The 54,819-nt window shown below is 56.7% G+C and carries 59 protein-coding genes, 1 tRNA gene and 1 pseudogene (2 of these 61 running past the window's edge); 23 read left to right on the forward strand and 38 right to left on the reverse strand.

Annotation, left to right across the window (positions count from 1 at the left end; genetic code table 11):
- The 10 genes from GS620_RS14210 to GS620_RS14250 all read right to left on the reverse strand — a co-directional run.
- On the reverse strand, positions 1-939 hold the 5' portion of the coding sequence (locus tag GS620_RS14210; RefSeq protein ID WP_171616508.1) for a hypothetical protein. It extends 213 nt beyond the left edge of the window; the window shows 939 of its 1,152 coding nt (coding positions 1-939); it begins with the start codon at positions 937-939; its stop codon lies beyond the left edge, outside the window.
- 182 nt (positions 940-1,121) lie between these two features.
- Positions 1,122-1,346 carry a hypothetical protein gene (locus GS620_RS14215; protein WP_170326242.1) on the reverse strand — a complete coding sequence of 75 codons (225 nt, stop codon included), beginning with the start codon at positions 1,344-1,346 and terminating at the stop codon, positions 1,122-1,124.
- Between the two features lie 133 nt (positions 1,347-1,479).
- Positions 1,480-1,704, reverse strand: a complete 225-nt coding sequence (locus GS620_RS14220; protein ID WP_171616510.1) for an AlpA family transcriptional regulator — start codon at positions 1,702-1,704, stop codon at positions 1,480-1,482.
- Positions 1,705-1,807: 103 nt separating this feature from the next.
- The gene (locus GS620_RS14225; RefSeq protein WP_171616512.1) at positions 1,808-2,476 is read right to left on the reverse strand and encodes a hypothetical protein; all 669 of its coding nucleotides are present in this window, start codon (positions 2,474-2,476) and stop codon (positions 1,808-1,810) included.
- 113 nt (positions 2,477-2,589) lie between these two features.
- Positions 2,590-3,279 carry a site-specific integrase gene (locus GS620_RS22065; RefSeq protein WP_253283947.1) on the reverse strand — a complete coding sequence of 230 codons (690 nt, stop codon included), beginning with the start codon at positions 3,277-3,279 and terminating at the stop codon, positions 2,590-2,592.
- The gene (locus tag GS620_RS22070) at positions 3,260-3,775 is read right to left on the reverse strand and encodes an integrase arm-type DNA-binding domain-containing protein (RefSeq protein ID WP_253283948.1); all 516 of its coding nucleotides are present in this window, start codon (positions 3,773-3,775) and stop codon (positions 3,260-3,262) included. The genes GS620_RS22065 and GS620_RS22070 overlap by 20 nt, the downstream gene beginning before the upstream one ends.
- A gap of 648 nt (positions 3,776-4,423) precedes the next feature.
- Positions 4,424-4,798, reverse strand: coding sequence for a YidH family protein (locus tag GS620_RS14235; RefSeq protein WP_171116923.1), 375 nt, complete (start codon positions 4,796-4,798; stop codon positions 4,424-4,426).
- A gap of 124 nt (positions 4,799-4,922) precedes the next feature.
- Positions 4,923-5,423, reverse strand: coding sequence for a Dps family protein (locus GS620_RS14240; RefSeq protein ID WP_170360286.1), 501 nt, complete (start codon positions 5,421-5,423; stop codon positions 4,923-4,925).
- 70 nt (positions 5,424-5,493) lie between these two features.
- Positions 5,494-7,119, reverse strand: a complete 1,626-nt coding sequence (locus GS620_RS14245) for an acetolactate synthase large subunit (protein WP_171616514.1) — start codon at positions 7,117-7,119, stop codon at positions 5,494-5,496.
- A gap of 51 nt (positions 7,120-7,170) precedes the next feature.
- Positions 7,171-7,332: a DUF1328 domain-containing protein gene (locus tag GS620_RS14250; protein ID WP_093961673.1), complete on the reverse strand. Its 162-nt coding sequence runs from the start codon at positions 7,330-7,332 to the stop codon at positions 7,171-7,173.
- 123 nt (positions 7,333-7,455) lie between these two features.
- Between GS620_RS14250 and GS620_RS14255 the strand changes: the two genes are divergently transcribed.
- Entirely contained in the window at positions 7,456-7,740 is a 285-nt protein-coding gene (locus GS620_RS14255; protein WP_171616516.1) for a DUF883 family protein, read from the forward strand.
- Positions 7,741-7,906: 166 nt separating this feature from the next.
- Here GS620_RS14255 and GS620_RS14260 read toward each other — a convergent pair whose 3' ends face one another.
- Entirely contained in the window at positions 7,907-8,761 is an 855-nt protein-coding gene (locus GS620_RS14260; RefSeq protein ID WP_171616519.1) for a formate/nitrite transporter family protein, read from the reverse strand.
- A gap of 188 nt (positions 8,762-8,949) precedes the next feature.
- Between GS620_RS14260 and GS620_RS14265 the strand changes: the two genes are divergently transcribed.
- A complete protein-coding gene (locus GS620_RS14265) occupies positions 8,950-9,141 on the forward strand; it encodes a PLD nuclease N-terminal domain-containing protein (protein ID WP_093961670.1) in 192 nt (63 codons plus the stop codon).
- Positions 9,142-9,234: 93 nt separating this feature from the next.
- Here GS620_RS14265 and GS620_RS14270 read toward each other — a convergent pair whose 3' ends face one another.
- A complete protein-coding gene (locus GS620_RS14270) occupies positions 9,235-9,633 on the reverse strand; it encodes a hypothetical protein (RefSeq protein WP_171616521.1) in 399 nt (132 codons plus the stop codon).
- 63 nt (positions 9,634-9,696) lie between these two features.
- Between GS620_RS14270 and GS620_RS14275 the strand changes: the two genes are divergently transcribed.
- Positions 9,697-10,446, forward strand: coding sequence for a Crp/Fnr family transcriptional regulator (locus tag GS620_RS14275; protein WP_171172678.1), 750 nt, complete (start codon positions 9,697-9,699; stop codon positions 10,444-10,446).
- A gap of 87 nt (positions 10,447-10,533) precedes the next feature.
- On the opposite strand, the gene GS620_RS14280 is transcribed toward GS620_RS14275, so the two are convergent.
- The 3 genes from GS620_RS14280 to GS620_RS14290 form a co-directional block, all read right to left on the reverse strand.
- A complete protein-coding gene (locus GS620_RS14280; RefSeq protein WP_171172679.1) occupies positions 10,534-11,103 on the reverse strand; it encodes a PRC-barrel domain-containing protein in 570 nt (189 codons plus the stop codon).
- A gap of 154 nt (positions 11,104-11,257) precedes the next feature.
- Positions 11,258-11,878 (reverse strand): PRC-barrel domain-containing protein, encoded by a 621-nt coding sequence (locus GS620_RS14285; RefSeq protein WP_171172680.1) that lies wholly within the window; start codon positions 11,876-11,878, stop codon positions 11,258-11,260.
- Between the two features lie 95 nt (positions 11,879-11,973).
- Positions 11,974-12,171: a CsbD family protein gene (locus GS620_RS14290; protein ID WP_171116905.1), complete on the reverse strand. Its 198-nt coding sequence runs from the start codon at positions 12,169-12,171 to the stop codon at positions 11,974-11,976.
- Positions 12,172-12,382: 211 nt separating this feature from the next.
- On the opposite strand from GS620_RS14290, the gene GS620_RS14295 reads away from it, so the two are divergent.
- The 4 genes from GS620_RS14295 to GS620_RS14310 are packed head-to-tail and all read left to right on the forward strand — an operon-like array spanning position 12,383 to position 15,048.
- Positions 12,383-12,892, forward strand: a complete 510-nt coding sequence (locus GS620_RS14295) for a hypothetical protein (RefSeq protein WP_171616523.1) — start codon at positions 12,383-12,385, stop codon at positions 12,890-12,892.
- Positions 12,885-13,283, forward strand: a complete 399-nt coding sequence (locus GS620_RS14300) for a phage holin family protein (RefSeq protein ID WP_171172682.1) — start codon at positions 12,885-12,887, stop codon at positions 13,281-13,283. Before GS620_RS14295 ends, GS620_RS14300 begins: the two co-directional genes overlap by 8 nt.
- On the forward strand, positions 13,276-14,037 hold the full coding sequence (locus GS620_RS14305) for a DUF883 family protein (RefSeq protein ID WP_171616525.1): 762 nt from the start codon (positions 13,276-13,278) through the stop codon (positions 14,035-14,037). The genes GS620_RS14300 and GS620_RS14305 overlap by 8 nt, the downstream gene beginning before the upstream one ends.
- A gap of 9 nt (positions 14,038-14,046) precedes the next feature.
- A complete protein-coding gene (locus tag GS620_RS14310; RefSeq protein ID WP_171616527.1) occupies positions 14,047-15,048 on the forward strand; it encodes an AI-2E family transporter in 1,002 nt (333 codons plus the stop codon).
- Here GS620_RS14310 and GS620_RS14315 read toward each other — a convergent pair.
- From GS620_RS14315 to GS620_RS14330, 4 genes are read right to left on the reverse strand one after another with little or no spacing between them, the layout of a single operon-like run.
- Positions 15,045-16,541, reverse strand: a complete 1,497-nt coding sequence (locus GS620_RS14315; protein WP_171616528.1) for a phospholipase D family protein — start codon at positions 16,539-16,541, stop codon at positions 15,045-15,047. The genes GS620_RS14310 and GS620_RS14315 overlap by 4 nt on opposite strands.
- Complete coding sequence (locus tag GS620_RS14320; protein ID WP_171616530.1) at positions 16,519-18,279, reverse strand: sensor histidine kinase; 1,761 nt, start codon at positions 18,277-18,279, stop codon at positions 16,519-16,521. Before GS620_RS14320 ends, GS620_RS14315 begins: the two co-directional genes overlap by 23 nt.
- Positions 18,280-18,285: 6 nt before the next feature.
- Positions 18,286-18,831, reverse strand: coding sequence for an RNA polymerase sigma factor (locus tag GS620_RS14325; protein ID WP_171616532.1), 546 nt, complete (start codon positions 18,829-18,831; stop codon positions 18,286-18,288).
- A complete protein-coding gene (locus tag GS620_RS14330; protein WP_170452416.1) occupies positions 18,824-19,012 on the reverse strand; it encodes a NepR family anti-sigma factor in 189 nt (62 codons plus the stop codon). The genes GS620_RS14325 and GS620_RS14330 overlap by 8 nt, the downstream gene beginning before the upstream one ends.
- Positions 19,013-19,105: 93 nt before the next feature.
- Between GS620_RS14330 and GS620_RS14335 the strand changes: the two genes are divergently transcribed.
- Both GS620_RS14335 and GS620_RS14340 read left to right on the forward strand, forming a co-directional pair.
- Positions 19,106-19,921, forward strand: coding sequence for a response regulator (locus GS620_RS14335; RefSeq protein ID WP_171116889.1), 816 nt, complete (start codon positions 19,106-19,108; stop codon positions 19,919-19,921).
- A 61-nt stretch (positions 19,922-19,982) separates the two neighbouring features.
- Positions 19,983-20,918 carry a mechanosensitive ion channel family protein gene (locus GS620_RS14340; protein ID WP_171116887.1) on the forward strand — a complete coding sequence of 312 codons (936 nt, stop codon included), beginning with the start codon at positions 19,983-19,985 and terminating at the stop codon, positions 20,916-20,918.
- Between the two features lie 355 nt (positions 20,919-21,273).
- Here GS620_RS14340 and GS620_RS14345 read toward each other — a convergent pair whose 3' ends face one another.
- The 5 genes from GS620_RS14345 to GS620_RS14365 all read right to left on the reverse strand — a co-directional run bounded on the left by GS620_RS14345 (position 21,274) and on the right by GS620_RS14365 (position 25,559).
- Positions 21,274-21,588 (reverse strand): hypothetical protein, encoded by a 315-nt coding sequence (locus GS620_RS14345; RefSeq protein WP_171116885.1) that lies wholly within the window; start codon positions 21,586-21,588, stop codon positions 21,274-21,276.
- The gene (locus GS620_RS14350; RefSeq protein WP_171616534.1) at positions 21,585-22,031 is read right to left on the reverse strand and encodes a DUF5681 domain-containing protein; all 447 of its coding nucleotides are present in this window, start codon (positions 22,029-22,031) and stop codon (positions 21,585-21,587) included. Before GS620_RS14350 ends, GS620_RS14345 begins: the two co-directional genes overlap by 4 nt.
- A 148-nt stretch (positions 22,032-22,179) precedes the next feature.
- Complete coding sequence (locus tag GS620_RS14355; protein ID WP_171616536.1) at positions 22,180-22,704, reverse strand: hypothetical protein; 525 nt, start codon at positions 22,702-22,704, stop codon at positions 22,180-22,182.
- Positions 22,705-22,911 (reverse strand): transcriptional coactivator p15/PC4 family protein, encoded by a 207-nt coding sequence (locus tag GS620_RS14360; RefSeq protein WP_171116879.1) that lies wholly within the window; start codon positions 22,909-22,911, stop codon positions 22,705-22,707. It abuts the gene before it with no gap.
- A 734-nt stretch (positions 22,912-23,645) separates the two neighbouring features.
- Positions 23,646-25,559 (reverse strand): DUF3604 domain-containing protein, encoded by a 1,914-nt coding sequence (locus tag GS620_RS14365; protein WP_171616538.1) that lies wholly within the window; start codon positions 25,557-25,559, stop codon positions 23,646-23,648.
- A 272-nt stretch (positions 25,560-25,831) separates the two neighbouring features.
- On the opposite strand from GS620_RS14365, the gene GS620_RS14370 reads away from it, so the two are divergent.
- The gene (locus GS620_RS14370; RefSeq protein WP_253283950.1) at positions 25,832-26,731 is read left to right on the forward strand and encodes a hypothetical protein; all 900 of its coding nucleotides are present in this window, start codon (positions 25,832-25,834) and stop codon (positions 26,729-26,731) included.
- Positions 26,732-26,930: 199 nt separating this feature from the next.
- Here GS620_RS14370 and GS620_RS14375 read toward each other — a convergent pair whose 3' ends face one another.
- The 3 genes from GS620_RS14375 to gntH are packed head-to-tail and all read right to left on the reverse strand — an operon-like array spanning position 26,931 to position 31,224.
- Complete coding sequence (locus GS620_RS14375) at positions 26,931-28,154, reverse strand: HupE/UreJ family protein (protein WP_216597919.1); 1,224 nt, start codon at positions 28,152-28,154, stop codon at positions 26,931-26,933.
- Positions 28,155-28,206: 52 nt separating this feature from the next.
- Complete coding sequence (locus tag GS620_RS14380) at positions 28,207-30,021, reverse strand: hypothetical protein (RefSeq protein WP_171616542.1); 1,815 nt, start codon at positions 30,019-30,021, stop codon at positions 28,207-28,209.
- Positions 30,022-30,030: 9 nt separating this feature from the next.
- Positions 30,031-31,224: a guanitoxin biosynthesis MBL fold metallo-hydrolase GntH gene (gene gntH / locus GS620_RS14385; RefSeq protein WP_171616544.1), complete on the reverse strand. Its 1,194-nt coding sequence runs from the start codon at positions 31,222-31,224 to the stop codon at positions 30,031-30,033.
- 125 nt (positions 31,225-31,349) lie between these two features.
- Between gntH and GS620_RS14390 the strand changes: the two genes are divergently transcribed.
- Both GS620_RS14390 and GS620_RS14395 read left to right on the forward strand, forming a co-directional pair.
- Positions 31,350-31,919 carry a TetR/AcrR family transcriptional regulator gene (locus GS620_RS14390; protein ID WP_171206455.1) on the forward strand — a complete coding sequence of 190 codons (570 nt, stop codon included), beginning with the start codon at positions 31,350-31,352 and terminating at the stop codon, positions 31,917-31,919.
- 125 nt (positions 31,920-32,044) lie between these two features.
- Positions 32,045-32,803: pseudogene (locus GS620_RS14395) on the forward strand (IS5 family transposase).
- A gap of 370 nt (positions 32,804-33,173) precedes the next feature.
- Here the strand turns inward: GS620_RS14395 and GS620_RS14400 are convergent.
- Positions 33,174-33,250, reverse strand: a tRNA-Arg gene (locus tag GS620_RS14400).
- 115 nt (positions 33,251-33,365) lie between these two features.
- Here GS620_RS14400 and GS620_RS14405 point away from each other — a divergent pair.
- Positions 33,366-34,391, forward strand: a complete 1,026-nt coding sequence (locus GS620_RS14405) for a LacI family DNA-binding transcriptional regulator (RefSeq protein WP_171116833.1) — start codon at positions 33,366-33,368, stop codon at positions 34,389-34,391.
- Positions 34,388-35,608, forward strand: a complete 1,221-nt coding sequence (locus GS620_RS14410) for a winged helix-turn-helix domain-containing protein (protein WP_171616546.1) — start codon at positions 34,388-34,390, stop codon at positions 35,606-35,608. The genes GS620_RS14405 and GS620_RS14410 overlap by 4 nt, the downstream gene beginning before the upstream one ends.
- A gap of 3 nt (positions 35,609-35,611) precedes the next feature.
- Here the strand turns inward: GS620_RS14410 and GS620_RS14415 are convergent, their stop codons facing one another.
- Together GS620_RS14415 and hpaR are read right to left on the reverse strand one after the other, a co-directional pair.
- Positions 35,612-36,310: a fumarylacetoacetate hydrolase family protein gene (locus GS620_RS14415; protein WP_171616548.1), complete on the reverse strand. Its 699-nt coding sequence runs from the start codon at positions 36,308-36,310 to the stop codon at positions 35,612-35,614.
- 607 nt (positions 36,311-36,917) lie between these two features.
- Positions 36,918-37,352: a homoprotocatechuate degradation operon regulator HpaR gene (gene hpaR, locus GS620_RS14420; RefSeq protein ID WP_170345758.1), complete on the reverse strand. Its 435-nt coding sequence runs from the start codon at positions 37,350-37,352 to the stop codon at positions 36,918-36,920.
- A 232-nt stretch (positions 37,353-37,584) separates the two neighbouring features.
- Between hpaR and GS620_RS14425 the strand changes: the two genes are divergently transcribed.
- The gene (locus tag GS620_RS14425) at positions 37,585-38,355 is read left to right on the forward strand and encodes an HpcH/HpaI aldolase/citrate lyase family protein (protein WP_171364129.1); all 771 of its coding nucleotides are present in this window, start codon (positions 37,585-37,587) and stop codon (positions 38,353-38,355) included.
- A 4-nt stretch (positions 38,356-38,359) separates the two neighbouring features.
- Here GS620_RS14425 and GS620_RS14430 read toward each other — a convergent pair whose 3' ends face one another.
- A complete protein-coding gene (locus tag GS620_RS14430; protein ID WP_171616550.1) occupies positions 38,360-39,502 on the reverse strand; it encodes a DUF3095 domain-containing protein in 1,143 nt (380 codons plus the stop codon).
- A 141-nt stretch (positions 39,503-39,643) separates the two neighbouring features.
- Between GS620_RS14430 and GS620_RS14435 the strand changes: the two genes are divergently transcribed.
- From GS620_RS14435 to GS620_RS14455, 5 genes are all read left to right on the forward strand, one after another.
- The gene (locus GS620_RS14435) at positions 39,644-40,816 is read left to right on the forward strand and encodes an MFS transporter (protein WP_171616552.1); all 1,173 of its coding nucleotides are present in this window, start codon (positions 39,644-39,646) and stop codon (positions 40,814-40,816) included.
- 19 nt (positions 40,817-40,835) lie between these two features.
- On the forward strand, positions 40,836-41,891 hold the full coding sequence (locus tag GS620_RS14440; protein ID WP_171233574.1) for a glycosyltransferase family 4 protein: 1,056 nt from the start codon (positions 40,836-40,838) through the stop codon (positions 41,889-41,891).
- Between the two features lie 95 nt (positions 41,892-41,986).
- On the forward strand, positions 41,987-43,009 hold the full coding sequence (locus GS620_RS14445) for an aspartate-semialdehyde dehydrogenase (RefSeq protein ID WP_171616554.1): 1,023 nt from the start codon (positions 41,987-41,989) through the stop codon (positions 43,007-43,009).
- 151 nt (positions 43,010-43,160) lie between these two features.
- The gene (locus tag GS620_RS14450) at positions 43,161-44,087 is read left to right on the forward strand and encodes a DMT family transporter (RefSeq protein WP_171206462.1); all 927 of its coding nucleotides are present in this window, start codon (positions 43,161-43,163) and stop codon (positions 44,085-44,087) included.
- 264 nt (positions 44,088-44,351) lie between these two features.
- A complete protein-coding gene (locus GS620_RS14455) occupies positions 44,352-45,269 on the forward strand; it encodes an endonuclease/exonuclease/phosphatase family protein (protein ID WP_171616556.1) in 918 nt (305 codons plus the stop codon).
- Between the two features lie 47 nt (positions 45,270-45,316).
- Here the strand turns inward: GS620_RS14455 and GS620_RS14460 are convergent, their stop codons facing one another.
- Together GS620_RS14460 and GS620_RS14465 are read right to left on the reverse strand one after the other, a co-directional pair.
- The gene (locus GS620_RS14460; protein WP_171616558.1) at positions 45,317-45,853 is read right to left on the reverse strand and encodes an SRPBCC family protein; all 537 of its coding nucleotides are present in this window, start codon (positions 45,851-45,853) and stop codon (positions 45,317-45,319) included.
- Positions 45,854-45,951: 98 nt separating this feature from the next.
- A complete protein-coding gene (locus GS620_RS14465) occupies positions 45,952-46,602 on the reverse strand; it encodes a carbonic anhydrase (RefSeq protein ID WP_152459543.1) in 651 nt (216 codons plus the stop codon).
- A 144-nt stretch (positions 46,603-46,746) separates the two neighbouring features.
- Here GS620_RS14465 and GS620_RS14470 point away from each other — a divergent pair, with 144 nt between their 5' ends.
- The 3 genes from GS620_RS14470 to GS620_RS14480 all read left to right on the forward strand — a co-directional run bounded on the left by GS620_RS14470 (position 46,747) and on the right by GS620_RS14480 (position 49,316).
- Positions 46,747-47,136: a hypothetical protein gene (locus GS620_RS14470; RefSeq protein WP_171616560.1), complete on the forward strand. Its 390-nt coding sequence runs from the start codon at positions 46,747-46,749 to the stop codon at positions 47,134-47,136.
- A gap of 63 nt (positions 47,137-47,199) precedes the next feature.
- On the forward strand, positions 47,200-48,582 hold the full coding sequence (locus GS620_RS14475; RefSeq protein ID WP_171616562.1) for a M17 family metallopeptidase: 1,383 nt from the start codon (positions 47,200-47,202) through the stop codon (positions 48,580-48,582).
- On the forward strand, positions 48,579-49,316 hold the full coding sequence (locus tag GS620_RS14480; protein WP_171616564.1) for an NlpC/P60 family protein: 738 nt from the start codon (positions 48,579-48,581) through the stop codon (positions 49,314-49,316). Before GS620_RS14475 ends, GS620_RS14480 begins: the two co-directional genes overlap by 4 nt.
- Here GS620_RS14480 and GS620_RS14485 read toward each other — a convergent pair.
- The 5 genes from GS620_RS14485 to GS620_RS14505 form a co-directional block, all read right to left on the reverse strand.
- Entirely contained in the window at positions 49,313-49,663 is a 351-nt protein-coding gene (locus GS620_RS14485) for a DUF2794 domain-containing protein (protein ID WP_117871396.1), read from the reverse strand. The genes GS620_RS14480 and GS620_RS14485 overlap by 4 nt on opposite strands.
- Before the next feature lie 73 nt (positions 49,664-49,736).
- On the reverse strand, positions 49,737-51,401 hold the full coding sequence (locus tag GS620_RS14490) for an iron ABC transporter permease (protein ID WP_171616726.1): 1,665 nt from the start codon (positions 51,399-51,401) through the stop codon (positions 49,737-49,739).
- Positions 51,402-51,523: 122 nt separating this feature from the next.
- Positions 51,524-52,741: a phenylacetate--CoA ligase family protein gene (locus GS620_RS14495; protein WP_171616566.1), complete on the reverse strand. Its 1,218-nt coding sequence runs from the start codon at positions 52,739-52,741 to the stop codon at positions 51,524-51,526.
- 19 nt (positions 52,742-52,760) lie between these two features.
- Positions 52,761-53,594 carry an ABC transporter ATP-binding protein gene (locus tag GS620_RS14500; protein ID WP_171171432.1) on the reverse strand — a complete coding sequence of 278 codons (834 nt, stop codon included), beginning with the start codon at positions 53,592-53,594 and terminating at the stop codon, positions 52,761-52,763.
- 108 nt (positions 53,595-53,702) lie between these two features.
- Positions 53,703-54,819: the 3' portion of an ABC transporter substrate-binding protein gene (locus GS620_RS14505; RefSeq protein WP_171330598.1), read on the reverse strand. Its footprint extends 167 nt past the window's final position; the window shows 1,117 of its 1,284 coding nt (coding positions 168-1,284); the start codon falls outside the window, past its right edge — the gene reads right to left on this strand; it ends in the stop codon at positions 53,703-53,705.

Raw genomic sequence — 54,819 nt, forward strand, 5'->3', positions numbered from 1 at the left:
CTTAATGCTTGTGGCATCGACGTGGCTGCGCATTTCCAGCAGGTCATCCTCTGACGACGCGGCAACCAAGTTCCAGATTTCATGATTGGACCAGCGCGCGCGGTTTCCATCGTCAGGATCAGGTTCACAGTAACGTATCTTTTTTAATGCCTCGGCAATGACATCGCCGAACATGGCGTCGAATTGGGGCCACGTCCTGATCTGCCAACGATCCTTGAGCAAGTCTTTCCCCGCGCGTATCTCAATCCGCCAAACACGGCTCTGAGACGCATCAGAAGGGTCTAATGGGGGTAAACCTTCCCACTCTAGGTTGGTGTTCCAGACATCCCACCAGATCGGCTTTTTCTTATCAATCACTTCGCGACGCTTGTCATAGATGATGACCTGCCGTCCCGGCATTTTGCCAACCGTGACAGATGTGAACTGACCAGATTTACCGTTGCTGCGCATGTCATCTTGAGCGGTAAGATAGTCAGCGCGGTTGGTGTGGCTGTGAATGACGAAGTTTTCAGGAACAAGTTCGAATTCCGGCGCGAGAATATCGACGCAGAAATCGGCACGACTGATACTGACCTGATGCGACTCAAAGCGGATTCCAAGCCTAGTTAGGGTCTTATCGATGTAGGAACGCGCGTATCCGAGTCCTTGTGTCGCTAGAAGAGTTGAACCAACCGAAATCCGAATGCCCCACGGATCGCGTGCATTTGGTTTCTTGAAGGACCAATGCACATCCAAAGGCCCTCCTTTGAGGATAAAGCGATACCCGTTGCCACCATGGGGCAACAAGTCAAAGTCTGCTCCGCCGTAACTGAAAGGAACGGGGTGCCGTTCTTCTTCGGCTCTTTCGCGTTCGGCGTTCAGCAGGTCGAACAAATCTTGAGAAATATTCGCCTGAATCGAAAGTGCGATAGTGTCGAATCCGCGATGAACAACTTGCATTTTTGGGCTCTCCTTGGGTTCCGGTATTTCCAGAGGGGGGTGCTACAATCACCCCCCTCATTCGGCGAATGCCGCGCGATTTGGTTGAGGTTGGGAAAAGGGGCGGGCGCTAAAGCGCCCTTCGATAGTGCCTCCGGAGGGGCAGCTATTGTTTTGGGGCCGGGCTGGACGCCCGGCGGATATCATTGGCTGGCTGCTGCCTGCTTGCGCGAAATCCAATTCTCTGCACGTTCCGCGCATTTGGCGACGTTCAGAAGATCATTGTGAGAAAACGCGCTGGTGGTACGCCAGTCGCCTTCCCCGTTCTTGTAGGACCGGGAGATATCGACTGAGAAGAAACCGTCATTGTCCCAGATCGTTGCGGTAATAAGCCCGATTTTGAATTTGAAGGCTGGTTGCTGTGTCATGGTGAACTCCTAGTTTGAACCGTTTGGCAGGTACAGAAAGGGCGCGGGGTGGCGACACCCCGCGCCCCTGAGAGCCATCCGGCCCCAAAATCCCGCTCAGCGCTGCCAACTCTGAACGGGCAAAACTCAAATGTTAGGAAGGTGCAGCGCTGGTATTAGCGACGCGCTTTTCAGCGATCCATTTTTGCAAGTCACTGCGCGTGTAACGGACAGACCGACCAGAGACCTTTACAAACATAGGCCCACCGCCTCGAACACGCCAATTCTGCAATGCGCGTACGGAATAACAGAGATAGTTGGCGGCTTCTTTCTCGTCGATGAGCCGGTCGAAGTAGTCAGGGTCAATCTGTGCTTGCATGGTTGCCTCGCTGCATATCGTTTCATTGCAGCCAATATGCAGCGTAGGTCCGTCTCAATCTAATGTCATATATGGCTCAAAATTTGTCCATTTATGACATCCCCTATTTTTTAAGGCCAAACAGCCGCAGTGTCGCATTGCCGATGGTGTGCGACGAGGGGAATTTGTGATTCGGATCAGCCCAGAAAAACGCATACAGGAATTGAAAGAAGTCGTTTTTGTACGGCTGTTCTTCGTCCAGTTCGTCGTAGCGATGGGTCCCCATAGGATTGCGTCCAGTGTAGTGTCGGAACACTTTGGCGAGCTGTTGGATCGTGTCTTCTAAGCTTTCGTTTTGTTTAGGGCGCGCGCGTGGGCGTTTGTGATGCTCCAGCGCGTCTCCAATTAAGAAGGCAATCTCGGGAAGCTTCGTATTTAGGACATCAATCAAGTACTCTCCATAGTCCAGTCCTTCGTGATCGGCACCAAGCGCATCTTCGAAGTAGTTTTCTGGTTCATTTGCCATTCCAACTTCTTCGATTTCCCATCGAATGGATGGAGGCAAGTTTGAAAGCTGTTCCAGCAGAGAACCGACGGTTTTGTCGAGTTTGCCATAAATCGCTCTGCGCTCTTTTGCAGGAAGTTGTGACATCCGACGATCGTTGGGGCGGTAGTGCTGTGCAATCCATTCAATGTCGGCAGCAAACCCTTCTGCGACAGGCAAAGGGAGTTGCATCTGGCTCCACATGTTTTCGAAGTCTAATTCAAGTTTCTTGTTCTGGTTATCCAGCATTTGTCCGGAGCCTGTATTGATATCAATCTTATGGTTGCTGTGTGGTGCCCTATGTAACGTAACCTATAGGTAGGGCGCCCAATTCTTTGCCATTGTCCCTATGTAAGGTAACGTTATTGAACAACCCTCAGAGGGGCGGCTCTTACATCCTTGCGAACTGCGCGTGCCAATCTTGCCGCGACAGACCCAGCCGCGCGCTGAACAGCATCATCGGCAAGGTGCGCGTAACGTAGTGTCGTTGTCAGATTCTTGTGTCCCATAATCTCTTTCAGGGTGAACGGATCGATCCCGTCTTTCATGGCGACCGAGGCATATGTATGTCGCAGGTCATGAATGCGGACATCTTCCAACCCTGCCGTCTTACGTATACGCCGCCACGGCTTTTGCAGGTTGTTCAGAGGGCCATCATCTGACTCGCCTAATATTACATAGGGGTTCCCCGGTTGCCGGGGCAATTCCATCAGGATGTCATAGGCTTCCCTTGGCAGGGGAATGCGGCGGCGTCCGGTCTTGCTGTCCGGCAATTCCAGATGATGCGAGGTTACATAGTCCCAGCGTAGCGTCAGAATCTCACTGAGGCGACATCCGGTGTAAATCAGCAGTAGCAGGGCCGACACCACGTAAACGGTCTCTGTGCCGTCTTCCAGCGCCTCGGCCAGCACTTCACCAAGCCGTATCTGTTCCGCGTCAGACAGGTAGCGTTTCTTTTCTTCTTCGCGAAACTTTTTGATCCGACGGGCGGGGTTCGATCCGGGTTGCCGTAATCCCCAATCCTCGGCCAGATTAAACAGCTTCGACAACATCGCCGCCGCCCGGTTGGCTTGATACGGTGTCTCGCGCAAACCGTGATAAAAAAACCACTACGTCGGCACGGGTTACTTCGGCAATTGGGATAGGCCCAAGTTTAGGTCTGATGAATCGGCGAATGACGCTGTGATAATCGCGGGCTGTTGTCGGTTTACAATGCTGATCGACATATTCCTCAAGGAACCGGTCACACAGCCCGGCAACGGTCGGTGCGCGCCGCTTGGCCTGCTTTTCGGCAGATGGGTCTGATCCGCGCGCAACGTCGCCCAGAAGCTGCTTGGCATGTGTCCGTGCTTCCTCAGCCGTCAGAACGCCATGCTGGCCGATAGTGATCCGTCGCGTCCGGCGACCAGCTCTATATTGGACCAGATAGGCCTTCTTGCCGGATGGATAGACCCGCAGCCCAAAGCCGCGCATGTCTCGGTCCCAGACAAGGTATTCCTTTGCCTCAACGGCAAGCCCCTCAACTGCGCGTTTGGTCAATTTGAACATATCCAGAACACTCCTTGCTTCCGGCCTGCTTCCGGAAGCTATACGGAAGCAAATGGCGGCGAATTCTGGAGTAATTCATGAATTCAAGGCGCAACGAAGGTCAACGTAAATAATTGTTTTCGCTTCATTTTTGTCAATGTGGCGAAATCCGGAGAAATACAGCGAAATGGCTCTGGCCGTTCTTTTAATCAGTGGGTCGCAGGTTCGAATCCTGCACGGCTCACCACTTTTTTCTAAGTTAGAATAATGTGTTATGCGCTGTAGAGATTGTGTTGCTACTTGCTCAGCAGAACAGTTGCTTTGAATGGGGGACATAGGGGGGACAAAAGCCGCTGATTTCTAACCCTAGTTCAAACCCGTAGCCAGCCTAGCTGATGTCAGGTTTTTTTAGCATTCCTTCAAAGGAAGTGCGTCTGCATCATCTTTCGTCAAAAACGCTGACCAGCTTTCATCGGCGAGTGTTTATTGATTTGCGCGGGCGGGTTATGTGCAATGATGGCCTCGTTCCAGGCCTCGACACACAAGTCAACATGCGTCATGTCGTTGGAACGACAGCTCAGAGCCTTATACGACGCCTAGACCGCGATCGCCACGAGATTCAGGAGTCCGGTCTTGACTGGCACGAAGGCGATGTCCGCGCAAGCCCGCTTAGACAAGCCACAACACAAGGCAACATGCGATTGATCCGAGGGACAGGCTTCCAACAACCAATTGCAAGTGGAAGCGAGATGCCGGTTGGGCGCTGTGCGCTTCCAATCGGGAATACACGCGGCGGGCGTTCATCCACGCTCCCCAATAGATCAGCAGCGAGATCAACACAAAAAGAGTGGCTGCAGCCTTCGCCAGCCACTCGGGTTCGACGGCGGAAAATACGGCCTTGAGGCCAAGGGCAATGGCCACGCATGCCATTCCGGTTCTCATCCAGCCAGCAAACGTACGCTCATTTGCCAATATAGTGCGGTCTTCGGCCCAGTCGGTCCGCTCCTCGGCCAAGTTTTGGCTTTTCGTGTTTTTTTCAGACATTGCCGCCCTTTGGACTAGTCACCAGATCGGAATGTGCAGGCTTGCCGGTTTTTCGGCAAGCCTTCCCAAGACCTTAAACGCGCACAGTTGGGTCGCAAAACGACACACGCGCCCGGTCACCGCGTCAGCTTGATTTCGAGATCGCCCGCAGCATCCAAGCTGCCTGCTCATGAAATGCCGAACGTTCGGTCGCCAGATCTTCGGTCACGACGTCTTTGCGGCTTCCTGCAAGCTCGGTCAGGGCGTGCAGGCGGTGCGCCACCCGCTCGTGATCAGCAGCCAGATCTTCGATCATGTCGGCGGCGGACAGGTCCCCTTCGCGATCCTTGATGGCCGAGAAATCCAGGATGTCGGACATGCGCGAGGGCGCCAGGTGTCCCAGCGCGCGGATGCGTTCCGCGATCTCATCAGCGGCGGCGAACATGTTTTCGTACTGTTCTTCGGTCAGCTTGTGGATCGAATAGAACAGAGGGCCTTCCACGTTCCAGTGATACGCATGTGTCTTGAAGGTCAGCCGGTAGGTGTCGGCCAGAACATCAGCCAGACCTTTGGCCAAGGGTGCGGTGTCGCGCACGCCAGTGGAAACCGGGTTTTCGTTCGGGACAACGTTCAATGCGTCGGTCATGACAACTCCTTTTTTTCTACTGGGGAAGAAACGCCCAAAACCGGATTTGGTTCCACTTTCGGCGGAAAAATCAGTTGACGGTGGGCATCCCGCCATCAGCCGAATAGTCGACCGACACCCGCAGCAGGGTTGGAACGGCGACGTCGGCCGCCGCCTGCAGCGCAGGAGCAAGATTGCTGTGACTTTCGATATCTTGGTAGATCCAGCCAAAGGATCGGGCCAGAGACTCCCAATCGGGGTTGCCGAAGGAAAACTCGCGCGCACCAGGCTGTTTTTCGTCGATCAGACCATAGCCGTTGTCTTCCCAGACCAGAACAGTCACGGGCACGCACAACCGGGCCGCCGTCTCCATCTCCTGAACATTCATCAGGAAGTCCCCATCACCGCAAACGGCGATCACCCGACCCTCGTCCAACAGACGGGCAGCCTCGATCGCTCCGGGCAGCGCAAGGCCCATACCGGCCAGGCCGTTCGGAATGATGATTTGACCCGCCCGGCGTGCTTGAACCTTGCTGGCGACCCAAAGCTTGTGCAGGCCCACGCCAGACAGCAAAACGTCGCTTTCGCGAAGCGTTTCGGAAATCGCCTGACATATTTCCGACGGCGCGACACAAGCGGCATCGGAAGGTGTTGGCCCACCTTCCAGCGAGGCGTCAATCCTCCGCTGGAGACCTTTGAACCAGCTTTGCGGGGGACGTTCGGCCGTGGCCTTCGCAAGAACGTCGATGCAGTGTGGAAGGTCGCCAGTCAGAGCGGCCTTTACCGGCCAGTCCACATCAACAGTCGAGGCCACGTCCGAGATCTCGAGAACCGGCTTCTTACCGCCCATCGAAATGTTCGAGGGTGGATATTCAACCGGGTCAAACCCGATGGCAATGATCAGGTCGCACAGGTCGAAGGCTTCTGATGCCAATTCTTTGCCCGGCTGACCGATCGAATGCAGCGAGAGCGGGTGTCCCGGAGGCAGAACGCCTTTGGCCATGAACGTCGTGACGACCGGGGCCGACAGGCTTTCCGCAAGTTCCCGAACGTCGCTTGCGGTGCCGGATCGGATGACCCCGTGCCCTGCAAGAATCAAGGGCTTTTTCGCCTCAGCCAGCAGGCGCGCGGAACGGATAACCGCATCTGCCGCCGGTCGCACCTCGGCTGGCGGCGGCGCCACGAAAGGTTCGGCCAGAATCGGGACCTCGGCCAGATCCTCGGGCAGGGAAAGATGGACGGCTCCGGGTTTGTCGAGCTTGCTCAATCGCACGGCCTCGGCCACGACTTGGGGGATTTCATCCGCGACCATCAGCGTTCGGCTCAACTTGGTGACTGGCGCGAAGAGCGCTTCGAGATCGATGATCTGATGGCTTTCGCGGCCCAGCCTGGACCGCGCACCCTGCCCCGTGAGGGCGATCAGCGGCACATGGTCAAGCGTGGCATCCGCCACACCGGTGACAAGATTGGTCGCTCCAGGTCCAAGTGTCGAGAGGCATACCGCCGGGTTCCCCGTCAATCGACCGTGAACCGATGCCATGAACGCCGCCGACTGCTCGTGCCGGCACAGGACGAAGTCGATGCTCGACTTGTCGAGTGCGGCGATCAGATCGGTTGTTTCCTCACCCGGAACACCGAATGCACAGGTCACGCCGTTGGCTTCCAGGCAGGCAATCAGCAATTCGGCGGCAGTTTGGGTATGGACGGCATCTTTCATAGGGGTTTGAACCTCGGGGTACTGTTTCAGGGTGTGCGGATGCGCCGGGGTTTACCCACGGATCAGTCGCAAGATCAGCGAACCGATGAACAGGACCAGAAAGATCACGAAAAGGATCTGCGCGATTCCGGCCGAGGCCGACGCGATGCCGCCAAACCCGAAGATGCCAGCAACGATAGCAAGTGCGAAAAAGATCAGCGCCCAGGACAACATGGGATTTCCCTTCATTTTTGTGACTAGTGACGGGTCAACGCTTAGAACCCCAGATTGGTTCCGGATCATTTTGGTGGAACCTTTGGCGAACGCCCGCGTTGGGTCGATGAAAGGAGATCTGACATGACACAGAAAACGGCGAAAAAGGCCCCTCAGGACACTCCGCATGTGGAGATGGCGGCGCGGATCGACGAAGTGGCCAAGGAGGCAAAATCAGCGTTGGAAGATGGCGTAACCGCAACGCGTGACGCGTTGAAGACGGCGCGCGACGAGGCGCAAAAGCAGCTGACACAAACATCCGAGAAAAGTGCTGCATTCGTGCGCGAGAACCCGGGGTTGGCAATGGTCGGAGCGTTGGGCGTAGGTGTCCTGCTGGGCCTCGCGTTGCGCAAGGCGGACCGCGGTTAGAACACGCGGTACACCGCGACCGATATGGGCTTCGAGTACGTTTTGCCGGCCATGCTCGGCTTGGGTTTGGCCGGTCTACTCATCTGGTTTTTCATCAGGAATCGCTGACAGCGCTATTCGTCACTGCCATGCCAACCAACCCGCCATCCCAAAGACCCAAAGCGCCTCAACCGCGCTTTGGATCTTCTTCTATTTCGGGTTTGATCTGGGCATAGGCCAGCATCGTGAAGACAGCGGTTCCGCCGATGATGTTGCCGGCCAGAACGGGCAGGAAAAAGCTGAAAACGGCTGCGCCTGGTGGCAACTGCCCCTGAAGCATCAGAACCGCCATTTCCACCGATCCGGCAACGACGTGGGTAAAGTCACCGGCCGCAATCATCCAAGTGAAGATTACGATGACCAGCACCTCGTTGTTCTGTGCCGAAGGCAGCATCCAAACGATCGCCGCAATCAGGATCCCCGCCGGTATTCCGCGCAGAAAGCCAACCCAGGCGCCCATGCCGGTGGCGTGGTGGCTCAGGTCGTTGATGACCGCGACGAGTTGGGGCGACAACACCGGCGTATGGATCAGGAAGGCAGATATCGCAAACGCCCCCAGCACATTGGCACCCAGAACGATTGCCCACAGCCTCGCGGTTTTGGTGAAGCACGCGACGGACGGATTTATCATGGCCGGAACGACGGTCGTAATCGTGTTCTCGGTGAATAGCTGCATCCGCCCCAGGATGACCAAGACAAAGCCGAGGGAATAACCCAGGTTCTCGATCAGAAAGCGCCCGCTGGTTTCGGGCAGATGTGCCCGCAAGATCGCTTCGCCCAGCACCGAAAAGCTGATCAGCACTCCAGCGGCAATCCCGGACCAGAACAACGCTTTGGTCGGGCGGTCCAGTTCCTCCTCACCGTTTTGGCGGATGGTCTCGAATATCAGGCGCGGAGACAGCCCGGACGCTTCTTCGACCGCTTCGCGCTCACTCTCTTTCTCGACAAGATCGTCTCGCGGCGCGTTGTGTGTATTGGACATTTTGACCCCTTGTATCGACCTTCAAACCCAACGTTCTGCCGGTCGTTTTGGTTCCATCAGGCGCAAAAAATCCTCAAGCCTCGTGCGAGAACTGGGATCACACCCAGATCTTTGTCGGGAACTTTTAGCCACCTATCGCGTTGTGTCCTTGTAGGAACAACGACAAGTAATTCGAAAGGAACTTCGGTATGGTGGAAGTATATGGCATTGGCGGTCTGATCGTCCTGGTTTTGTCGATCTGGGCCATTATTTCGATCATCGGATCGTCTGCGACGACCGGTGCAAAAATCCTGTGGGTCCTTTTCGTTCTGTTGCTTCCGGTCATTGGCTTCATCTGCTGGCTGATCTTTGGCCCGAAGGCAGCGCGCAGCGCGATCTGATCAGCGCGGAAATTGTCGGTATAAAAAAGCGCGGCATCGGCCGCGCTTTTTTTGAGTCAATTGTATAGATGGTGAAATGGGCCTTGTGCCAGTTCACCCAGGATCAGCGCCGATCTTCAAGCCGTTCCCACTGAAATCAATGGCTGCGATCTTGCGGGTAAGATCTGCGGCAGTAAAAGGCCGTATCAGTGCCGCACATTCAAATTGCGCTTGCACCTCGGGGGACGGGTCCAACAGCAACAGTGCACTGCCGCGCTCGGCCAACAGCCGCGCGACGGCGTCAAATGACGTCTCACTTCTGCGATAGCTCAGAACGCTCAAGGCCGGGGCGAATTCGGGGTCCTGCCAGAAATGCCCACCCGCGTGCAGCTCGCGGATATGGACAATGCGATCGGTCGAAACTCCGGGGATGGCGTCACTGATGTCCGCTGCTTCGATAAAGTTTTCCGTAACAATCAAAACATCTGCTACGCTGCGGGAAGAGGCTTCCATAAATACCATCCTAAAATCTGTTCGATGCCACCGTAGGGCAATCCCGCAGCGCCGCAATAAACTATGACACAGCAACGAAAAATTTCTCTGATCGCATGTGCGGACTGTCCGCTGAGGCAGATGGACGTCTTCCTGCCGTTTTCGGAAGACGACCTGCGATTCATGCAGGGTTTCAAAACCGGCGAGATGCAGGCCGAACCCGGAACACAACTGTTCATCGAGGGCGCGAAATCCGCGCATCTGTTCACGGTCCTGAGCGGGATGGGCGTTCGCTACAAAACGCTGGAAAACGGTCGTAGGCAGGTCATAGGCTTTGTGCTTCCAGGCGATCTCGTCGGGCTGCAGGCTGGCGTCATGGGCGAGATGCGGCACTCGGTCGAAGCGACAACCGCGATGCGGCTGTGCGTTTTCAATCGCTCGCGGCTGTTCGAGTTATATCAGAACCAGCCTGATCGCGCCTTTGACCTGACATTCCTGGCCGCCGTCGAAGAGCATTTTCTGGGCGACGCCCTGACAACCGTCGGCCAGCGCGGCGCGATCGAGAAGATCGCGTGGAGCCTGCACCGCTTCTACACAAGGTCGCAGGCTGTCGGATTGGCCAAAGGCTTGCAGTGTCCGCTGCCCTACCGGCAGCAGGATCTTGCGGATGCGTTGGGCTTGTCGCTGGTTCACACGAACAAGACCCTGCGCCGGCTGAAGGATCTCGGTCTGGCCGAGTGGTCCAACAATGTGCTGCAGATTAACGATCTTGAGGGTCTAGCCGAGCTTGGCTTGGTCGAAATTACCGAAGCCGTTCCGCGCCCGCTGATCTAAACGTGGCGGATGGACAGGAATTAAAGAACCGCCGACCGAAAAATCGGCCGGCGGCTTGATCACATGCTTTGCGACTGAGGAGCCGTTTTATGACCCTTCGTAGGCCGGCATATCCTTCAGCATCTCCTTGTCAGCGTGAACGAAGGCATAGGTGTTGTCACCATTGACTTCACGCATCAGCGACACGCGCGAGAAATCGATCAGAACATCCTTTTCCCCCAAGCCGAGGAACCCGCCAACGCCGATCACGGCCCCATCGACCGATCCGTCCATGTCGACGACGACCTCTTCGATCTCGCCGATCCACTCTTGCGAGACGTCATAGACGCGCATGCCGGTCAGATCTTCGGCCGGGATGGTGCCTTGGGCAACGGGGACATAACCCTCGATGTCGATGGTGGTTGGGTCAACCACATCGGCCATCTGACCGGCTTTTTCGCTGATGTACTCACCGGTTGCTTCGGCTGCTTGGTCGACGTCTTTCGCCGTGTTCTGCGCAGCGTTCTTGATATCCTGCGCGGTATTGGACAGCGCATCACCGGCTGCCTCGGCTGCCTCTTCTAGGTTCTTGCCGACTTCTTCGACATTCGAGCTTTCTGCATAGGCCGATGCCGACATCACCAGAACGATCGAAGTTGTGGTCAGAAAACGTTTCATAGCTCACTCCTTTGGTCTGTTCTGACCGCGTTTCCCGCGGTCTTGTTGAACAAACGAATGACGCCACGACTTGTTCCCAGAAAAATGCAAAAATATTTGTTTTAAAAAGAAAAAACCGCGCAAATGCGCGGTTTGACAAGTCGTGAACAGACCCTCAGACCGGGTGCAGCGGATCGGAAGATCTGGACAGAACCATGTAGTGTTCGTCGTCGGGAATATTGCGTAACTCAGCGAACGGAAAACTCATGATATCTGGTCGCCCGTCGATCAAGAGAAACCGCAGAGCCTTGGTGTCAGGGTCGAACTCAATATCCTTAAATCTGCCCAACTCACCAGTCGAGTCAAACGCAGGGTTGCCCTGCAGCTTCGTAAACCATCGGAAGTTGCTAGCAGGTGGCGTGGGTTGGGGGCGTTGGCCGAGAGCGTCATTCAGGACCGCTCCCATCACAACCGGCGCAATCGCGTTGCCGAACAGCCCTACAACCAGGGGCGGTAGGCCCTTGATGTCCACTGCGAGGGGAACTTCGCCTCCTTCCCGTTGTCGAAGATGATTCACTTGGTGTTGGGATAACGCGCACACTACCTCGCTTGCACCAAGTTCGAGCGTATCGGCGGTGAACGCCACCGGGTCATTCCCTCCGGCCACGCTCAGATTGACCAAGACGTACTCCAACTCGGTCTGCCCAGCGCGAATGGCGATATCGGAAACGCGACCAATTGCGTGGTCGGTTCCAGCTGGGACAACGGGCGTGTTGATGAGGTCAGACAGTTTCATGGCGCTCGTGATTACCTGTTGGGATCGATCTTGGGAGTCTGTGGGGCGCCATTGACTTGATGCCGCCCCACGCGATGTGAGCATCCACCTTTGGGCTACATGTCCTTGATCAGGCGATCCACGATTTCCCGAACGTCTTCTTTCGAATCTCCGTATTTCTTTTGGATGATGCCTTCCAGTTGCTCGCGATCTCCGCGGGCTTGCTCGATCTCATCATCGGTCAAATCGCCGAAGCGCTCGATCAGCTTGCCTTTGAATTCGGTCCAGCGTCCAAGAATTTGGTCCCAGTTCATCGTAAATTCCTTTCGATTGCTTCGTCGCTGTCAGTGAAACGCACCAAACTCGAACTGGTTCCGGGCACCGGCGATATTTCTGCGTTGGCCCCAAAAATGGGGGTTCGGGCAGATACCGAACTGTGTCCTCAGTGGCGTTCGAACTGGTCTTGGGAACAATCTCGCCTTCCATGCGTTGGAGGACCGAGACCTCAACACAGGAGATCGAACCATGCCACGTCGAACCGAGACCACGGAGAAAGCAAAAGCCCATGCCCAGGATCTGGCCGGCAAGGTCAAGGACACCGTGACCGCCGAGGCCTCGGCCCGGGCCGAATCACTGAAGGACAGCGCAGCGCAGGAGGTTGGGAGCGCCGCTCATGCAGCCGACGCAGCTGCCGGTGTATTTCCCGACCAATCGGTGCAGCATCAGGTCTTGTCGAGGATTGCGGACAACATGGAAGCTGTGGCTGGGCAAGTCCGCTCTGCCGACTTGGCCAGTATGAGCCGAAAGGTGTCTGATTTCGCCCGCGAAAACCCGCTGTTGTTCGTCGGATCGGCTGCCTTGGCCGGTTTTGCTGCAGCCCGTTTCCTGAGCGCGCGCAATACGGGCGCGGCCCAATCCGCATCTTTTGGTGCAGATCCTTGGGATATTGATCCGTCGCTGCTGCATGGTACCTCGGTCGATACTTCGGGCCACACCAGCGCGTTGGCGCGAATGAATGGTGGCCGCGATGCATAACCCCAACGATCTGCGATCTGCACCGGGGCTTTTGGCAAACGCGCTCAAACATCTGTCGGGTTTGCTTCAGGCTGAGGTAAAGCTTGCCAAGGAGGAGTTGTCCCGAAACCTGACGCGAGCGGGCTTAGGGCTGGCCTGCCTTGGCATTGCTCTGATCCTTTTGATGATCGCACTGAACCTCATGGCGACATCCCTGGTCGCGTATATCGCCGCCAATGGTTTTTCGGTGGGTATGGCCTCGTTGCTCGTTGGCGCGGGCTTGGCACTGGTTGCTGGGTGCCTGGCGCTTTTTGGCCGGTCCCGCCTGTCGGCTACCGCGCTGGTCCCCGAGCAAGCCATGAAAAACCTGCAGCGCGACATCGAAGCGATGAAGGAGTCGACCCATGTCTGACCTGACACCTCTTGAAACGCAGATCGCATACGAACGCAGCGCTCTTGCACGCTCGCTGAATGCTCTGTCGGATACGCTGGCACCGCCGCGCCTGGCAGACGAGGCGAAATCGACGCTCGAAGCCTATGGCGGGCAGATCGGTGCGCAACTCTGGTCCGCGGCCCAAAAAAACCCGGCCGCCTTTGCTCTGCTCGGTGCAGGGGCAGCCCTTTTGGTTGCGGGTCCCGGGTCTGGCGCAAAAAGAACTCAATCCCCGCCCCAGGCCGTACCTCCGCAGCAGGCCTTCGACGGGTTTGACCGGCGTGTTGCCGACGCTGACAGCCGCATGAAACAGGAGATGACCGGAATGACTGAACACAGCCAATCTGCCAGCTTGCTATCCGCCGCCTTGGAACGTGGTCTGGACAAGCTCTCACCCCAAGCCCGTGCCCGTGTGATCGAAGCGCGCAAGGCCGCAATCGGTGCGCAGCAAGCGGTCGAGAAGCGTGCGCGGAAGGCGGCGAAGGCCTCGCAGACCTTCGTCCATGATCAGCCGCTGGCGGCCGGCGCATTGGCGCTGGGCGTAGGTATTCTGGCTGGCGCTCTGCTGCCCAACACTCGCAAGGAGGACGAGCTGCTGGGCCGTCGGCGCGATCAGCTGATGCGTCACGCCCAAAAGGTTTTGAAAGAAGAACTGGACAAGCTGCATGCCGCGGCCAATGCACGGCTGGATGACGCGGCTGATCGGGCCTCTGGCGCTTTGCGCAGTCAGTGAAGCGCGCCCATGCCAACTGCTTTCAGCTCTCCATCGGCCTTGCGTGCAATGCTGGCGATCCTGACCGGGATCGCTAGCATCACCGCTTTGTACCTGGCCCGGTCCATCGTCGCTCCGATCACCTTTGCGTTGGTTTTGGGGGTCGTGGTCGCCCCGCTTGCCGACAAGCTTGAAAAAGTCGGTTGCCCACGTGTGATATCCGCCTCGGCACTGTTGTTCGTGACCAGCACCGTCATCGTCGCGGCGTTCCTTCTGCTCGAACCATTGCTGTCCACGCTGGTCGAACAGTTGCCTGCCATCAAACGCGAGTTGCGCTCTTGGGTCGCCGCGATGTCCGAATTCATTCGGGGTATCGAAACGCTTGGACGCGAGATCGAGGAAACCGTCGGCGCCGATGGGGCAGCGGAAACGGAATCCGCCCTTCCGTCGGTGATGGATGCCTTGTGGCTGGCACCCAACTTCGGATCAAAAATCCTGATTTTCATCGGCACGCTGTTCTTTTTCGTTTTGACCCGGCCCGAGCTCTATGCCGCAGCCGGTCCCCTGAAAGAGCGGCTGTATCTGGCTGACCGTGCGGTCTATCGCTATTTCGCTGCCGTGACGTTGGTCAATATCGGCCTTGGGACTGTTACAGCTGTGGCCTTGGGGCTGATCGGCATCAATGACGCCGTGGTCTGGGGGGTGGCCGCCGGCCTTCTGAATTTTGTGCTGTATCTCGGCCCGCTGATGATCCTGACCGGCCTTCTGATCGCCGGTTTAACCCAGTTTGGTGGAGCCGCGGCCCTGTTGCCCCCCCTGGTTTTCCTGGCGATCAATCTTTCTGAAGCACAATTCGTAACACCCGCCTTCGTCGGCCAACGTCTGCAGGTGAACCCGTTGGTCGTGTTCATCGCCATCATCTTTGGGCTTTGGCTGTGGGGGCCGGTCGGCGCCATCGTCGCGCTTCCGATCCTGCTGTGGTTCGGCGTGTTGATGAACCCCAAGGTCATGAGCCCGGTCGCGCCCACCTAAACGATGTTTTCAGTTACCCCCGGAAGCGGTTGCCGCATGTCGCGCGCAACGTCGGCGTCATGCGGGACCAGGAAGCCGCTGCACGCTTCGGGGCGCCGCACGCCGTTGGCCTGTACCTCTCGCCCCCACCACGCGAACATGGCATCGGGCTCGATCGGTTTGCTCAGATCATCCGAGAACCACCAATGGTCCACCAGGGCCTGCCGCAGAACCGCGACCCGCTGCCGGTCGGTGACCCGAAGGGCGACTTCTGTGTCCCACCGCAAAGACCGTCCGTTCAGGTTGGCGGACCCGACCAAAGCATGATGGTCATCCACCACCAGAACTTTGTTGTGAACGTGAATGATCGGAGACCCGCTCAGAACTTCAGCGCTGGCATCGGCCCCACTGGCCGAAATCGGTTGGACCGGGGTCGACACCGAAACCCGGTTTTGAAACCCCTGCTGAATGATCTCCAGGCATTTGGCCTGCAGGTCCAACCCGTATTGCGCGTCCAGTCCGTCATGCCCGCCAAAGGCCACTTCCTCTGGCAAGGCTGGCAGAACAAGCACCAGTTTCAGATCCTGCTTGGAATGGCCCGCCTCAGCCAAGGCCTCGGCCAGCCGGGTTGATCTGAAATACTGGGTCTCGATGTGCAGAAGTTGCCGCGCGGCTTGAAAGGCGGCTATGTGCTCATCCTCGATCTCATGCGCGATGGTCTTTGGCGACAGCCGCCAGAATGCAAACCGGCGCGGGCTGGACAGGGTGCGGCGCAGGTGGGTTGCCTGTGGGGCCGTTTGTCCGGTTGCGATTTCATGTTCGAACCGGTCGATATGGCGCGCGGCCTCGGCGGCCTCGGGTCCGCGGACCAGCAATTGAACGTCTGACCAGGTGTTTTTGGCCAGACGATCGTGATCCGGTGTGTCAAAGCGCCTTTCGTTCAAGTCCAATCCGCCGAGGTAGCAGATCTCATTGTCGATCACGGCGACTTTCTGATGGTGCGACACGGTGTGAAGCCTGGGTAACGTGTCCGACCCCAGCCGTACTGCCTGCCGTTCGCGTCGTTCGCGGGACAGCTCCTGAATCCGCTGCGCCTTTTTCCGAAGAACCGCCGGCAACAGCGCGGCCCACGGCAATGCGCCAGCCTGTGCCGGGTGCATGGACACGCGAACGGTCAAGCGCGAGGCGATCTCTGGACCCAGGATTTCCGCCAGCGCAACCGCCTGCCGTTTCGTGCGCCAGCTCAGCTCGTGCAACTCGGTCGCGAAGATCGGATCGAAATCGCTGATGACCAATTGAAACGAGACACCCTTGCGAATGACATGCTCGATCAGGTCAAACCAGGTATCGCCGATCTGGCGCGCCTCGTCGCTGCGCAGCCGTGTCATGAAATCGAATATCCGAAAACTTGCCTTGATCTGGTGCCGGGCCTCAAGAACCGCTTTTTCCAAGGCGGGCCAGGCTTGCTCGGCCGTAATCAGGACCTCAAAGTCATTCTGCTGCGGCACGGGCATCACCGCCTCTCTCATCCGCAATGGACTGAGGTTCGCTATCGCCTTCTACTTCGGAGATTTCGAAGGTCACCTCATACACATAATGCGATGACGTCTCGGTTATGGTTTCGGAACCGTCCAATTGGCGGAGGAAGGCCTGCATCAGCCGCTGACCGATCCCGCCGCTGTGAAACAGATCCGCACCGTCGTCCGTCTGCCCGCGCGTGTTGGAGATTTTCAGATGCAGGTTGCTCTCCTCGGGTCGGGTCAATTCCACCGAAATTGTCGGCGGTCCGTCCTGCGGAACGCCTACGTATTTGACCGCGTTCGTCAGCGCCTCGGCCACCAGCATCGACAGCGTGACTGCCTGATCCTGCCCCAGTTCGACAGGCGCGATCCGGCATTCAACCTCGACCACCTGACCCAGAATTGGCGGTCGATGCGCCAGTTCGGCGACCAAATGTCCGATCAGTGCCTCGGTGTTGATCGTCGTCATCTGCGAGTTCTGGTTCAAGCTCTGGTGCACCATGGCCAGGCCGCGAACCCGACGCTGCAACTGTTCCAGCAAGCGCCGGGCCTCGGTGGTTTCGGCCTTGCGCAAATGCATGTTCATGATCGAAGCGATCAGTTGAAGATTGTTTTTGACGCGATGGTGTACCTCGCGCAACAACAGCGTTTTTTCGACAAGGTCGCGTTCGTGCTGCGCCTCAGCCTCGCGGATCAACAAGACCATGCGGTTGAATGCAGTCTGTATTTGCTGAAACTCCTGCGGGGCGCCTGCGAGGCTTTCAATTGGGTCGCGCTCGCCCAACGCGAAACGACGCACGGCCGAACGCAAGCTGTCGAGATGCCGGATCACCAATCGATGCAGGCCCCACAAGGCAACTCCCAGACCGGTCACCCACATCAGGATCGGAAAAGCAATGGTCAAAGCAGTGCTGCCTGCACCGACAGAGGCCAGCGCCGCCTCGCGTGGCCAACTGCCAATCACGGCGACTTCGCCCGGAATGATGCTGGCAACTGCAAAAACCCGATCCTCTCCGTCGGCCGTTTTAGCCGAAAATGTTTTACCGGAACTGGACAGAACCAACAGGTTTTCTTTCGCGGGCGGTAGGAATGGTTTGACCTCATCCAAGCCCACATTTGATGACAGCACTTCTCCAGTCGCGTCGAACAGGGCGATGACCACGTCACTACCAATGTTGCCAACATCCAAGGGCGTGCGCGCCAGCGAATGAGGTATCGAGATGGAGACGAACCCCATAAGCTCGGTCCTGTTCATGACCGGCTGGGTTACGATGATCACTGATTGCCCTGTCGCCGCCCCGGCACGACTGACAGAAAAAGTAAGCTGCGGATTTTCCGAGATCTGCCCGAAACCGGGCGCGTCCGACAAATCGATGTCCTTCTCGACGGTTGAGCAAGCCATAACACCGTTCGGCTGAATAAACCCGGCAAATACAAACTCGGGCTGTCGTTCGACGAACCGGCGCATAAGGCCCGAGCAAGCGGCTTTGTCCATACCTCCAGCCGAAAGCGCGGCGGTAAGTCCCGAACTGGCACCAACAGCTTTCTGCAGAAGCTCCCGTTCCCGGGTGGCAGCTTCGATGGTGCGCGCCAAAACCGAGGCCCGAGATCTTTCGTCGGCCTCGGTAATCACAGCGCGTGTCTGCAATACCGCAATCAGCCCCAAAGGCAAAAGCGCCAAGGTGACCAGCGCGGCAAGATAGACGGTTAGGCTGCGCGGTTTCGCATCCATCGATCGTCAGGCCGCCGGTTGCGTCTGAACGATCGCCGCCGTCACCGCATCGGTCAATTCGATGGGTTCGTCATCTTCCAAGTCCATCAGCTCGGCCAGTTGCGCGCGGCCACGGTTCACCCGGCTTTTGATCGTTCCAAGAGCGACGCCGCACATCTCGGCTGCTTCCTCATAGGAAAACCCTTGTGCACCGACCAGCACCAAGGCTTCGCGCTGTTCATCCGTCAGTTGGCCAAATGCAACAGCAAAATCCTTTAACGCCAACCGTCCGTCATGGTCGGGCTTTTGCGACAGGCTTTCGGCCATCGCGCCATCCACATCCTCGACCTCACGTTTGCGCTTGCGGTGCAGCGAAAAATAGGTGTTCCGAACGATGGTGAACAACCACGCCCGCATGTTGGTGCCTTCCTGAAACGAGTCGATATTGCTCCATGCCTTGATCAATGCGTCCTGCACGATGTCATCGGCCGTGGCCCCGTTTCCGCACAAGCTGATCGCAAAGGCACGCATCGCGCCAATATGTTCGACAAGCTCTTCTCGCGGATCAACCATCCGAGCCTCCCGTGTCACCGCTTTTGGGAACACTGGTCTGATTGCGCAGTTTCTCAAGAAGATCGACGAACCGATCCGGAACCGGTTCGTTGGCTACCTCATCGAAAGCCCGCTTGAGGTTTTCGTCGATCCTTTGCTCTATTTCTTGCCGATGGCTTCGGCTGGGCTGTGGTTTTGTCATGGCATCATCAAAAATTTTTACTTTTGCTGGAACCATAACGCCCCAGTATGCGTTTGGTTCCCGAGTTTAGAGAAAAAAATGAGGAAAACATAGATGACCGAGCTGACCGGAGTTTCCGTCGCAGATCAAATTGGCCCGCTCTTGCCGTTTCTGCGCCGTTATGCCCGTGCCCTCACCGGCTCACAGGACAGTGGCGACGCCTACGCCGCAGCATCGCTTGAGGCGATCCTTGCAGATCCCGCCCAGTTCGATGCCGATCTCGCGCCGCGGGTCGCGCTGTTTCGTGTGTTTCACAGCATCTGGTCAACATCGGGAATGCCCGTTGACGCAGATGGCCACAGCTCTGACATCCAAACGCGCGCCCACGCCCAGTTGGCACGCCTGACGCCCAATACGCGCGAGGCCTTGCTGCTGCGCACGGTCGAAGAGTTCTCGGTCAGCGATATCGCCGCAATCATGCAGATAGAACCCGCCGAGGCTCAGAAGCTGATCGATATCGCCTACGAGGAAATGGCCCGCCACACTTCTGGGCGCATTTTGATCATCGAAGACGAGGCAATCATCGCGATGGATCTTGAAACTATGGTGACGGACCTGGGCCACCGGGTCACAGGGGTCGCACGCACCGAGACGGCCGCCATCGAACTGGCCGAGCGCGAGCCGTTCGACCTGATCCTGTCGGACATCCAACTGGCGGACAAATCCAGTGGAATCGATGCAGTGAACCGCATCATTGCCCAGCACGGCGATTGTCCCGTCATTTTCATTACCGCATTCCCCGAGCGCCTTCTGACGGGCAAAGGGCCCGAACCGGCCTTTTTGATTTCCAAACCCTACACCGAAGAACAGGTCAAATCGGCCGTCAGCCAGGCCATGTTCTTTGCCTCTAGCGCCGTGATCGAGGTCTGACGCGGCAGGGCCGCGCTGCAAGACACGAAAACTCAGGCGATGAGACACGACGAGGAACACCATGGAAAACGAGATTGCACAGACCGCAGAGACCGTGACGAACACCGTTTGGGCCGAACTGTCGCAAGTTCTGAATACCGAGCTGTATGACGGGAAATCGCTGAGCGACCTGTTGACGCTCGAGGCCCTTCTTGGCCTCGTCGCGAACACGATAGCCGCGCTGATCCTACTGGTTCTCGGGCTTGTGATTTCAAGATATGTCAGCCGGAAGATCCGGGGCGTCGGTGAAAAATCGGAACGCCTGGACGATACGTTGTTCAACTTTCTTGGCAATCTGGCGCGCTATACGATCCTGGCGTTTACCGGGCTGTTCATTCTGAACACGTTCGGGGTGCAGACGACGTCGATCATTGCGCTGATCGGTGCCGCCGGTTTGGCCATTGGTCTTGCGTTGCAAGGCACATTGTCCAACGTTGCAGCCGGCGTGATGATCATCCTGTTCAGGCCGCTCAAGATCGGCGATTTCGTCGACGTGAATGGCGTGCTCGGAACCGTTAAAGACATCACTCTGAACTACACCGAAATTGCCGATATGGGAAACGTCAAGGTTATCGTTCCCAACGCCGAGGTGTGGGGAAACACCATCAAGAACTATTCCGTCTACGAGACCCGTCGTGCCGAGTGGACGTTCGGCGTTGGATACGGCGTCAACTTGGCGGAGGCCGAGCGCGTCATTCGCGAGACGATCATGTCGGACGCCCGTTCGTTGGCTGACCCCGAACCGTTCATCCAGGTGAACAATCTTGGCAGCAGCAGCGTCGATTTTCTTGTCCGCGTGTGGTGCAAGTCTTCGGACTACTTCCAATACCAGGCGGACATGAAGCGCAAAGTCAAAGAGGCGTTGGACGAAGCGGATATCAATATCCCGTTTCCGACCCGCACTCTGTTGATTGAAGGCGAAAAGACTCAGCGAGAAAAAGCGATCGCGGCAGAGTAACCTTGACTGTTGACCCCAGGTGCCTGAAGCCAGCACTCTTCAGGCAAAATTAGGGGTTTGAGCAATGGAGGTGCGGTCATCGGGCTGAGTCGCCAAAATGATTGCCGCGACTGAAACGCCAAAATGAGTTGGCCTGATCCTCCCCCAATGAAGTGGTCCGCCATTATGCTTGGGAAAACCGAAGATCAGCATGGCAACGAAGAGACACAAGCCAGAGGAGATTGTCACGAATAGTAATCCTTGGGCTAGAACCTGAGCGGCAGTACCTGTCTTGGTAGGCCCAGTGCTGGTCAATATGATCCTAATCAGTCTTTTCACGCTCAGACTCCGGCTGGCTCGAAGCTCAAACATGCAATTAAGTCCACTTGGCATCCCAGGGCAGGCAAACGGTCGTGCCAACCTTCTTACCTATCTCGATGCCTGTCTGGTCGAAGCGACGCATGAACTCAGCGCCCGACTCGTCTTGTCTCCGTTGCAAAGTGACAGTTTCCTCTGAATCCGAAACGCTCACTATGGCACGATGAACGTCCTCTTTTAGATTGGGGGGCCAGCCGTTTTCGGTCGAAATTGGGTTCCCGTGCTTGTCAAAGAACTCGCCCTGAGTGACGACGACTTTGAACTGGTTTCCTGCGTCCTTTTCCAGTTTTTCCACCCTGCTACGAACACTCATTTTGAAGCCTCCAAAGCTGCTATTCGTTTCTCTAGTTCCGTCGTTTCCAGAACCCGCCTGTATTGCCCAATAAGCCCCATGACCGTCGCTCCCTCCAAAGGTGTCACGTCACCCTGAGAAACGGCTTGTAGCACCGCTTGTGCGACTTCTGAGGCGTCGGAAGCGGATTTGATGGGGGGAAGGTCGAAATTGACCGGTGCGTCCTTTCTGGTGGGTGCTATCCGCTCTAGACAAAGCCGCAGGGCCGTGCTGTCACCCTCAAGCGCCAACTCAACTGCTTTTTGCGTGATTGCCTCCGATTGCCCCTCAAGCAGTTCCTCTACTGCCCGAGTGACCCGGTTTCGGGTTCCTCTGGGCTTGCCGGGATTGCCAGTCGCAAAAGTGCCATCCGGGTTTCGTTCGTCCGTATTGGTTCCGTTTTTTCGGTCGGGTTCATCCGTCATTACTTATGCCTCGTTTGTTGGACTGTTGGTCCAGAAGGTGTCTGTTTCCCCCAGACCCCCTGGTAGATTAAGGATGTCTTAAAAACTGCGACGGGGACTTGCCGAAATCGGGCGTTTTCGTCGCAAATATTGATACGGCCCGTCGCATTTATTGCGTCGCCTCCGTCATTCTCGTCGCAAAATCTACGACGGTCTCGTCGCAGTTTTTAAGACAGGGTTTTGTTTTTCCGCCCTTGCCAGTCGGATTGTGAACTGGAGCTTTTACGACCGGGAAATCTGCCCCTTCAGACCACTGCTTGTATAATCTGCGACCTGCCTCCCCGTGTGCGGTCGGCAGCGAAATTTCGGTCAGTTCAAACAGCGGAGATGATGCGACGCCACTGGTGCCGAGTTTGGGCGGACGCGTCACGGCGATGAAGCCCTTCGCCTGTAATTCACGAAACCCTTTGGCGGCTGTGTTGTACGACACGCCTAACCGTTCAGCGGCTTGTCTGACGCTCAAGCAAATCCTGCCGTTGTTATTGTTGGCCGCTCCGTGCCATTCCAGCCTAAGCCATGGATACAAGGCCTGCGCGGTGGAAGAGAGAGCCCGCCAAGCGGGCTCCTCCATCATGTTGCGAACAAGCTTGGTCCAATGCTCGACGCGCTTTTCGTTTCTCTTGTCGCGCCCCATCTAAGCAACCTCCGCCTTGCTAAGCGCGTCTATGAATTCCGGTAGCAACTCCGCCTTGAAAGCGACGCCTTGCTTGCCCGGTAGCATCTCTCCGTCTTTTGAGGTGAAGAACACGCGGATATTGATGAGGTCATGCCCCTGAAAGTCATTCCGGCTGACACGGTATTCCTCGTGGCTGTTCTTGGGGATCTGGGTGATGAGAGCCATTAGCGGCCCTCCCCGTAGTACAGCGTTGCGACGATGCGTGCAGCAGAGTCCGAGAGGCCATGCTTGCGACGAAGTGTGGATCTGAAGTTCGCGGGTTTTCATGCCGCTAACTCCTGACCGCCAATACGGGTCACGCTGTCCAAAAGGTTGTAAACACCAAACCGGCTGCGTCCGTCCTTTGGGTCCTTGTCGAACCATACCGTCTCAATGTTTAGGCTCTGCTCTTCTCGTAGGCCCATGACGAAGTGGCTCAAACTGCAGGGTGATGCGCAGTGAACCGGGCCGTCAATCAACGAATCCAGCATGCGGCGCTTTTCTTACTTACCCAGATGTTGCGGGTTTCACTTGACTCATCGGTTACCCGGTATTCAGCCGGTTCCCCGACTGAATCACCGGCGTGGTTGCGGTCACGCGACGACGGCAATTTGGTAGAAAGAAGTCATCCAACAGAATTGGTCAGATGACTGCAACGAGCCCGAAGTAAACGGATGCTGCGCTCCGCACAAACGACGGCAACGCGCAAAAAGTTGATCTTGCAAAGAACAGCGTGCGGCCACTGCCGGCGTTACCAGCGAGCAGACGCGGTGGCATCAGAACGGGTTTGATTTGTACTGCAACAGAGTCAGAAGGCGTCCTCACGCTTTGGACGTTTCCGAGCCATTGGAACTGGTTGCCGACGTGTTCCGTGGGAATCGAAATTGTTCAAAACCAGCTTTGTCGCAATACTAGCTTCACTATTCAGCGCTGAACCAGATCGGCGATGTGTAAGCACGGTCCTGGACTTCTGCGGGAACCGCCTCGGGCAGCGGTATATCGTAGAAAGCTGCGTCTATGGTCGTCCATCGCGGCTTTGGAATTTCGATCACTCTCACATAGTAAAACGCGTTGTTGTTCGCGTCAAAATCTGGGTCTTGCCAATAACCGGCGAGTTCCACGGAACCGATTGAGTTGCTGTATGTCGCGTTTTCAATGTCTACCGTCGAGCCTACTGGTTCGCGTGCACGGCCATCCTCTCCAATCTCCCGGCCATCGGAGACGGCCACGTCGAAGATCCGCTCATGAGTTTCGCCACTCTCGTCGATCCAGCCTTTGATAATTTGGACTCGGTCGAGGTTCGCGCCGTCTGGGTCGCGCAGCGCCCGGATCAGGAAGCTGGGAGAAACCCCATCCGGCGCGTTCCTAAGGTCTCCGCCCATCGGCACGCCGTTCTTATACCCGTTGGAAACAAAATCCGAGGCGTACAGATCATCGGCATCAAAATTCCAACCGCCAAAGACCCGGACTCGCATTCGCGGCCCGGTCGTAGCGTAGGCCTCTTTGCGCTTGATTGCTCCGTGGACTTCCTCGCGGGTGTTTTCGCGCGCCCAAACAGCGGTGAGGCCTGCAGCCGATTCTTGCGCCGTAATGATGCGCAATGCCGGGTCTTCGGCCGGGATTACATCAAAGTTGTGACGGTTCGCTGAAGGCTCTGTGTGTTGGTACTTACCAAAGTAGTTGTCTTCCCGCGTGGTCGGGAGCGCGGTGTGCGTGTCCGTCGTGCCGTAGAAGCCGAACTTGAATGGGTTAACGCCTGTCTCCCGCTGAACTTCGAGCCCGACCTTCAAGGCAGAGCGCCCATACTCGTAGCGCAACATTTCAGGGGTCTTTGCGACGGTGCCCGAGATATTCGCAACGTCCCAGGTTTCGAAATCCGCAAACTCATCATCAGGTGACAGGAATGGGTGCGTTTCCTCGTCCCCCTTGATCTGGGTTACCTCATGCATCGGCTCCCAACGAATGCGTTTGGCGGCGTATTCCGCGTCCATAGGTGTACCGTCGAATTTCGTAGGCGCGAACATTATTCCATTGGATATATTTCCGTTATGGGGAACAGATACTGCGCTTCCACCCGTCTCTTCTTCGTACGCAGCCAGATAGTCCCACAACGGCTCAGGGTCTTCGCTTTCAAAATAGGTAAATGGGCGGGTTCGACCGGTCTTATCGGCGCCGTCTCCGAAGATCACCACCCGGTGGAGATTGTTACCTCTCGGAGTTGATGTCCACTCGTACCCAGCCAATGATGTGAAGACGCCGGGTTCGTAGTATTCGTCGACCGTTTCCACGATTTGTTGCCAAAGGTCACCGTCCAAATCCAATCCAGCGGTCGGGTCTCGCCCTTCGATTGATGCGATTTCGATGATATCAGCGAACGCCTCCATCCGACCTTCTTGCCCGGAATTGAACCTTTCGTAAGTCAAACGACCCCACTCGTCAGCCAAAAGCCGAGGGTCAGCTGCTCGAACGGCGGTCGCAAGTCCCAACATTTCCGCGTGTTCAGTAATCGCGAGGAAATCGAGGGGCCTAATGAGTTGAACAGGTTGTCCGGTATTTGAGGTTATCCTCTCACCGCGGGCCACGCGGAAGGCGTCGTGGATGTTCAAAGAAGTCCCAACAAGCCCTGCGTCGAATGAGATTTCAGTATGGAAGTGAAGATCACCAAATAGAACCTGATCAGGATAAGATCGGTCGACAAACGGAGAGTAGGTCTGTGCAGGAACCACCTTATCTGGAGGTACTTCGCCTTCAAAGCCAACTGCTTGCGTTCCTAATGAAAGCGCCAAGGCGGTTGCAGCATGCAACATAATCGTGGGTTCAAAATGAGTTTTCATGACTGCCCCCCAGACAAAAAAACCAAAGCAAAAGTGTACGACAAAGCATGCATAAAATCAAATATTCAAGTGAGTGGGGTCCGCCGTCCCCCATCCGCGCGCGTGGACCTGTCCAAGACTCGTTTTTGAAGGACCGCTTTGGGCTGATTGCGGTACTTTGGAGCAAGAATGCAGAAGGATGCAAAGTCCGTATAACAGACTTTAAAGCACTTGAACCGCTGGTTCAGGAGTGGCAACCCGAAAGGGAACCAGCGTCACTTAGGAAACGTCATATGAAAAACCTTATTCTAACGTGTTGCTTTGGAACTATTTCCCTATGTTTCACAGCGTTTCCGTTGACTGCACAGCCGCGGCTAGGTTGGGCGTATCAGGTTGATGGGCTTGCCGCTTTTCAAGGGGATGCGGATTTGAGCGGCGGTGGCGAATTCTCTGCAAGTCGAACATTTCTTCGTGCGACCGCACTATACAATCTGGACGGAGGAAATTCAGTTGGGCTTTCCACCAGCTTTGGCAAACTGGATTATCGCTTCAGCCAATCAAACAACCAGCCATGGGAAAACATCCGTGACCTCCGCGTCGCTGTTCCTGTGCGGCTTCGAGTGAGTGATACAGCAACAGTTTTTGTGTCGCCACAGATCAGATGGGACTATCAAAGCGGGGCCTCCTCATCTGAAGGAAGAACCCATGGTATTTTTGCAGGAATTGCTTGGCAACTGAGCGAGCGCTTGACGATAGGTCCGGCCTTTGGCGCGTTTTCTCAATTTGACGAAAGCGGTACAGATTTTTTTCCAGCACTGCTGATCGACTGGGACATAAACGATCGCTGGAACTTGAATACTGGCTCTGGTGTCGGAGCGACGCAAGGTCCTGGACTGACACTGAGTTACGCGTTGAATGACACCTTGGACATTTCGTTGACCGCGCGATCGGAAAGGATTCGATTCAGGTTGGATGGGGATGGCCTTGCCCCGAATGGTGTGGGTGAGGATAAAAGTATCCCTGTAGTTCTTTCTGTTGGGTACAACCCGAACCCTGGGGTTTCATTAAGTGTCTTTGCTGGCGCAGAATTTGACGGCCGCCTGACGCTAGATGATGCGAATGGATTGGAAATTAGTCGTCAGAGCTATGAAACAGCGCCATTGGTTGGGCTGGCGTTCAGAGTCAGGTTCTGACCACAGCATTGAGCCAGTTTGCCAGTTGTGTGCGGAGTTTTTCTCACGGCTGAGTTCACGCGTCTAATTTGTCCACATAGGGGGCGTTCATCCCAAGTGCAGCAAACGACTGCAACGAGCCTAATCTGTCTTATGCTTCGGACCAGCCGAAGTCCGCATGTTTTAGGCGACCATCACGGACCGCGCCTTCGCAATGACCCTAAGCCAACGTGGAATAAACCTCGGCAACTCGCTGAAAGGTCCAAAAGCAGGCGATAGCCGCACACCCACCGGCTAAACCCACTCGCAGGGACATCCACAAACTGGAGTTCACGCGCCGACACATTATCAAGGCAGGCCAGATTGCAAGAATAATGGCAACTTGGCCAAGCTCGACGCCAAGGTTGAAAGCAAGCAGGCTTTGCCAGATGTTTGGGGATGTAACCTGCAATATCTTGTGCAACACAAAACTGAATCCAAGACCATGCAGGAGGCCAATCAGTGTCGTCAGAAGCACCATCGTGACCTCAGAACGCGCGTTGTCCTTGAAACTCATAAACGCTGCGACGGCTGCAAATATGATGGAAAGCGCGATCCCGGTTTCGACGGCAGGAACAAACCACGCGCCCGATGGCACAAGCCCGAAGAACCCCAGAGACAGCGTCACGCTATGCCCAACGGTAAAACCGGTTGCACGCAGCAATAGTGCCCTGAGTGTCTGCGCTCCGATGACCAAACACACAACAAACAAAACATGATCCAACCCTTCGAGGATATGTCGTATGCCTTCCCAGACGAAACTGAGGAATCCTCCATACCCCTTCTTCTGAACCACCAATGGTTCAGTCATCAGGCCCCGAGATCGGAATATCTGAGGCGTGTCAGACGCGTAGTCGAGAATGAGGTTGGCCGTTTGGTCCTGATCCGGCAAGCCGGGGTCTAGCACGTTAGAAATGCTGTACGATTGGATCGGGCCGTCAGTGTCATAATACAGGACGAGATCGACAATCGTATCACCAACAAAAAGCGGTGGCATTAAGGCCGTTTCGGTGTCCACGGCCTGTTGAGCTTCGGCCAAAGTTGCAAATCCGGGCTCATTTCCAACGCGATGCAAGCGAACGGACTTAACTGTTCCTCTCAAGCGCTGATTGTCGACCAACAGATGCAACCCACCTTCCGCGAATTGCCCCAGCCCATTGGGATCGCTCATGACAGCCGGCAAGTCGACGAAGTGGACCACCTGACCGTCGCTCATGGCATTGGTCGTGAATGGTGCAGCTTCCGGCAAGGCATCACCATTCTGATCACCGACCTTGTCTGCAACCAGATAAGGCATGGGCGTGCGCATGTAGACACGCAGACCGTCTTCGGAATGCTCGACATGCGAAATTCGAACGTTGAGGTTAAGCAAAAAATGCGCCGAGGCTGACAGCGTCAGTGACAAAAACACACCCACAAACAGAGCGCCGAAAGCAAAAACCTTTGATCTTAAATACTTATGCATTTGGATCGCGAGCCTCGATTACAGTTAATCCATCCAGCTTCCATTGCCCTGACTCAGGTACGACCTCGGCCAGCACTCGGAACGTAACCGCGCGTATATGGGCGTGCCCCCAATGACCACCTTGGGCTTTCACAGTCCATTTAGCCAGAGTGCTAAATCCACCCGGTTTAAGGGTCGGGTCAACGCGCTCCAATCTCAGGTCTCTAATATCAGTAACTGTAGCAAGACTGCCTCCTGGCGTTCGGATCACGAGACCACGTTCTACCTCTGTTGCGATGTCGCCCAGAGATGCCGCCGTTACAATGTGGGCCAGCTCTGCCTTTCTTGCTGCCGGCGAAGTTTCCAGGGTCACCGTGTTCAAGTTTTTGACCATCGAGCGCAGTATGTCTTCCGCAACCTGCTGCTCAGGGGGCTCGGGCTTATTCCAGAGTAATTCTGGCAAATACCCCCCCGAAAATACAAACGTTGCCGAAGCAGCGGCAATCACAGTCACGCAACTGGCACGCTTTGCGACTTTGTCCCTGGTTAGCAGAAGAAAACCAATTGAGACGGCGCTGATAATCCCGGCGATCAACGCCAAAGCCGGGTTCTGCCGTTTCTGGTGCTCAAATGGAATCTGAGTAACAGATGCTCTTTGGTATTGGAGCAGGTGGTTCTGCCAGTGAAACTGCGGGTCAGCAAGTGTCACAGCTCCAAAGAACGGCCCGGCGATATCGTTTGAAATCGTTGCGACGCGGGAAATCTCCTCGTCAAACATATCCCATGTGACCGTTACCTGATCGGGAAGTTCTGCCGATGAGAAGGACAGGATAGCTCCGATAAACGCATTGTTCACGGACACTTCCTTTCCAGGCTCGACAACCTGATAACCCTGCGATGACAGTTCCAAGAGCTTTGCTGTAGCGTTCGACGGTTGCACTAATTCGCCATCAATTGTCACCGGGTTACGAGAAGCCAGGAAGGACGCCGCTTGGTTTACGATCATGGCGCTACGCTGTGGCGAAAGTGTTTGACCGACTTCGGTAGTTTCACCAATCCAAGGCGCCAGTTCACGCAAGCGGATCAGCGTCTCATGCCGAACTTCACGAGGTTCGATGTAGAGAAAGGTGGATGTCCCGTCCTGCGCTTGTCGATTTAGGCTTTCAGCAGAAAAACGGCTATCCCACGGATCAGGCCAGTGAATCTTTAACTCTGCCGGCTTTGACAAGAAGCTGAAATCGGTGACCGGAACCTCACGGTCAAAAACCTGCATCCCGATAGTCGCCAGTGGTTCACCATCCCGCGATGGAGGCATTATAGTCAGCTCGTTGGGAACTGTGTTTTGAAACGCAAAGAACACTTTGACGAACAGAACACGCGGATCTTTTGGCGGGCTGGGAACAATTTGACCCGAGAATGGATTCCGCTGACCTGCAAGTGGCGAGGCCCGGTCGATGCGTGTTCGGTATTCTAAATTTCTGATTTCAGCGTTTAGGGGCTGATTGTCCCTTCCAACAATCGATAACGCCCGGCTTTCGGCTTGGGCAAAACCTTGATTGGTCTCTTTTTCAGCCTCCGGCTTACTCTCGACGAAATCCGATGACCAACCGATTGGCAACATATCAGTAAACAACGGAATATCTTCGATATAGATCTCAAGGTCGACGTAGACCCCATCGTCTTTGATATGAAGGACAGCGATGTTGGGGGCGACTTCTGATCCGTTAGTCAGAACGACATCCGCCGAAACGGCGCGTGCACCTGAGGCCATCAGGCTCAGCATCAGAAATAGTCGGCACAGATACTGCCAAATTGGAATTTTGTTCACCCCTGAACTTTAATTTTCCGGCATTGGCGGTGGCGTGTAACCATCCCATTTTCCCGCTTTGACTTTGTCGGACGGCTCTTTTTCTTTTGAACGTTGGGCATTGATATACTCGTCGCTCACAGCTGGTGGCAGTGCATAGTCATCAACACTCGCTTCCCGAACAACGATCTGGTCCTTGGTCACGTTGATCACCTGAAGATCTCGCGCGAGTGTGAGCGGTCCATCGTAAGTCGAACGGACGCCTTCCAAAATCGCCTGATAATTCTCGGGTGAAAGAACAGAATGATACCCCAGCGCCATACGCGGTTCGACCGCAGACATCACTTTGCCAAACGCCGCAGGTTCGGTATGAACGCGCGTGGCTACATAGGTTGCCTGTTTCATGTCCCAGCCAAAATATGGGGCCAAAGCATCAGGTGGCAGAAAAGCCTCGTGAGAAGCGATATCCGCCCCTTTGGCATATTCTACATACCATTTGTTTGGGTAAGTATCTCCGCCAAAGACGTATTTCAGCCCATTCCATTCCAGAGAATAACTCACCGAGCCATCTAAGCTGTGGATGGCAGGCCAAGACCGGATAGTTACGCCGTTCTCCTGATAAACGATCTCATTTTCCTGCATGTAATCGAATTCGGTAACTTCAAGCTTGGCACCATCATCCGGCAGCGCCCCCGTACGTGTGGCCAGATCCCAAGCATAGGCTTTTGACATTCCTTCTACATAGGCTTTGGTGCCCAGTTCATCCTCTGATCCGGACGGGCCGAAGACGCGGAGCGGAGTATATCTGCCCGAAAGCCAACCCCCAACATGAAGACCCATGAAGTCTCCAACGTGGTCTACATGCAAATGACTGAAAAAGACCTTATCGACCTTCGCAAAATCCGGTCTCAATGAAAACAAGTTTCCAGTTGCACCCGTGCCCACGTCAAACAGGAAAACGTCTCCATTTCCTAGTTCAACATAAAATGAAATCGAAACGGCAGCTTTGGTTTGGTTGGGCATCCCCGTCCCCAATGCAGTGATACGCATCTCATCCGCGCCAAGGATTTCAGTGTTGGGAAAGTATGACGCGGGATAAACACCATTTTCAATTGCAGAAGCAGTTCGACCAGTCGGCAGCGCGTTTTGCGCTGAAGCGGTGCCAGCCAACGACAAACCCAATGCCAATAGTGCGCCAGTCGTGGAATTCATAATGCTATTCATTGATCCCCCCCTTTTCTGCATGTTGCTTAGGAGAGCACGATGTCGTGAACTACCAGTCAACCATAGACTTCTCTACGGTAAGTCCATAGACTGCTCTATGTCAAACAAAGAATGCTGTAATCTGAATGTCAGAAACTATCACCCGAGCCTCACCCAAAAACGCCGCGACCAAAGAAGACTGGATATTGCTGGCTTACAAAGTCCTGAACGAGGGCGGCGTTTCCGCGATAAAAGTCGTACCAATGGCAAAGCGACTGAACCTGACAAGCGGTAGCTTTTATTGGCATTTCAAAAACGTCCGTGAGCTTTTGGATGAGGTTCTCAGATATTGGGAGCAGGAACTGACTGACAAAGTGATCGCACAGGCAAAGACATTTGGCGGCCCCCCGGAAGACCGAATTCTTCTTCTTATGAAAAAGGTCATTGAAGAGGACGCCGCATTGCCTGATCACGCTGTCTCAGTCTGGGCGAATACCGATGAGAAGGTGAAAGAATCGTATCAAAGAACCATCGGCAAACGCTTCCAATTTGCCGCCTGGATGTTTGAACAGGCCGGTTTCTCGAATGAGGAAGCGAAAGCGCGTGGAAGACTCATGGTCACGTCGCTAATGGGAGACTCTTCGACTGGTCTGAAGGCGCAAGGCGATTGGGAAAAGGTCATCGAACGGGAACACGCAATTCTTGTCGGAAAGTAGAAAAAAGTCAGGATACTAGCCAGATTAGGATGCTTGCTGGAAACGGAACACTAGTTTTACCAGCCTCATGACCCATTGGATTAAGTTATGCGGCGTGATTCACTGTTCGAAAACGAGCGATTAACATGTCTGATCACTTCTGACTAACGGACACGCAGATGGCGCGTCTTGAGCCTTTCTTCCCGCGGTCCCACGGGAAACCTCGCGTCGATGACAAGCGTGTTTTGAGTGGGATTATATTCATTAATCGAAACGGGTTAAGATGGCGTGATGCACCCAAGGAATACGAGCCACACAAGACCTTGTACAACTGTTGGAAGCGGTGGAGTGATAAGGGCATCTTCGCGGAAATGATGATGGGCCTGTCCGCCGATCACGGCGAAGAAAAGACCGTGGTGATTGATGCGACCTATCTGAAGGCGCACCGCATGGCATCCAGCCTCGGGGTCAAAAAAGGGGGCGAGGACGACTGATACACTGCCTGGCAGGCGCATCTACAGGATGCTGCCGAGAGGGGACGCACCAAAGGCGGCATGAACACGAAGCTACATGCCATTTGTGACAGCCAGGGACGCCCGTTGAACTTCTTTGTGACCGCCGGTCAGGTCAGTGATTATACCGGTGCAAAGGCCCAGCTAAACGGTCTGCCGGACGTGGATTGGCTGCCTGGAGATCGTGGATATGATGCCGATTGGTTCAGAGAAGCGTTACAAGACAAAGGGATAAAGGCCAGCACCCATGGTCGAGGACAGCGAAAGAAGCCCGTCCGATACGACAAGCGACGCTACAAACGTCGCACCCGTTTTGAGATCATGTTCGGCAGGTTGAAAGATTGGCGGTGAGTTGCAACACAATACGCCCGCTGCCCGAAGGCTTTCCTGTAAACAATCGCACTCGCGGCTATCGTCATATACTGCTTATGAGCCCTGAGCCTAGCGCTTGTAATTCCAACTCTCGAACCTTGCTAAGTTCCACCTCGCGCAACTTACGTGCCGTTGCTTTGTGCTAGACACCTCCAAGGCTTCTGGTGATGTTTCGACCAAAAAGTTTGCCCATCTCTGGATCAGTGGTGCCCTTTAAAATTTGGGCGTAGACATCCTAACCCGCCAAGCCGTACCGGGTCCGCTTGGTTGCTCAAGGTTCCTATCATTACTCATGGCCTGCTTTTCGTGTTTAAAATTCGTCGTGTAAGTCCACCACCCCCCGTGACACCACGCACGCCAAATGATCACTAAAATAAAGACTTACAAAAACTGGCGACCCCGGCAGGATTCGAACCTGCAACCTGCCCCTTAGGAGGGGGCTGCTCTATCCAGTTGAGCCACGGGGCCGCGCCCCGCCTTCTGTAACCGGGAATTTCCGTGTTGTCATCGCCTTTGCACAATTGTTGTACACACCGACCTGTTCGCGCTAGCATCGGACAAAACAACTACGCAGGTGCCTCCCGTGAACAGTGAAACCAAACGCCCGCTTACCCTTCGTGATGTGTCCGAGGCTTCCGGTGTCTCAGAGATGACGGTGAGCCGGGTTCTGCGTAACCGGGGGGATGTGTCCGACGCCACCCGCACCCGCGTTCTGGCCGCCGCAAAAGAGCTGGGATATGTCCCCAACAAGATCGCGGGCGCGCTGGCATCCAGCCGGGTCAACCTGGTCGCGGTAATCATCCCCTCGCTTTCGAACATGGTATTTCCCGAGGTGATGACCGGCATCAATCAGGTGCTGGAAGATACCGAACTGCAACCCGTGGTTGGCGTGACGGATTATCTGCCCGAGAAAGAGGAAAAAGTGCTGTACGAGATGCTCTCGTGGCGACCCTCGGGCGTAATCATTGCCGGGCTGGAACACACCGACGCGGCCCGCGCCATGCTGGATTCGGCGGGCATTCCGGTGGTCGAGATCATGGATACCGACGGCAAACCTGTCGACGCGATGGTGGGCATCTCGCATCGCCGCGCCGGGCGCGAGATGGCGCAGGCGATTCTGAAGGCCGGGTATCAACATATCGGCTTCATGGGCACCAAGATGCCATTGGATCACCGCGCTCGAAAACGCTTTGAAGGGTTTACCGAAGTGCTGGGCAAACACGGGATCGAGATCGAAGATCGCGAGTTCTATTCCGGCGGTTCTGCCCTGGCCAAGGGGCGCGAGATGACACAGGCCATGCTTGATCGGTCGCCCGATCTGGATTTTCTTTATTATTCCAACGACATGATCGGCGCCGGTGGTCTGTTGTACCTGCTGGAGCAAGGCGTGGATATTCCGGGGCAGATCGGTCTGGCCGGGTTCAACAACGTGGAACTTTTGCAGGGTCTTCCGCGCAAATTGGCGACGATGGATGCCTGTCGTCTGGACATAGGACGTCAGGCCGCACAGATCATCGCTGAACGCCTGAAGGACCCGGAGTCCGAAATCGAGACACGGGTCACGCTGACCCCCAAGATCAGCTATGGCGATACTCTGAAACGACGATGAATGCGCCCCTGAAGCGGCTCGACAACCGGACGGCCCGCGCCATTTTTCTGGATCGCCATGCTTTGGCCGAACAGCCCGCGGGCGCGGCCAAGGGCGCCGGGCTTCTGGACCTTGTCCAGCGGTTGGGGTTCGTGCAGCTCGACAGCATCAACACGGTTGCCCGCGCTCATGACATGATCCTGTTTTCCCGACGACCTGCGTATCGCAGCGCCAACCTGAAAAGGCTCTATGAAAGGGAAAAAGCGCTGTTCGAACACTGGACACATGATGCGGCCGTGATCCCGATGTCGTTCTATCGGCACTGGCATCTGCGCTTTCAGCGTGATGCGGATCTGTTGAAGGCCCGCTGGAAGAACTGGCGGCGGGATGGGTTCGAGCAACAGTTCGAGACTGTCTTGCAACACATCCGCGACCACGGGCCCGTGTGTTCGTCAGACGTTGGCAAGGATGAAAAGAAAGGCTCGGGCGGTTGGTGGGACTGGCACCCGTCAAAAACCGCATTGGAGTTTCTGTGGCGTTCCGGGGCCCTGACCGTTGTGGGCCGCGACGGGTTTCAGAAACGGTATGATCTGACCGAACGTGTGATCGAAACCCACCTGTGCCCCGGGAACATGGCCTGTGATGCGACGGCGACCGTGGATTGGCTGTGCAACGCAGCGCTGGACCGGTTGGGGTTTGCCACGTCCGGAGAGCTGGCCGCGTTCTGGGGCACGGTTACCGCCGACGAAGCCAAAGGCTGGTGTGCCACGGCGTTGGCTCAAGGAAATATCGAAGAGATCGAAGCCACTTGCGCCGATGGACGCCTGCGCAAAACCTTTGCCCGCCCTGATTTGATGGATCGGGCAACCGACTTGCCGCAACCGCCCGGTCGGATTCGCGTGCTCAGCCCGTTTGATCCCATGCTTCGGGACAGAAACCGGGCCGAGCGGCTGTTTGGCTTTCACTATCGCATCGAAGTTTTCGTTCCCGAAGCCAGGCGCACATATGGGTATTACGTCTTCCCCTTGCTTGAAGGCGATCGATTGATCGGCCGGATCGACATGAAGGCGCATCGCGATCGCGACCTGCTGCATGTCAAAGCGCTCTGGCCCGAACGCGGGGTGCGCTGGTCTGACGCCCGCAGCCGACGCCTGAACGCCGAGCTGGACCGGGTGCGCCGGCTGGCAGGCGTTACCCAAGTGGAATTTGCAAGGGGCTGGCTGAAAGACCCTAAATAGGGCCTATTCCGCGTCCGTCAGGGTCAGTTTGATCGGCTCCAGCCCATCAATCTCTCCTGTTATGATGTCGCCGGCCACAACCGGGCCTACGCCGGCCGGTGTACCTGTCAGGATCAGATCTCCCGGGCGCAGATGGTAGAAACCGGACAGATGGCTGACGATTTCATCGATCTTCCAGATGAGCTCTTCCAGGGTAGCGTCCTGACGTAGTTCGCCGTTCACGCTCAGCCGGATATGTTTGCCATCGTCCGGCGACCAGTCCGCGGCAGGGGTCAGCGGCGCGAAGACTGCTCCGTTTTCGACGTCCTTACCCAGATCCCAAGGCCGCTGTTTGTCCCGCTCGCGGAGTTGCAGATCGCGGCGTGTCATGTCGAGTGCACAGCCATAGGCATAAACCGCATCCCAAGCCTGCGCACTCGAGGCACGAATTACCGGTTTTCCGATTGCCAGCGCCAGCTCCATCTCGTGATGGTAATTCTTCGTCCCCGTCGGGTACGGAACCGTCGCGCCGGACAGGATCGCGTTTGGCGCGGATTTGGTGAAATAGAAGGGCGCATCGCGATCCACCTCATTGCCCATCTCTGCTGCATGCGCGGCATAGTTTCGCCCGACGCAGAAAATGCGCCCGACAGGGTACCCGGCCGTCTCGCCAACGACAGGAATGGTTATAGGATCGGGAAGGGAAAACAGGCTGTTTGACATCGTGGTTCCTGAATTTTTCATCGCTGCCATCTTACGCCCGCCAGAGCTGCCAGCAAGCCGGGATTGCACGCTGGATTTCGCCAATATCCAAGAGTTGTTTCAGCGCGAACCTGCTCAATTCTGACCTGAACGCCCAGTGCCGTTCCAATGCTGTTTCACATCCGTCTTTATTGATGCACCGGAACTTGGACAGATCGGAAATTAACTTGGCTCTGGCGCAAGTCGGGCTAGGTCTTAAATAGGAATTGCGGGGCGCATCTATCTTGAGGTGTGCGATGGCAGCAAATCACCGCACATGCGGGAACATTCGGCCAGAATGACGCCAAGTCATGCCTTGCGGGCCAGGTTTTCCTTCGGCAATTGCCCAAGACTGTTTCGGAGAGCAAAGGTGCACGGCCTTTCCCCCAAAGGCCAAAAGGCCCTAATCAGAGCCACATTTCCGGCTCGCCATATACTCCGATGCGCAGGCCGGACCGTCAGGCAAGGCGTGACGCAACCGGCCTCAGGCCAGGCCTAACCCAAATCCAAGTCTGGCCACCCCGTCGGAGATCGCCCCTAAAATCTCCGGCGGGGCCTTGCAGATGACACCCATGTTCTGCGGCCGGTATCAGGTATCCAGGTCGTTCAACTCGTTCAGAAGATCCAACAGCAATTCGTGTTTTTCCGGCCCCAGGCGGGAACGAATGCGTTCCGCCTGCGCCATACTGGCGGGCTGATTGGCGTGAATAATCTGAACGCCACGCTCGCCGATCTCGACAATCTGGCGACGCCGGTCAGCCGGGTGGCATCGTCGGGAGATCAGGCCGCGATGCTCCAGTTTCTGCAATATCCGTGTCAGGCTTGGCAGTAACAGACAGGCGCGTTCGGCAATATGCGTCGGTTCCTGCGGGCCTTCTTCGTTCAACACGCGCAACACGCGCCACTGCTGTTCGGTGACACCGGCGTCGGCCAGCATTGCTCGGATCGGTCCCATAACCTTTTCCCGCGCCCGCAAAAGCGCAATGGGCAAAGATCGCGACGTCAGTGGGAGGTCGTCGGTCATGCCAAAATTATCGCCGAAATCCGTGATTTACGCAAGGGAACCCTCAGTCTTCGGTTTGAAGCACAAGAACCGCCGGGACGCCGCCGCCCTTGCGTGACGCGCCTTTGCCGCCGTCGATCCGATGACGCCAAATTGCATTAAAACTGGACAATTTCGCGCCACGGAAGAAGATGTGGAAACGGCCGCTTTCGCGACCACGTGGCGCTGAAGGTTTTGCAACAAAGGAAACAGTATGGCTGCGCAGCAGAACGCGTTCAAACAGGCTCTGAAAAGGGGAGAAATGCAGATCGGGTGCTGGATGAGCTTTGCGGAGCCTATAGCGGCCGAGATGATGGGAACCGCCGGTTTTGATTGGCTGGTAATCGATGGAGAGCATGCCGCAAACGATATCCGGTCGATCCGGGACCAGCTTCTGGCGCTTGCGGCAAGCGACTCTCATGCGGTTGTGCGGGTTCCCGTGGGTGAGACCTGGCTGATCAAGATGGTTCTGGATGCGGGTGCTCAGACCATTCTGGTTCCGATCGTGGAAAGCGCCGAGCAGGCGCAAGAGCTGGTTCGGGCCTGCCGTTATCCCCCTGCCGGTGTCCGCGGCGTGGGCGCGATGGCATCGCGGGCGACGATGTACGGATCGGTCGGAGATTATATTCAGACAGCAGATCAGGAGATTTGCCTGTTGTTGCAGGTGGAAACCCGCGCCGGAATTGCTGCTCTGGACGACATTCTGGATGTTGAAGGCGTGGATGGCGTATTCATAGGCCCTGCTGATCTGTCGACCGATATGGGCCATCAGGGCAACAGCGCGGCACCCGAGGTGCGAGCGGTTATCCGGGATGCACTGGCCCGGATCAAGGCCGCAGGCAAAGCGCCGGGCATTCTGGCCACAAATGACGAGGCCCGTCAGGCATATCTGGATATGGGCGCACAGTTCCTGGCGGTTGGCATTGATGTGATGCTGCTGACGCAAACGGCACGTGATCTCGCCGCACGATGGAAAGCCAACTAACCGCTCAACGGACCATGGCCGCTGCGGCCTGGGCGTATCCGCCCGAGGCACCGTCAACGAAATGCACATGATCGTCCCGTGTGGCCGACGGGACGAAACAGGTCATCATCGCCTCGTCCTGCACGTGCAGACCGTATCGGATTTTGCCGCGCCCGCGTGCTTCTTTCAGCAAGTGTTCGATCTGTCGCAAAGTGGCCGGGTCACAATCCAACGTCATCTTCAGGCCGTCATCGAACTTGCGGAAATCGGCATTGCTGCTGACCATATTCCTGTAATGTTCGGGTTCGAACTGTCCCAGCTTTTTACCGGTCTTGAAGAGTATCGCAATCAGCAGGTTCTGAATCAGAAGAACGAGCTTGTGCAAAAACAAATTTCTCCCGTTGCGCGAAACATGCGCGTCAATGTCGAGGCCGTGGGGCGGCCACGTCATGGGTGGGCCATTTTCCGGCACCGGATGACCTGCGCGCTCCAGCTCTTCTGACGCGGACAGAACCGATTGCACAAGGTCTGCAAAATCGCGTTCAGTTGCTGACGCGGTGGGTTCAACAACCAGTGACACGATCTGACCATGCCGCGCCGGGCTGTTGGACCATCTGCATGACAGGCCTGTCAGGTTCGGCTGCGCACCCGGTTCGGCAGGCGCGATCATATGACGACCCGCCTTCATCTCTGCCTCGGCCCAGGCCAATCCTCCGCCAGAAAACATGGCATAATCCACGCCAGAGGACGGAGCAAAACGGGCGACACGCAAGTCCCTGCCCGCTTTTCGGATTTCCGCCACCGATACCAGCGCCGCACGCAACGGCATGGAAAACTCCTCTTCCGCCCAGCGCCGCAAAGCTGAAAGAGTATCCCGCGCTGCTTCAACTTCGCTGGGGGGGACCGCAAACGCCGCCCCGTCGCCGCCAAAGACATAGGGAAACAACTTGCCGTCCATCGCGTTTATCATCGCCGAGATTACGGCAGCCCCAACGGTGTTGACGGTTTTGTATCGTCCCCGTGCGATCTCGCCGGTTGAATCGACAATGTCGGCGACCCCCAGAAACCAGTCGTCGGGCACCGGCGAAAACTGCGCCGGGTCTGCCAGGCGGGTGAAATCCCGCAACAGGGGCAGGTTTTCATAAAATGCAGAATGGAGGTCTTTCATTTTCCCCCTCGAAATCAGACTTCTGACAATGATAGCCGGAATGCGGCCCAAGTCCTGCTACTGAAACATAGTACACATGCTTGTGCGTTGCGTCATTGCGTGCCAAGCATTCCCTTCGAATGAGCGGAAAAGAGGCGGGATATGCAGGCGGGTTTGGTGGTTTTGTGCCTGGGCTATGTGCTCAGCCAGTTTTTCCGTGCATTTCTGGCTGTGCTCAGCCTGGATCTTGAACGCGATATCGGTGCTACACCCGAAGATCTGGCTTTTGCATCCGGCCTTTGGTTTCTGGTGTTCGCTGCAATGCAAATCCCGGTCGGCTGGGCGCTGGACAAGGTTGGGCCCAGGCTGACCGCAGCCGCGCTTCTTCTGGTTGGCGGTGCAGGAGGATCCGCAATTTTTGCGGTCGCGACCTCACCGTTGCATGTCAGTGTTGCCATGGGCCTGATCGGGGTTGGGTGCTCTCCGGTTCTGATGGCTTCCTATTTCATCTTTGCCCGCGAATACCCGCCTGCGAAATTCGCGACGCTGGCCGCCGTCATGCTGGGTGTTGGCTCGGTGGGCAATCTCGTCGCCTCTTATCCGACTGCGCTTGCGGTCGAATGGATGGGATGGCGCGCCACCATGGTTGGGCTGGCCGTGATATCTGCTGCGATTGCTTTGGGTATTTGGCTGAGCCTGCGCGATCCAGCGAAGGTTGATACGGAACACAAGGGTTCACTTCTGGACCTGCTGAAAGAGCCTGCACTGTGGCTGATCATGCCTTTGATGCTGGTGGCCTATGCGCCTTCTGCCGCGCTGCGCGGGCTATGGGCCGGGCCGTATCTGAACGATGTCTTCGGGCTCAGCACCACCCAGATCGGCACCGCGACTCTGGTCATGGGGTCTGCGATGATCGTCGGCACCTTTGTCTACGGACCGCTGGATCGCGTCTTCGGCACTCGGAAATGGGTTATCTTCACGGGCAACGCGCTGGGTGTCGTGGCACTGACCCTGCTTTGCGTTTGGATCGACCATGCCACATGGCTGTCCGTTCTGCTGTTGGCCATCATTGGATTCACCGGGGCCAGCTTTCCGGTCATCATGGCCCATGGTCGGGCCTTCGTTCCCCCCCATCTGGTGGGCCGAGGCGTAACCCTATTGAATCTTTTCGGAATCGGAGGGGTCGGCATCGCCCAATTTGTCACCGGGCGCATTCATGCCGCCACGGCCCAGGCCGGCACGACCGCGCCCTACACCGCGATTTTCGCGTTTTTTGCCGTAACCCTTGCCTTCGGTTGCGTGATATATCTATTCAGCCGGGATAATGTGGATTGAAGCAATTGCGGAGCAAGCCGTGCAGGATATCGAGGTTATAGCGCCGAACCTGAAACACAGCCTCTCCGGCGTCACCACAACCGTCATCCGCCTGTTGCCGATCCAGAAGCATATGATCAGGATCGTCGCCACGGGACCCGGCCTGCCGGGTGATCTGCCTCATATCCGGTTGATCAAAATTCCGTTCCTTTCGAACAGAACGCTCCGGGTGTGGCATGCGCGGCGCAACACCGAAATGCTGATGGGTTTGTTTCTGAAACATGTGCTGCGACGCAATCTGAAACTTCTGTTCACCTCGGCTGCGCAACGAAATCATTCGGGTTTCACTAAATGGCTGATTTCGAAAATGGATGCGCTGATCGCCACAACGCCGCAAGCGGCGTCGTTTCTGGAACATCCCGCAACCGTCATCATGCACGGTGTGAACACCGAACTGTTTCACCCGGCCGAGGACAAAACCGCCCTGCGGCAGAAGCTGGGGCTGCCAGAAGGGACCTTGATTGGGTGTTTCGGGCGTATTCGACCTCAGAAAGGTGTCGATCTTCTGGTGGATGCGGCGATCGAGGTTCTGCCGAACCATCCCGACGCCAGCATCGTGTTCACCGGGCGCGCCACCAAAGAATTTGAAGCGTTCCAACAGGAACAGGAGGCCAAGCTCAAAGCTGCCGGGCTGTCGGAACGGGTGCACTTCCTGGGCGAGCGTCCTTGGGAGGAAATCGTTGAAACCTACCGCGCTCTGGACCTGTTCGTGGCCCCGGCCCGCCACGAAGGGTTCGGCCTTACACCGCTTGAGGCGATGGCCTCCGGCGTGCCTGCAATCGCCTGCCACGGGGTCGGAGCCTTCAGCGCCCAGATCGAGGACGGGAAAACCGGCCGCTTGATCGAAAAGGACAACGCCGGGGCGCTGGCCGAAGCACTGGAACAGATGTTGAGCGATCCGGACAAGCTGGTGCAATCCGGTCAGGTCGCAAGACAGCGTGTCGAGCAGCATTTTCGAATCGAAGGTGAGGCCGAGGCCATCGTGCAGGTCTATCGGTCTTTGCTGAACACGGGTGAAAACGCGCATTCGGGTTAAAATCGACGTCAATTCGGCCAAATCACCCGTGATAGCCCTTTTTTCTTTGCTGCAACGCGGCTATGAACGCGCGTCCTTAACTTTGGAGACATGAAATGGGCTATCGCGTCGTTGTCGCCGGCGCCACGGGTAACGTGGGCCGCGAAATGCTGAACATTCTGGCAGAACGCCAGTTCCCCGTCGATGAACTTGCCGTGCTGGCAAGCCGTCGTTCGCTGGGTACGGAAGTAAGCTTTGGCGACAAGACACTGACCACCCAAGACATCGACACCTTCGATTTCACCGGCTGGGACATGGCCCTGTTCGCCATCGGCTCGGACGCAACCAAGACCTATGCCCCCAAGGCGGCTGCGGCTGGCTGTGTGGTGATCGACAACTCGTCGCTGTATCGCTATGACCCCGAGATCCCTCTGATCGTGCCAGAATGTAACCCGCAGGCGATCCACGACTACAAGAACAAGAACATCATCGCCAACCCGAACTGTTCGACCGCGCAGATGGTGGTGGCACTCAAGCCGCTGCATGATCGCGCCAAGATCAAGCGCGTCGTGGTGTCGACCTATCAATCGGTCTCGGGCGCCGGCAAAGAGGGCATGGATGAGCTTTGGGATCAGACCAAGGCGGTTTATAACCCCACCACAGACGTGCCGCCGAAGAAATTCCAGAAGCAGATCGCCTTCAACGTCATCCCTCAGATCGACGTCTTCATGGATGACGGCTCGACCAAGGAAGAATGGAAGATGGTTGTCGAGACCAAGAAGATCGTCGACCCGTCGATCAAGGTCACCGCGACCTGTGTCCGCGTGCCGGTTTTCGTCGGCCATTCCGAGGCTGTGAACATCGAGTTCGAGGAATTCCTGGACGAAGACGAAGCCCGCGACATCCTGCGCGAAGCACCTGGCATCATGGTGATCGACAAGCGCGAAGCGGGTGGCTACGTCTCGCCCGTCGAATGCGCGGGCGATTTCGCCACGTTCATCAGCCGTATCCGCCAGGATTCGACCATTGAGAACGGTCTGAACCTGTGGTGCGTCAGCGACAACCTGCGCAAGGGCGCCGCCCTGAACGCGGTGCAGATCGCGGAACTTCTGGGCCGCGAGGTTCTGAAAAAGGGCTGACATCCCGATTTTCGTCAAAGCTTGAAAACCAGGAAACCCGCTGATTGTTCAGCGGGTTTTTTTGCGTTTTCCAATAGCCGGTTTACAGACGACGTGACGGTTCGGTCAGGTTGCTGATGCCAACGGAAATACTGCATGGTAGGTGTCAAAGATGGGCCGGCCAACATCAACCAAGCACGATCCAATACCCTACGCCCTTGCCGGGGCGGGAGTGTTCTTTGCATCCATCTGTTTTGGCTTTGTACCCTATTTCAGCCGAGGTCTCACTGACCAGGGACTCGCGCCCTACGCAGTTGCGTTTTATCGGTACATTTTGACGGCGATCCTATTGTTGCCCACCCTTTTTAAGCATCGTTCAAACCGGCGGGAATTAGTCTGGGGTATGGCTGCGGGGGCAGTCATGGGGCTTGGGTGGGTCGGATATGTTACCGCACTTGAAACAGTGCCAGCATCAACGGTGGGTGTTCTTTACATGACCTACCCGGTGTTTACGATCATCATCGCTTGGGCGATATTCGCCGATCCGCCGACGCGGCGCAGCCTTGTTGCGGCCGGTTTGATTGTTCTTGCGGCAGGCATTGCAGGGTCTCCGGCATCCGTACCGATTGACCAAATTCCAACGTTGCTTGTCTCTTTGGCTGCACCTTTCGGATTTGGCTTCGGCATATGCGTGCTTGTACACCGTCTTTCGCGAATTGCTCCTTTGGCCAGGATAGCGTCGGTTTCGTTGGGATCGGTCGTCGGGCTAACCCCTTTGATTATCTCTTCGGAAATTGACGAAGTCCTGCCATCAGGCGGCAGTGACTGGTTTCTGATCGTCGGGATCGGTCTTATGACGGCACTGGTTCCCCAGCTGATTTACACCGTCTGTTCCCCTGTCATCGGGGCATCGCGCACGGCCGTTTTCGGCAGCATTGAACTGCCGACAATGTTTGCCGTGGGCGTTTTTGCTTTCGGTGAAACAATCACAGGTGCGCAAGCAGTGGCCTGTGCCTTGGTTTTGAGCGCCATCGCACTTGCACAAAGTCGCGCAACACGAACCGTTACCACCGTGATCAGCAGTCAACGTCACAGGTGAGTCCGCGCCCGAGGTGGCCCGTCAATGCGCTCAGCAGAACCGGCTCGGATCACCTCTCCCACCAAACCGGCACCTTCCGGTCCATCACCTGCATCCATCATGGCTGCGCTATGAACCTCGGTTAGGGTACAGTCTTGCGCGCGGTGAAAATCGCCAACCTGTTGACAAAACCAGAGCCGCTTGCCACCTAAAACTGAACCTTGTTCGTGGCGGATGCCGGAAGTCCGAATAATAGTGTCTCGTGCAGGGTAAAAGAGGCAGGGCATGCACATTTCGACCAGACGCAGTATTGCCAGAACCCTGACCATCGGATGCACATGCATTCTGATGATACTGGTCGTCATTGGCTTTACGGGGCAGGTTTTTGCCGTAGGAGATTCAATCGCTCTGCTCCGGCCTCAGGCTGGTGTTTTGCTTCTCCTCTGCGCGGTAATTCTGCTTTTTTTGCGCGCCAGATATCTTGCATTGGCCACCTTGGTCTTTTCCGGGGTGGCCATCGGATCCATCGCGGCCAGCGTTGCCGCGCCCTCGGACGATTGCGACGACTCCTGCCTGACGCTGTACCAGAAGAACCTCATGAGCAAAGCCTGGCCCCGGTATTCGCTGGCCGATGATATCCTTGAATCAGGCGCGCAGATCGTGACCTTGCAGGAAGTCTCCAGCCACAACCGCAAGTACATGAGCAATCTGTTCGAGCATTACCCCGAACAGGCGATCTGTGAATTCCGTACTGAACAAAACGTCGCCATCCTGACGACCTTGCCGATTGTCGAGAATTCCGAGTTCTGTCTGCAAGGTTATGGGCTTGTGGGGTTACAGGTCAAAGCGCCCGGCGGTGACTTGGTCTGGGTTGTTTCAGTTCATCTGAACTGGCCATTTCCTTACGACCAGTCCAGGCAAAGCCAGGTGATTGCCGACCGCATCAGCCAACTTGAAGGACCGGTTCTGATTGCCGGGGATTTCAATATGGTGCCCTGGGGCGAAAGCGTCAGACGGATCGGAGCAGCCGCAAATAACCAAAGCTTTGGAACCGTCCTGAACACCCACAACCTCGGCAGTTGGAAAATCCCATTGCCGATAGACAACCTGTTGTTCCCCAAAGGCACAACCGGAACGGTTGAGCTGCGCCCCTTCATGGGATCCGATCACCTGGGAAAGCTTGCCCGGTTTCGACTGGGCTAGGACTTCGGTCAAGCACGCCGCCGCATGCTTCCATACAAACAAGCGGCCTAGCTTTGGTGTTCAACCAGTGCTTTCAGATTGGTCAGACCACGGTCATAATCCTCGCCCACCCATGTATCCATCATCAACCCCATCCAGCGGGACATGGGGTTGAGACCCAGATCCGAGTCAAACCCCCAGGTCACTCTGGTTCCCGCCCCGTCAGGCTCAAGGATGAAGGACGCCGTAGCAGTACCCATCGGGCCAAAATCCAGCGCCGTTTTGACCCGTTGGTTTTCCACACTTTCGACGATTTCCTGGGATCCCGTGCCGACCTGCGGGTGATCCGACGCCCAGTTCAGAGTGTTCCCGACCCCGGCGGCAGGGCCGGAATAAGTCAATTTGGTTTCGGGGTCCCGGTGCAGCCACGGAGACCACTTTTCGGTTTCCTGCATCGAATTCACGTAAGGAAAGATGGCGCTTGGCGGCGCGTCGATCGCGATGCTACGCGAAACTTCCGCCTTTCCCGGCAACAGATAGGAAACCGCGACCAGAACCAGAATACAAACGACCAATCCTGCGCAGAGGCGCTTGATGACTTTCATGGCAGGCTCCGATCTTCAGGTGTAATGGGTGGAGTATACCAAAAACGGCCCTGAATCAGAGCCGCCATTGTTGTTTCGGATTTCCAGCTCTGTCGCTTTCAGACAGGGACGAACTTTTTTTGGTAAGGATCATAGCTTTCAAGCCCGCCTGCGCCGATATCCGTCCACAAGCCGTGCAAGCTCAGCGCGCCTTGATCAACGGCTGACGAGACGAAGGGGAAGGTCATCAGGTTTTCCAGCGAAGCGACAACCGATTGACGTTCGAACTGCCGGGCCTGTTCGACACCGTCCTCGATATCCGCGACCAGTTCGAATTTCGGCTTCAGAATATCCATCCAGCGGCCAACAAAGCTGTCCTTGGCATCCAGCTGCGGCGCCTGCCCCTTGCACATGTCGATGCAGCCCTGAACGCCGCCGCATTGCGAATGCCCCAGCACGATCAAATGAGCGACCTTGAGCGCCGTTACGGCATATTCGATGGCGGCGCTGGTGCCGTGGTGGTCCCCGTCCGGAGCATAGGGCGGCACCAGGTTGGCGATATTGCGGTGAATAAAGAAATCGCCCTGGTCAGCGCCGAACATGGACGTGACGTGAACCCGGCTGTCGCAGCAGGATATGACCATGGCGCGGGGGCGTTGCCCTTCATCGGCGAGACGGCGATACCAAACCTGGTTTTCCGAATATGTTGTGGCCTTCCATCCGTGATACCGTTTTACAAGGTAGCTCGGCAGAGGTTTGGCAAATTCCATTTCAATGTCCCCGTTCTTGTCGCTGACGGATGATCTAAACCGAATTCAAAGAAAATTCGAGCCATTATCCAGTTTCCCTGCAAGGTTTTGCAAAGGAATTTTCTGCCAGGATCAACACCGCGCCGTGGGGGCGTTTGAACTAGGGTGAATGTGGTGGAAAAGATTATCACGCTTGAACACAAGGAATCCGTCCGTCTGGACTCGGATCAATTAAGCGGGCTGTACCGGCAACTTGGCGACAAGAATGCGCTGGATGTTCTGTGTCGCACGGTCGAAGAGCTTGCCATGCGCCTGTCAAACTGCGAACGCTACTGGCGTCGGCGCGAATGGGCGGACCTGCGCAAATGCGCCAGGTCACTGGTCGCTATATCCGAACAGATCGGGATGACGGCCCTGGCCCAGGTGGCGGGTGACGTGGCCCACACCGTCGATGCCGGTGACGCCGTTGCGGCGGGCGCGACGCTTGGGCGTTTGATCCGCGTGGGCGAACGATCGCTGACCGCCGTCTGGGACCAGCAGGACCTTTCCGTCTGACAGGGGTTGCGGGCAGATCATGCGCGGCTAGTCTGTGCGCAGAAACCATCAGCCGAGACGCCCATGACCCTGTCCTTCGCCCCATCCTCTGACCCGTCCATACCGCTTCATGTGATTGCGCAGCCGGATTTGGACAGTTGGTTGCAGGACCAGCCGGATACCGTCCGGGCCTGGGTTGCCGCAAACGGGTTTACAGGTGCGATGGGGCAGACCCTGCTGGTGCCAGGCGCGCTTGGCGCGGTTGATTTTGTGCTGGCCGGGTATGGAACAGAAGACAAGCGCGCGCGAAAAAGGTTCCCATTGGCCGCCGCAGCCATGGCATTGACCGAAGGAACCTATCATATCGCGTCCGGCATTCCCGCTGATCGTCTGGAGATGGAGTGTTTGGGCTGGTTGATGACAGGCTACGCCTTCGACCGCTACGCGTCTCAATCCGCTGGAACTGCGGCGCTGGTTGCGCCCGAAGGTGTCGACGCCAACCGTATCGAAACGATGGCCAATGCCGAAGTTCTGACCCGCGATCTGGTGAATACGCCAGCCTCGGATATGGGTCCTGAGCAGTTGCAGCAGGCGGCCGAGGCTCTAGCCAGCGAATTCGGTGCCGCGTGCAGCGTGATCAGCGGCGCGGCCTTGCTGGAACAGAATTTTCCTATGATCCACACCGTAGGGCGCGCCGCCGAACAGGCCCCCCGGCTGATCGAGCTGAATTGGGGCAGCAGCGGCCCCAAGCTGACTCTGGTCGGCAAGGGGGTGTGTTTCGATACGGGTGGATTGAACCTGAAACCAGGCGCATCCATGGGTCTGATGAAGAAGGACATGGGTGGCGCGGCCAATGTATTGGGGTTGGCGCGGATGATCATGCAGTTGGGTTTTTCCCTGCAATTGAGGGTCTTGATACCGGCGGTCGAAAACGCGCTTGCCGGAAATGCCTTCCGCCCTGGTGACATCCTGACCTCTCGCAAGGGACTGACGGTCGAGATCAACAATACGGATGCCGAAGGGCGTCTGGTGCTTGCTGATGCGTTGGCGCTTGCTGAAGAAGGTGAGCCCGATCTGGTGATCTCGATGGCGACGCTGACCGGGGCCGCCCGTGTGGCTGTGGGCCCCGATCTGGCACCGTTCTATACCGATGATCAGCGCTGCGCGTCTGCCCTGTCGCATGCCGCAGAGGCTTCGGCTGATCCGGTCTGGCGCATGCCGTTCCACACGCCCTATGAAGCGATGATTGAACCCGGCATCGCCGATCTGGACAACGCGCCGTCGGGCGGGTTTGCAGGGTCGATCACAGCCGCCCTGTTTCTGCGCAGGTTCGTCGGCGCACAACGCTACATCCATTTCGACATCTATTCCTGGCAGCCCAGTAAAGAGCCCGGTCGCACCAAGGGCGGTCTGGGTCAGGGGCCACGTGCCGTTTTGGCGGCCTTGCCGGAGATATTGGGACTGTGACACGCCACCGCATATCCGCACCCGTTGTCGATTTGCTGTGCAGCCCAGACGGGCCACGTGACCGGCAATTGTTGCTCGGTGATACGGTTCGGATCGACGAAACAAAGAGCGGGTGGAACAGAGTCATCGCAGACAAAGACGGGTATACCGGCTGGTTGCGAACAGATCAGCTGACGGCGGATGCGCCTGCGACGCATTGGATCACGGCGCCTGCAACGCACGCCTACCAGGAAGCGAATTTCAAAAGCCGCGATCTGGTGTCGCTGAGTTTCGGAAGCAAAATCCAAGCCAGGACCGAGACGGACCGGTTTGTTGAAACCGAACTGGGATATATCCCAAAGGTACACACGGCGCCGATGACCGCAAAGCCTGACGACCCGGTCGAAGTGGCCCAGCTGTTTCTGGGCACACCCTATTTGTGGGGTGGCAACAGCCGGTTCGGCATCGATTGTTCCGGGTTGGTGCAGGCAGGGCTTTTGGCTTGTGGCCTGCCTTGCCCCGGCGACAGCGGCGATCAGGAGCGCGCTTTGGGCAATACCGTGATCGAAGGGACCCCTGCGCAACGAGGTGATCTGTTGTTCTGGAAAGGGCATGTGGCCTGGGTTTCGGGCGACAACATGCTGCTGCATGCGAACGCCAGCCATATGGCGGTGGTATTCGAGCCAATGGATCAGGCGATCCACCGCATAATGGATCAAGGTGACGGGCCTGTGACAGCCCACAAAAGGCTCTAATCCGGGTTTACGGCCCGGATCAGCTTGCGCTCCAGTACCCGCAGGACTGCTCGCAGATCATGGCCGCGCTTCAGGATGCGGCCATCCATACCTATGACGGAATACATTCCCTGTCTCGACCGCAGGCGCGGATGCTTTTCGACTCGGTAGATCGGGTGTTCCGCGGTGCGCCGGAAGATCGAGAACACCGCCATGTCGCGCAGGTTGGAAATACCGTAGTCGCGCCATTCCCCGGCGGCGACCATCCGACCGTAAACGGATAGGATTTGAGACATCTCATGCCGGTCGAAAGCCACGGGCATCTGCGCTGCGCTTGCCGAGAACCGGCTGGGAGGCTGCATATTCATACCTTCAGCCTTGCCGGAAATCGTATTTGAATCAAGCCTGATGCGCTGTTGTCTTACAATTACGACACAAGTGTTACCGTCGGCCGACCTGACGGCAGATCAGGATTACCGGCAGCAGACCTACGGCCAGAATGACCAGCGAAGGCACAGCTGCGCCCTCCAATCTCTCGTCCGAGGCCAATCGATATGCCTGCACCGCCAACGTGTCGAAATTGAACGGGCGCATGATCAGCGTGGCCGGAAGCTCCTTCATCACGTCAACGAACACGATCAGCAGGGCCGTCAACAGAGACGGGGTCAGAATGGGCAGGTGAACACGCCGCAGTGTTCCCAACGGCGTCTGACCAAGTGAGCGGGCTGCGGCATCCATATTGGCGTGCACCGTGCTTTGGCCACCCTCATATGCGCTGAGCGCAGCGGCCAGGAACCGCACCATGTAGGCAGCGACCAGCAGCCAGATCGAACCTGTAACCAACAGCCCCGTGGACACGTCGAAGGTCTGCCGCATCCACACATCCAGCGCGTTGTCAAAGCTCGCGAAGGGGACGATCAAACCAACCGCGATGACACCACCGGGCACGGCATATCCCAGACGCGCCATATAGGCGGTCGCAGACGAGGCGCGCCCCGGTCTCAGACGTTGAAAGAACCCGACGCTGATCGCCGCAAAAACGGTGATGACCGCCGCCGTACCAGCAAGGATCAGAGAATTCTGAATGAAATCGATATAGCGCTGCGACAGCAGGTTCTGTTCGGATTCCAGGCCCATCTCGACCAAAATGATGACAGGCAGCAAAAATCCGAAAAGAACAGGTATCGCACACAGCAGGAATGCGCCACAGGCCCGCAGGCCCGTCAGATTTGCCGCCGGTTGCGCCACATGCTGTTTCCCGGCCTGATAGTATTTTGCCTTGCCACGCTGGGTGCGCTCGGCCACGGCCATGATCAGGGCAAAGACCAGCAGGCATAGCGCAAGTTGTGCAGCCGCCGCTCGGTCGGCCATGGAAAACCAGCTTGTGTAGATCCCGGTGGCAAAGGTCTGCACACCGAAATACGACACGGTTCCGAAATCTGCGATGGTCTCCATGACGGCCAGCAGAACGCCGCCTGCAATGGCGGGTCGCGCCATCGGCAGTGACACGCGCCGAAAAGCCAGCCATGGATTGTTGCCCAGAGCCCGCGCCGCCAGAAACGCGGTTGCGCTTTGTTGCAGGAACGCAGCCCGTGCAAGCAGATAGACATAAGGGTAAAGCACCAGGATCAACATGACCGCCGCACCCTCGGTCGAGCGGATTTCCGGGAACCAATAGTCGCGCGGGCCCCAGCCCGTTACATCACGCAGCGTGCTTTGAACGATGCCCGGGTGATCCAGAATGAAAGTGTAGGCATAGGCCAGAACATAAGCCGGAAAGGCCAGCGGAAGGACCAGTGCGATCTCTAGAAACCGCACGCCGGGAAAACGGGTCATCGTTACCAGCCAGGCCGCCCCGGTGCCGATGCTGAACGTGCCGGCCGCGACCAGGACCACAAGAATCAGGGTCGTCGCGATATAGCCAGGCAGCACCGTCTCCATCAGGTGCGAGATCGTGTCCGTTCCTCCGGTTACAGCCGCCAGGACCACGGCGATCATCGGCAAAAGGCATGCGGCAGCCACGACATAGGCGATCCCCGCCAGCAGTCGGGTACCGCGTACACCGCGATTGCGCGATCCGTTCTGTGAAAACTCGATTTCGGCCATCATCCCGGCTTGTGATTGGCAAAGGCGAAGGGTTCGCCTTTAATCGACCAAAAAGCTCGGAAACACCAGTGCATCGGTCAACAAATCTGCGGCACAATCTGCCGCAGACCTGAAAAACACCGCTATTCGTAGACGCGCTGATCCTCGATCACCACCCCGTCCTTGGGAAGGGATCCGGGTGCCACGACCTCGATCGCACCTTTCAGTTTCAACAATTCGGCCACTGACTTGGCGTATGCCGGGTCGTCACCGCGTGGGCTTTCGATCCGGACAGTCATCGTGTCCATCTCACCCTGGCGGGCTGCGATGACGCGGGCTTTGACAATTTCCTCATGCTTGTCGACCAGGGCCGCAACCTGCTCCGGACGTACGAACATTCCCTTGATCTTGGTGGTCTGATCGGCGCGACCCATCCAGCCTTTGATCCGGGTGTTGGTCCGGCCACAGGGCGAGACACCCGGCATGACGGCAGAAAGATCCCCGGTCGCAAAGCGGATCAGCGGGTAGTCCGGGTTGAGAGAGGTCACGACAACTTCGCCCACCTCGCCCGGCTCTACCGGCGTTCCGGTTCCGGGCGTCACGATTTCGACGATCACGTGTTCGTCGATGATCATCCCTTCCATCGCGGCGCTTTCATAGGCGATGTTACCCAGATCCGCCGTCGCATAGCATTGCAGGCACGAAATACCGCGATCCGCATATTCCTGCCGCAGGGACGGGAACAGCGCGCCACCACCAACAGCGGCCTTGGAGAAATTCAGCGAAACGCCCATCTCGTCGGCCTTGTCCAGGATGACCTTTAGATAATCAGGAGTGCCCGCATAGGCGGTGCAGCCAACGTCACGCGCGGCTGTCACCTGCAGTTCGGTCTGCCCGGTTCCCGCCGGCAAAACGGCAGCACCAACTGCGCGGGCACCGTTTTCAAAGATCATGCCAGCCGGCGTCAGGTGATAGCCAAAGCAGTTCTGAACAATATCGCCAGCTGCAACACCAGCGGCATGCAGGAACCGGCCCATACGCCACCAGTCGTGATCGGTGCTGCCCGGTTCATAGATCGGCCCGGGGGACTGGAACACGTGATGAAAGTGGCGCGCAGGCCTCACGGTGAAACCACCAAAAGGGGGGCGCTCCGCCTGCGCGCGGATCAGGTCCGACTTGCGCAGCACCGGCAGCATCGGCAAATCATCTGCCGAAATCACCTTGTTAGTGTCTGAATCAGAAAAATGTGCAGCAAACCCGGGTGCAGATGCAGCACGCTTGATCTGCTCTACCAGAGCTGCAGCCTGATCCGAAGCGCGTTCGTCCGCCGAGCGTGTTTCGAGTGCGTCGAAATAGGTCATCGCGATATCCTCCATCCGCTCACAGCCACCTCTTGCGGCGACGATAGGACCGCACATCGCGAAAACTCTTGCGGCCTTCGTCAGACATGCCGAGGTAGAATTCTTTGACATCCGGATTCTCGCGCAGTTCTGCGGCCGGGCCATCCATCACAACGCGCCCGGATTCCAAAATGTATCCGTAATGCGCGAACCGAAGGGCAACATTTGTGTTCTGCTCGGCCAACAGGAAGGAAACGCCCTCTTTCTCGTTGAGATCCTTCACGATACCGAAAATTTCTTCGACCAACTGCGGCGCCAGTCCCATCGAAGGTTCGTCCAGCAGGATTGTCTCGGGGCGCGACATCAGTGCCCGGCCCATGGCGACCATCTGCTGTTCACCACCCGACGTATAACCTGCCTGCGAGCGGCGGCGCTCTTTCAGGCGGGGAAAGTAATTGTAGACCAGCTCCAGATCCTGCTGGATCGCTGCGCTGCCGTCCTTGCGGGTATACGCGCCCGTCAGCAGGTTTTCTTCAACCGTCAGGTGTTCGAAACAGTGACGGCCTTCCATCACCTGAATCACGCCTTTTTCAACCAATACGGCGGGGTCGCTTTCGTGTACGCTTTGGCCACGATACTTGATCGTGCCTTTCGTGACCTCGCCGCGTTCTGAATGCAGCAGGTTAGAGACTGCTTTGAGCGTGGTCGTCTTGCCCGCGCCATTGCCCCCCAGCAAGGCCGTGATACCGCCCTTGGGCACAGTCAGGCTTACGCCCTTCAGCACGAGGATCACGTGGTTGTAGATCACCTCGATATTGTTGACCTCAAGCAGGGTTTCCGCCTGCACGTCAGTGGTTTGTGCCGCATCAAGCATCAGCGCGTGTCCTCATGCCTGTCCCCTTCGGGACTGTTCGTGAGGAGCGGCGGCAAACCGCCGCTCCGGTTGTCTGCACCGCCCCGGGATTCCGAGGCGATCAGTTTGTCATTCACACCGCGGAGAGATGTTGTTTTCAGCCGCATAAGCGCCCGAGTCTTCTTCGATCAGCGCACTGATCACCTCGACATCGGTCGGTTTGAAATCCTGAACCGGGTTCCAGGTTCCTGCTGCCGCATCCCACTGAACGACGCCCACAAGGCCGGGGCCACCATGGTTTTCACAGCTTACCGTGAATTCGGGTCCAAAACCTGCCATGCCCAGACCTTCCATCTTGGCATTGGTGATCTCCAGCGCTTCCATTCCGTCACGCATCATCGATGCGTCGATATCGGCGGTTCCGTGCATCTCCTGTGCGGTCTTCACGGCTTCGGCTGCCAACATCGCGGCATAGAGACCACGGTTGTACTGAACCGTTCCCAGCTGATCACCTGCGCCGGCGGCTTTGCCCGCATCCACAACGTATTTCTTCAGATCGTCGTAGACCGGATAGTCCATTCCCAGACCGGTGAAGGTCAACGCTTTATAGCCATTGGCTTTTTCACCTGCCGGCTCAACGTCGAATTCCGCGCCCGACCACCAGACACCGATGAAATTTTCCATCGGGAAGCGGATGTTGGCGGCTTCCTGAACCGCAACCTGGTTCATGACGCCCCAGCCCCACATGATGACATAGTCAGGCTTTTCACGGCGGATCTGCAACCACTGCGACTTTTGCTCCTGACCGGGATGGTCAACGGGCAGCAGGGTCAGTTCATAGCCATGCTTTTCGGCCAGGGTTTCAAGTGTGCGGATCGGTTCTTTGCCGTAGGCAGAGTTGTGATAGACCAGCGCAATCTTCTTGCCGCTCAGATCTCCGCCATTTTCATCCAGCAGATAGTTGATCGCGCCGGACGCACCGTTCCAATAGTTGGCCGGATAGTTGAACACATGGCTGAACACCTTGCCGTTGGCAGCCGAAGTCCGGCCATAGCCCATCGTGTGCAGCGGGATACCGTCTGCCGTTACTTTCGGGATTAGCTGATAGGTGATGCCGGTCGACAGAGGCTGATAGACCAGGGCGCCTTCACCCTTGGTCGATTCATAGCATTCAACACCTTTTTCGGTGTTATAGCCGGTTTCGCACTCGATAACCTTGGCCGGAACGCCACCGATACCGCCATCG

This window comes from Ruegeria sp. HKCCD6428, assembly GCF_013110595.1.
Classification (GTDB): domain Bacteria; phylum Pseudomonadota; class Alphaproteobacteria; order Rhodobacterales; family Rhodobacteraceae; genus Ruegeria.

What these genes read in the sequence shown, in the direction of transcription:
- GS620_RS14215 (WP_170326242.1), bottom strand. Translation starts at nt 1,346, where the DNA reads ATGACACAGCAACCAGCCTTCAAATTCAAAATCGGGCTTATTACCGCA.
- GS620_RS14220 (WP_171616510.1), bottom strand. Translation starts at nt 1,704, where the DNA reads ATGCAAGCACAGATTGACCCTGACTACTTCGACCGGCTCATCGACGAG.
- GS620_RS14225 (WP_171616512.1), bottom strand. Translation starts at nt 2,476, where the DNA reads ATGCTGGATAACCAGAACAAGAAACTTGAATTAGACTTCGAAAACATG.
- GS620_RS22065 (WP_253283947.1), bottom strand. Translation starts at nt 3,279, where the DNA reads ATGTTGTCGAAGCTGTTTAATCTGGCCGAGGATTGGGGATTACGGCAA.
- GS620_RS22070 (WP_253283948.1), bottom strand. Translation starts at nt 3,775, where the DNA reads ATGTTCAAATTGACCAAACGCGCAGTTGAGGGGCTTGCCGTTGAGGCA.
- GS620_RS14235 (WP_171116923.1), bottom strand. Translation starts at nt 4,798, where the DNA reads ATGTCTGAAAAAAACACGAAAAGCCAAAACTTGGCCGAGGAGCGGACC.
- GS620_RS14240 (WP_170360286.1), bottom strand. Translation starts at nt 5,423, where the DNA reads ATGACCGACGCATTGAACGTTGTCCCGAACGAAAACCCGGTTTCCACT.
- GS620_RS14245 (WP_171616514.1), bottom strand. Translation starts at nt 7,119, where the DNA reads ATGAAAGATGCCGTCCATACCCAAACTGCCGCCGAATTGCTGATTGCC.
- GS620_RS14250 (WP_093961673.1), bottom strand. Translation starts at nt 7,332, where the DNA reads ATGTTGTCCTGGGCGCTGATCTTTTTCGCACTTGCTATCGTTGCTGGC.
- GS620_RS14255 (WP_171616516.1), top strand. Translation starts at nt 7,456, where the DNA reads ATGACACAGAAAACGGCGAAAAAGGCCCCTCAGGACACTCCGCATGTG.
- GS620_RS14260 (WP_171616519.1), bottom strand. Translation starts at nt 8,761, where the DNA reads ATGTCCAATACACACAACGCGCCGCGAGACGATCTTGTCGAGAAAGAG.
- GS620_RS14265 (WP_093961670.1), top strand. Translation starts at nt 8,950, where the DNA reads ATGGTGGAAGTATATGGCATTGGCGGTCTGATCGTCCTGGTTTTGTCG.
- GS620_RS14270 (WP_171616521.1), bottom strand. Translation starts at nt 9,633, where the DNA reads ATGGAAGCCTCTTCCCGCAGCGTAGCAGATGTTTTGATTGTTACGGAA.
- GS620_RS14275 (WP_171172678.1), top strand. Translation starts at nt 9,697, where the DNA reads ATGACACAGCAACGAAAAATTTCTCTGATCGCATGTGCGGACTGTCCG.
- GS620_RS14280 (WP_171172679.1), bottom strand. Translation starts at nt 11,103, where the DNA reads ATGAAACGTTTTCTGACCACAACTTCGATCGTTCTGGTGATGTCGGCA.
- GS620_RS14285 (WP_171172680.1), bottom strand. Translation starts at nt 11,878, where the DNA reads ATGAAACTGTCTGACCTCATCAACACGCCCGTTGTCCCAGCTGGAACC.
- GS620_RS14290 (WP_171116905.1), bottom strand. Translation starts at nt 12,171, where the DNA reads ATGAACTGGGACCAAATTCTTGGACGCTGGACCGAATTCAAAGGCAAG.
- GS620_RS14295 (WP_171616523.1), top strand. Translation starts at nt 12,383, where the DNA reads ATGCCACGTCGAACCGAGACCACGGAGAAAGCAAAAGCCCATGCCCAG.
- GS620_RS14300 (WP_171172682.1), top strand. Translation starts at nt 12,885, where the DNA reads ATGCATAACCCCAACGATCTGCGATCTGCACCGGGGCTTTTGGCAAAC.
- GS620_RS14305 (WP_171616525.1), top strand. Translation starts at nt 13,276, where the DNA reads ATGTCTGACCTGACACCTCTTGAAACGCAGATCGCATACGAACGCAGC.
- GS620_RS14310 (WP_171616527.1), top strand. Translation starts at nt 14,047, where the DNA reads ATGCCAACTGCTTTCAGCTCTCCATCGGCCTTGCGTGCAATGCTGGCG.
- GS620_RS14315 (WP_171616528.1), bottom strand. Translation starts at nt 16,541, where the DNA reads ATGCCCGTGCCGCAGCAGAATGACTTTGAGGTCCTGATTACGGCCGAG.
- GS620_RS14320 (WP_171616530.1), bottom strand. Translation starts at nt 18,279, where the DNA reads ATGGATGCGAAACCGCGCAGCCTAACCGTCTATCTTGCCGCGCTGGTC.
- GS620_RS14325 (WP_171616532.1), bottom strand. Translation starts at nt 18,831, where the DNA reads ATGGTTGATCCGCGAGAAGAGCTTGTCGAACATATTGGCGCGATGCGT.
- GS620_RS14330 (WP_170452416.1), bottom strand. Translation starts at nt 19,012, where the DNA reads ATGACAAAACCACAGCCCAGCCGAAGCCATCGGCAAGAAATAGAGCAA.
- GS620_RS14335 (WP_171116889.1), top strand. Translation starts at nt 19,106, where the DNA reads ATGACCGAGCTGACCGGAGTTTCCGTCGCAGATCAAATTGGCCCGCTC.
- GS620_RS14340 (WP_171116887.1), top strand. Translation starts at nt 19,983, where the DNA reads ATGGAAAACGAGATTGCACAGACCGCAGAGACCGTGACGAACACCGTT.
- GS620_RS14345 (WP_171116885.1), bottom strand. Translation starts at nt 21,588, where the DNA reads ATGAGTGTTCGTAGCAGGGTGGAAAAACTGGAAAAGGACGCAGGAAAC.
- GS620_RS14350 (WP_171616534.1), bottom strand. Translation starts at nt 22,031, where the DNA reads ATGACGGATGAACCCGACCGAAAAAACGGAACCAATACGGACGAACGA.
- GS620_RS14355 (WP_171616536.1), bottom strand. Translation starts at nt 22,704, where the DNA reads ATGGGGCGCGACAAGAGAAACGAAAAGCGCGTCGAGCATTGGACCAAG.
- GS620_RS14360 (WP_171116879.1), bottom strand. Translation starts at nt 22,911, where the DNA reads ATGGCTCTCATCACCCAGATCCCCAAGAACAGCCACGAGGAATACCGT.
- GS620_RS14365 (WP_171616538.1), bottom strand. Translation starts at nt 25,559, where the DNA reads ATGAAAACTCATTTTGAACCCACGATTATGTTGCATGCTGCAACCGCC.
- GS620_RS14370 (WP_253283950.1), top strand. Translation starts at nt 25,832, where the DNA reads ATGAAAAACCTTATTCTAACGTGTTGCTTTGGAACTATTTCCCTATGT.
- gntH (WP_171616544.1), bottom strand. Translation starts at nt 31,224, where the DNA reads ATGAATAGCATTATGAATTCCACGACTGGCGCACTATTGGCATTGGGT.
- GS620_RS14390 (WP_171206455.1), top strand. Translation starts at nt 31,350, where the DNA reads ATGTCAGAAACTATCACCCGAGCCTCACCCAAAAACGCCGCGACCAAA.
- GS620_RS14410 (WP_171616546.1), top strand. Translation starts at nt 34,388, where the DNA reads ATGAATGCGCCCCTGAAGCGGCTCGACAACCGGACGGCCCGCGCCATT.
- GS620_RS14415 (WP_171616548.1), bottom strand. Translation starts at nt 36,310, where the DNA reads ATGTCAAACAGCCTGTTTTCCCTTCCCGATCCTATAACCATTCCTGTC.
- hpaR (WP_170345758.1), bottom strand. Translation starts at nt 37,352, where the DNA reads ATGACCGACGACCTCCCACTGACGTCGCGATCTTTGCCCATTGCGCTT.
- GS620_RS14425 (WP_171364129.1), top strand. Translation starts at nt 37,585, where the DNA reads ATGGCTGCGCAGCAGAACGCGTTCAAACAGGCTCTGAAAAGGGGAGAA.
- GS620_RS14430 (WP_171616550.1), bottom strand. Translation starts at nt 39,502, where the DNA reads ATGAAAGACCTCCATTCTGCATTTTATGAAAACCTGCCCCTGTTGCGG.
- GS620_RS14435 (WP_171616552.1), top strand. Translation starts at nt 39,644, where the DNA reads ATGCAGGCGGGTTTGGTGGTTTTGTGCCTGGGCTATGTGCTCAGCCAG.
- GS620_RS14445 (WP_171616554.1), top strand. Translation starts at nt 41,987, where the DNA reads ATGGGCTATCGCGTCGTTGTCGCCGGCGCCACGGGTAACGTGGGCCGC.
- GS620_RS14450 (WP_171206462.1), top strand. Translation starts at nt 43,161, where the DNA reads ATGGGCCGGCCAACATCAACCAAGCACGATCCAATACCCTACGCCCTT.
- GS620_RS14455 (WP_171616556.1), top strand. Translation starts at nt 44,352, where the DNA reads ATGCACATTTCGACCAGACGCAGTATTGCCAGAACCCTGACCATCGGA.
- GS620_RS14460 (WP_171616558.1), bottom strand. Translation starts at nt 45,853, where the DNA reads ATGAAAGTCATCAAGCGCCTCTGCGCAGGATTGGTCGTTTGTATTCTG.
- GS620_RS14465 (WP_152459543.1), bottom strand. Translation starts at nt 46,602, where the DNA reads ATGGAATTTGCCAAACCTCTGCCGAGCTACCTTGTAAAACGGTATCAC.
- GS620_RS14475 (WP_171616562.1), top strand. Translation starts at nt 47,200, where the DNA reads ATGACCCTGTCCTTCGCCCCATCCTCTGACCCGTCCATACCGCTTCAT.
- GS620_RS14485 (WP_117871396.1), bottom strand. Translation starts at nt 49,663, where the DNA reads ATGAATATGCAGCCTCCCAGCCGGTTCTCGGCAAGCGCAGCGCAGATG.
- GS620_RS14490 (WP_171616726.1), bottom strand. Translation starts at nt 51,401, where the DNA reads ATGGCCGAAATCGAGTTTTCACAGAACGGATCGCGCAATCGCGGTGTA.
- GS620_RS14495 (WP_171616566.1), bottom strand. Translation starts at nt 52,741, where the DNA reads ATGACCTATTTCGACGCACTCGAAACACGCTCGGCGGACGAACGCGCT.
- GS620_RS14500 (WP_171171432.1), bottom strand. Translation starts at nt 53,594, where the DNA reads ATGCTTGATGCGGCACAAACCACTGACGTGCAGGCGGAAACCCTGCTT.